Raw genomic sequence first — 56,497 nt, forward strand, 5'->3', positions numbered from 1 at the left:
CGTGTTTGGCAATATTCTGGCTGCGCTTGTCGTCGTTCCAATCGAAGTTCATTGTACCTGCCTGTATTGATAAGTGCTCTATCCTGCATGGTTCTGCCTCTGTTTGTTGTGTCCGATTAAGGTTCGTGGAAGTCTGATTTGCTTCCTTGACGTAGTATGTACCCTTTTTGTGTACACATTGCAAGAGGGGATGTGGTTCGGTTCAATTGACACGGGCAAATCCCGCGCCTTGGGGCGCGTGACCGCGTGCTAGGCTTCAGCCGGCAGACCGGCTTACGCCCCGAACCAATCCTATCCTTTCTCCCTTCGGCCCAGGTAGCGGTGAATCTGTCTCGTCCCGAACCAACTTAACCGCGGCCAAATGGTCGCCAGGACATGCTTGTTTCGGCCCATAGGGTAACGCCCGCTTTTGCAATAGGTCTGGGAAATCCGCGCGGGGCGCGCGGCTCGCATTGATTATTGGACAGGGCAGGGGATCGACGCGCTAAAGCGCGCTCACCCCGTCCCTGGCATTGTCCAATAGTGGGGCTGCTGTGACCGGCAGGCCGGTCCCATCATCCCGATCGCATTCAGTTTGATTGGATCGAATTCCGCTGCCTCTCGCCTGCGGCTCGAACGCGGAGTTCGAACATATCCATTTGGTTATTCTGAATACGCTCTAATCCGCCCGCATCCTGCGTCGGGCCGGTCAAGAGGCAAGCGCCGCGCTGTGCGCGTCGTCTCCATGTCAAAAAACCCGGTTCCTCCCACGCGCAAGCGCGCGGTTCCCTCCCATTTTTTTGCCGCTCCGACCCCATGACAGTCCCGCCCCAGGCCACAGGCTGGGCTTTGCCCACCCTGTTCTGCTAGCCGAAAGATGCGGGATCTTTCAGCTAACAGAACAGAGAGGTCGCGCCCATTAGCGGAGTTGGGAGGATCAGGAAAGGCTCCAGTGGAGCCTTTCCCCGACCAACGGGAAACACCGGCAACCGCATCGCCACGAAAGAAAGAATTGTTATGACTGAATATCGTCTTGGATCGTCCGAATTGGTACACACACCCGGCCAAGTTGCTTGGGCCATCAATGGCTATCACTTCGCAGATGATCGTCCGGTTCTGCTGAACAGCATGTGCCAGAGCTTCCTCACAATTCCTAACACCGCCATCGAACAGCTTTTGTCCAAGGCCGTGCCTTACACGGTCGAGGGCGAAACGGTCGTTTTCAGCGTGGACGAATAGTCCGGTTCTGAAACGGCCAACGCGCGACCTGCGCACGAAAGGAGGTGAACACCATGAGCATTGAAATGATCGAACAGCGTAAGCGTGAAGCCTATGCGCTGATCAAAAAGGGAGGTCTCTCCGCCAAGATCGGCCTCGCCTTTTTGAAAACTCAAGCAGCCGCCTAAGCGGCCACGCTCTACCCCGCAAGGGGTAGGGCACCAATAACAAAACCTTAGCTTTGAGACAAGGACTTGCCCTATGAGCAAACTCGAAACATTCACCGCACCGGAAACCATCGAAACCGTTGCACTGTCCAATCTGTACCTGTCTGACATCAATCCGCGTCAAGACGTAGCCGAGGAAGGTATTGCCCTGCTGGCGGACAGCCTCGCCACGTGCGGCCTGATCCAGAACCTTAGCGGTTTGCGTGATGCAGACGGGAAAGTAGCTATTGTTGCCGGTGGTCGTCGCCTGCGCGCCCTCAACATCGCTGTCACGGAACGCGCCGATCTGGCACAGGTGCCGGTCAAAATCACTGATAACCCCTTTGTGGCCGAGCAATGGGCCAATGCCGAGAACACAGCCCGCGAAGAACTGGACCCGATTGACGAGGTTCGCGCCTACGGGAAAATGGCCGCGAAATCCCTGTCTGTTGGCAAGATCAGCAACGCATTCGGCGTGACCGAGGCGCATGTGCGCCGCCGCCTCGCGCTGGCCGATCTGCCTGATCCTGTCTTGGATGCCGTGAAAGCTGGTGAAATCAGCCAAGGCATCGCCAAGGCAATGACCATCTGTGACGACGAGGCCAAAATCCTTGAAGCACTGGAAGGGGCAAAAACCGGGCGCTTGTACAATGAATACTATGTGCGCCAAGCCCTGACACCGGATTCCGTGCGCAACACAGACCGCGCAGCAAAATTTGTTGGTCAGGATGCCTTTGAAGAAGCTGGCGGAACCGTCACCAGTGATTTGTTCCAGAACGAGGTCCTGTTCAAAGACCCTGATTTGCTGGAACGCCTGTTTGCCGAGAAACTGGCCGAGGAAGCCGAAAAGCTGCGCGAGGCGGAAGGCTGGGCATGGGCCATGACAACGGACGACAGCAACCCGTATTTTTATGAGGTTCGGGACGCTCATGGATTTGCGCAGACCCCCGAAGTTGAAGGAATTTTGACCGAGGAACAGGTTGAACGCTTTGGCGAACTGGCCGAGCTTGAAGAAGGCGATGCGCTGGACGACGCCGGAAAAGCCGAACTGGATGCGATGCAAAAGGTTCTGGATGGTGAATATCAGCCCGATCAGAAGGCGTTGGGCGGGATCATGGTCTTTGTCCGTCACAATGGTGAAATCTCAGCATTGCGTGGCCTTATCAAGCCGGAGGACCAGAAAGCCGCGATTGAACAAGACCTCATTGCGGAGCCTTCGAAACCATCCAAATCAACAACATCTGATGCGGACAAGCCCGCATTCTCTCAGAAGTTCATTGACGACATGGTTGCGATCCGGCTGGGTGCCATTCAAACGGCCATGCTCGATAAACCGGAATTTGTTCTGAGCCTGTTTGCCTTCTATGCGACACCAGCATCCGGCCACTACAACAGCTTGTTCGGGTTTGGCTATGGCGGCGCAGAGCGTAATTCGCCCGAGATTGACGATCAGTACAACCTTGACCCGCGCCTTGGCGGGGAGCGGGACGAGGCAGCAGAGGAAGCCTATAACCAGTTTCAGGAAATGGCCGGTGAGGGCAGCGTTGAAGCCTTCAAAGCATTCCGTGATCTGGGCAAAAAAACCCGCAATGGTGAAATCACAGCATTTCTCGCGCGGCGTTTCTTGACCCAACGACCCGAGTTTATGGCGGAAATCATGGAAGAAATCGGCGCTGACATGCGCGCGATCTGGACACCATCAGCGACCAATTGTTTCAAGCGGTTGAAAGGCTGGCAGCTTGACGACCTCTACAAAGACCTTCTGGACCTGCACATGGACACCGACGATTACCGCGCTTTCAGCAAGTCCAAGAAGGGCGAGAAGGTTGAGGCGCTGCACAAGCTGTTCAACGATCCAGAGCATCAAAAGGCTTTGCGTATCACCGCCGAACAGAAAGCCCGCATCGATGCGTGGGTGCCCGACTGTTTCTGAATCCAACAGGGCAGGGCGCATTGCGCCCTGTTCCAGACGGTGCGAGAACCGTCAATAAGCCGGTTTACAAATCGGAACTACGAGGACTGGTAGCCATGACAAATACAACCGCCGTAACGAAGGTTGAGAACGCCGCCCGTCGCGTGTGGAAATCTGCGCAGATGTATGTCGGGTTTCACAAAGACCAGAACGGAAAACAGCGCGATCAGGCCAAGCTCTGGCCGCCCAAGAACGGCAGCGCGGGCATTCATGACGATCCCGGCACGCAGGAGGCCATCGTGGTTGTGAAAGCCGCTGATCCAAAGACCACTCAGGACGTTGAGATCAAAATGCACCCGAACCGGATTGTGGTGCGCCGCGATGCTGACATGTGGTGGCAGGGCGTGGCCATGGATGACGACACGGTCCACGTCCGAATGGCGGATGGCACGACTATTGTGATCGGTCATGATGGCTCAGTAAAACGCCGGTCTGCCGATGACGAAACCCATGTGGACGCTGATGGCAGCATTTTCAAACTCACAGCACTTGCCGAGTCCCACATGACGGGCGATGGCGTTGAAATGACCCGCCGGACCGAGGATCGCATTGCAACGATCACCGCTGACGGTGTTGTTGATCGCGCGCGCAAGCGTTAGCCTCAGACAATAATTTCTGATTTTTCTCGTGGTGAGAACAACTGGCCCGCTTCGACGGGCCATTTTTTGTGGGCTTTTGGTTCGGGCGAAGCCACCCCCTTAAAACGCCACTCACTACGCTGACTTCGCCCTCCTCGCGGTGGTCCCGAGATCGAAATCCGCGCGAGTGTAAAGATGTTAAATGTAGGTTGTTGTTTTTCTTACAAATTACGCATTGACGTAGGGTCAGATTGCTTGTTGAGACCTCTGGTGTCCCTTGCCCCTCGGGGTCTGCGTCCCCAAGAGGCTACGCGACTGACGCTTCGCTTGGACGGTCGCAAAGGTGCCCGGCACATCATCGACTTGTTGCGCCTAGCTGTACCCGCGCAGATTGTGTCCGGCTATTAACCTGGTCCGCACAAGCACGGCACAGGGCCGGACCGTCGGTCCCTTCACCTCCGCTGACACGAAAATACGGTTTGTGCCGCCAAGGTTTTCTGATCTCTGTTCTGCAGTTCATTCCACCTCAGAACGGCCACCCGCTAGCGGATCTGAACGATGAGCTTGGGTCAGATCGAAGTAATGGTGCCACACCTGTCTGAATCCCGTTGTTCAATCGACCCGCACGCATCGACCCCGGAAGGTCTTGCCGTATCGATCGGCCTGACAGCCTCAAACCCGTTACCAGTGAAGATCCTCGCCGCCCGTGTTTCTTCTCTGATGAACATAAGCGGGCAGTCGGGGAGGCCGCACAGCGCCCGTGCCGGGCACTTTGCTTCAACTGGTAATTTCCCCTGCGCCTGCAGCGCATTCCGCGCGGATCAAATTACCTGCTGACGTCCCCTTTATGACCGCTTCAGCCATGATCATCGAAACACGTCATAGCGAGGATCAAATCATGGCAACTCAAACTCTGAAACTGAATGTCAAAACCGGCGAAAAAGAAGGCAAGACCTTCTGGAACCGCTGCGGGGTCGCCTTTGTACACACCGATGAGCAAGGCAACATCACCTCGATCTCCGTCAAGCACGACATGTTCCCCGGCGTCGAAATGGTGGCCTTCCCAAAACGGAACAACGATGACGACGTCACCGAATGACACGAGGGCAGGGCGGCGCAAGCCGCCCTTTCCTGTACTCCTGCCTACTCGCCAGCGAAGTCGAGGGTTATCCAGTCTGGGCAATTTCAACCTTGGTCGAAATTGGCCGGACCGGAGCAGGCTGTAAGCAGAGACAGCAAATATCTCAGCGTCAGCCTGTGGGGAACCCTCGGCCAGTGCTGCCCCGGGCCGCCCGCGTGATAATGGGGATTTGCAGGGACAGAACAAAACAGGATCAATGTAGTGTTTGATCCTTTATCGTCGTTCGGATCATTTTGGCAATTTCTTTGTCGTTCTCCAACATCACTTGCCGGAACAACCTTCCGACGTTCACACTCGCTCGCAATGCAGGCGGAACATCTTCCAGCAGGTCCAGTATTTCCTTTTCTACCTCACCGCCTTCAAGGGCCGAAATCTGGAATCGGATCGGAGTACGCACGACGTTCCTGATTTCACCAGTGGCTTTTTTGCGCTTGCTCATTGTGCACCCCCATTCAGGCTGTTTCGGATCATAGCGGCAACTTCCGCGTCGTTGTCCTGCAGGACCTCTTTGAAAAATGCGCCAAGGTTAAAATTCTTCTGGAAGGCTGCAGGTATGTTGCTGCGGACCTCTTCCAGTGCTGCCGCTATCTCACTCCCGTCAGAAGTCGATATTTGAACCCTGATCGGCTGACCTTCGGCGCTAAGCTCACTGGAATGGGCAGGGGCCTTTTTCTGCGGTGTTGTTTCGACTGGTTTAGGATTTTTGGGTTTCTTCGCCTGCTCTTCGGCAGGTTCGGGCTTCGGTTCAGCCGCCTGTGTGGATTGTTCCCGCTTGTTCAGATCCGTCACCGTCGGCGCGATATCAGATGCGGACCCTGCAAGCAGGCTGTCTATGCTCTTAGGCCGCGACATGCTGGACCTCGCTTTCCTTGAGAGCGTTCAGCACAAAATCAGCATTGCTCAACGCCTTCCTGCAGCGTTCTGCCATACGGCGCGCATTCGACCTGGCCGTTTGCGTCTCAGCCTGTTCCTTGGCTTCTTCAGCAAAGCTCATCAACCGCCCGATCGTTGTCCCGCTCCGAAGCGCGTCATCCATGGCGGCTGTGTCGGCAATACCGCCGACACAGCGGAACCGCTTTTCCAGCGCCTGCTTGCCTTTCTGAATACCGGCTGACTGCGCGATTGATTGCCGGGTGAAGACGATCCGGAATTTGTCTTTCGCATCAGCCGTGCTGCCGATCTGCTTCAATGCAGCTTCACACGATCTGTATGTGACCGTGATTGGATTGTATTCCACCGATGAGCCATCAGACGGGCACAGCACCATGTCTGCGACAGCCATCGCCATAGCGGCGGTCATGCTGGGTTCGCCCTTGGTGTCGATCAGCAGATAGTCGAAGCCACCGGCTTTTTCCGCCTCAAGGATGTGGGCATAGGCCAGTCGGGCATTCTCGGCATCATCCTTGGAAAACTGCCCGGCCTCGATCAGAAGTTCATCGGCGGGGATCGGTTCCAGTCCGTTATTCGGATTCAACCATTCCGAGAGTGTACCTTGCGAGTCTAGGTCGAGGACACGCACCCGTTTTCCCTGATGGTGCAAGGCGGAGGCAAAGGCGACGAGCATGGAAGATTTCCCAGCCCCGCCCTTGGAGTTTACAGCGGCATAGATTTTCAATTTGGTCTCCGGGTCTGCGCCCGAAAGCCACGCCGCGCAGCGGCGTGCCACAACCGGGCTCGCGATTTCAAGTTATCACGCGATCCCGCACCCGCGCTGATCTCAACGCTATTGCTTTTCTAAGCAATCATCAAGCACCAACCACCTAGAACGCCAATTTGCTATTGTCAACAGGCATTTGCCACGTGCCCAGTGGTTTGCGATGGACTGGCAATTGCCGCTTGTATTCTGCATGGTGCCAGTTGCCGTCTGGCAATCACAACCTGCCAAAAGGCGGCAACACAAAGACTATTGCCACCGACCCGTTGCCAAGCGGAAAATGGTGAGCGGCATGGGGCAAATAGTCGAGTCTCCCGCACCAGATCGACCACACTATACGCTTACTTTGCGGGATTATGGAGAATGTAGTACCCACATTCTTCTGGACTTGCAGTCGACCACCTTTTCTACCTACACTTGAACCTACATATGCGCGGCCTGCGGGGGCCTCGCCCGATTTCTGATCGAGGAGAGCCGCCCCGATGCCGTCTGGCATTTCAAAATCCGTCGTAAAATCCATGCGCTTTGACGAGGACGAATGGGCGTTCCTTGAGCAGCGTAGGAAGGTTTTGCAGCTGCGCAGCGTTACCGGTTTGGTGCGTATGTGCCTGCGTGTGGCTTTTGGCATTCCAACGAAAGAAGAGCTCGTAGCCAAGAAGTTTAATGCGCACCTGGTGCAGCTGGTTGGTATGGCGAACAACCTCAATCAGATGACCCGTGCGGCCAATGCCGGCAAGTTTCGGCTCAACAAGCACACCGAAGATCAGCTTGAGGCGATGAAGCTGGAAGTGCGCGCCCTGCGCCAGCTGTTTGAAGACTATTCCGATGCGGCCCATGAGCGGTCTTTGACCCGTGCGCTTGAGATTGAACGGCTGGCTGAGAAACAGCGTGCGGCGCGTGTATCGCCGAAGGTGAAGGTCAAAACATGACCAGCCTGACAACGGCATATGACCCGGCTTGGGATGCGCTCTTTGGAGAGTTGCAGCTCATTCCGAACCTGAAGCCGCGGCATGGTCAGAACCCCGCGCGTTCGCGGCACCGTCCGGCACATCGACAAAGCGCATCGAGCGGGCCAGCCGGCATGATCGCCAATACGCTTCTGACCAATCAGGCTGTGGTGAAAATTGTCCGCAGTGGTGGCATCACCGCGTCCGGCCGGCTGGGAGGCCAGCTATCTTACATCACCCGCAAAGGCACAGTTGAGATGGAGCGGGGCGACACCGGCGAGCTGACGCATGGGATGGAAGCGCTGCGGGATGTGCAAAGTGAGTGGGCGAAGGATTGGGCCCGAATGGATACGCGCACAACAAACTACACCTATCACATGATCCTGTCTTACCCGAAGGATACAGACCGGGAAGCGGCCAAGCAGGCCGCGCGCAGTTTTGGGGAGCGGCTGACCAACGGTGAGTTTGGCGATCGCTACAAATACGTGATGGCCCATCATGACGATACGGGCCATCCGCATACGCATCTGATCATAAGCCGGGCAGGGGCATCGCGTAAGGCTCTGCACCTTGGTCGTTATGGCATCACGATGCAGGATCTGCGCAATCTGCAGGTCGAGACAGCGCGGGACGTTGGCATTGTCCTGACAGCGACCAGCAGGTTCAGCCGCAATCTGCGCCCCGAGCGGGACAGCAGCGCGCGCATCCATGCGCGCCGCGATGGTCGCGATCTGCGCGAGCGTCCAGCCCCAGAGCAGCGCAGCGGGTTTCCATTCTTTGGTGTCGGTCGACAACGGCCGATCACGCCGGACCAGCTACAGACGATGAAGGATCAGCGGAACGCGGAATATGCCGCCCTTGGCGAAACCCTCCAGTCGCATCAGGCCGGGATGGGTCAGGGCATTTTCACAACCCAATACCCAGGGCGAGCCGAGACCTTGGGCACTTTTTCAACGGCTGTACTCGGCGCAGCCAAAATCCTGTTGCGGGGCGGGGTTCTCAGATCAGAGGAAATCGACATGAATACGCAAGTCGCCAACCAGATGGACCCGGCACAAGCCCCGGCCATCGACAGTGAGATGAAAGCCATCGGCAGCGACATCCGCACCTTTATCCAGGGCATGACGGACAAGGCCGAAGCCATGGAGGACGAGGACAAGCGCAGCCAGACAGAGGCCGCGATTTCTCGTGTCCTGCGGGACTATGAGCCGCTTATGGATGAAGAGACCAGGACGTTCTTTGGCAAGCGCCTGGAACGCGACGATGAGGTTGAGGTGGGCCGCGATGACGTTGATCCGACACGCCAGCGTCGTGCAGCAGAACGGGACGCAGCCGATCCCACGCGCACCCAGCCTATCGGACAAGAGCGGGGAGACCCACGCGCTGATGCAAACGATCCACGCAGCGCGGCCACCAATGCGGTGCTGAAAGATGCCGACCGGCAAGTGGCCGAGCGGTTCGAAGCGATGGGCATCAATGGCGATCTGGTCTTGTCGCGCATCCGCAATGGCGCTGATGTAGACCGGCAGACGCGCGAGAACTGGTTCGAACGGGACGTGCGGACCTTGGCGAACGCGCATTCCCTCAGCGAGAACCAGGCGCGGGTCGACATGAAGACCGCGTATAAGGATGCTTCTGAGATCTACCGTGATGCCCGTGGCGAGATCCGCGACATCAACCGGGCCTTTGCCGAGGGCAGGGGAGAAGACTTCCTGCAGGAGAAGATCAAGACCGGCGTTCAGGATGAAATCCAGGCCATGAAGGGGCAGGGTTTTGATCGGGCCGCGATTGGTGGACGTTTGCTTGAGATTGAGGACCGGGTGCAGGAGCGTGTGGCAGGCCGCGCACCGGATCGTGTTGAAGGCGAAGCGCGACCGGGCCGTGAACAGCAAGGGCAGGCCCCAAATGTCAAAGCCATCAGTTCAGCCCCGCAACGTCCCGACCTGGACGCGGGCGTGCGCGGGCAGATCGTCAATGCCGGGTCTGCGCTCTACAAAGACGACGAGAAAGACAGCCTCTCGCCATATGTCGATCTGAAGGTGGATGGGCGCGACAAGCCTTTCCGCGTCTGGGGCGTCGATCTGCCCGACCTGATGCAGCGTGAAAATCTCAACATCGGTGACACGGCTACGCTTGCCCATGACGGGTACAAGAGAGTGACGGTCAGCAAGGTCGATCCAAAGACCGGCGAAGAGAAGAACATCGAGGCAAACCGTCGTGCCTGGAAAGCCACCGACATCGAGCGCGCACCGCGTGAGGCACAACGTGGGCTTGAACCACTGCAAGAGGCTGCGCGTATCAAAAGGGATGCGTCCCCTGAACGGCCCGAAGAAAAAGGCCAGCAGGACCGTACGGTCCGCCAGGAGGTCTCCGTTGAAACCGGCGTCACGGGTGTCATCGTAGATGCCAAAGAGGCTCTGGTGCGCCCCGACGATCCGAATAGCAAATCTTTCTATGTGGATATGAAGGTCGAGGGCAAAGATGAGCCGGAACGAATCTGGGGCACCGCTCTGCAAGACCAGATGACCCGCAACAACATCTCTATCGGTGACAAGGCCACGTTCGTCAAAGCGGGCAAAGAAGAAGTCACCCGGTCACGCCGGAACCCGGAGACCGATGAGCCGGAGCGCGTCAATGTCACCCGCACGGCCTGGGATGTTAGACACGTCGATCGACAGATTGACCGTGATCCGGTCGTGCAAGATCAACGGCGTCGGGAACGGGAAGAACGCGCCAAAGGTGATCGAGGTCTCAGCCGATGAGCCGTCATCTGGAAAGCACGCTCAATCGGGTGTTCGGAGGGCAATTGCTCTCCGATCCTCTCCTGTCTGAAATCGTCCTGAATCCGGATGGCAGAATCTGGATCGAGCTCAGTGGTGAGCCTGCCATGCGCCAGCTGGACCAGCCTATGGGTGAGGATGATGCAGAGGCGCTTGCACATGACCTGGCTGGCGGTAATCCCATTTCAGAAAAAACACCGCTGGCCGGGTCGCAGTTTGAAATCGACGGGTCATTGTGGCGGGCGCAGGTCGCGGTCAAACCTGCCGTTGAGGCTGGCGTAGCATTTGCCTTGCGCCGGGCCGTGGCAAAGCAACTTTCGCTCGATGATCTGATGCAGGGCTTGCCTGACCTGGACGCCAACATGGGTGATCTGAAATCCGGCGTTGATCCCGCCGATGAAGCTGTTTTCGACGCCTACGAGAACAAGGGTTTTGGTGATTTTCTGCGAATGGCCGTCAAGGCCAAATGGAACATCCTGCTATCGGGCGGGACATCCTCCGGCAAAACGACCTGGTTGCGCGCCTGTCTTGGCGAAGTCGACCATTCAGAGCGGATCATGACCATTGAAGACGTGCTGGAGATCCGACCCAGCCAGCCCAATGCGGTGTCTCTGGTGGTAAACAAGAACGCATCGAGCAGCGATCTTCTGAAAGCCTGCCTGCGGTTCCGGCCGGAACGGATCATCATGGGGGAGCTGCGCGGTGCGGAAGCCTATGATTTCCTGTCCGCCGTCAACTCGGGCCATCCGGGTGGGATCTCGACCTTGCATGCGGCCTCGCCGGAATCTGCGCTTTCTCGTTTGGCGTTGATGGTAATGCAGGCAGATACCGGGCTGACCTATTCCGAGATCCTTGAATATTGCCGCTCAATGATTGATGTGATTGTGCAGTTTCGGAAGACCGGGGACCAGAGGCGACCAGTTGCTGTCAGGGTGCTCAGGGAGAAAGCGGTACAGGTTTTTGAAAGCCCGTTGGGGAAGTGGTCGAAGTAGGTTTTCTGGTCGCGCAGATCGCTCGTATGGCCGAGCTGACGTTCAAGCAACCTGCGGAGAATGGCCGCAAGGAGCCCATTTCCCGGAATTTCTGTGTCGCAGCGAATGGCCGCTGTCGGGAAAGTGAAGTCTCTACATGCTTGGACGGTGAATGAGCTACCCCGCGCAGCAGGATAGCTTAGCGACGTCCTTCTCGAATGTCTGCGCCGCCAATTTTAGCCCCTCGACGGTCGTGAGATACGGAAAGATCATCGCGCCCAGGTCGTCGTAGGTCATACCCATTTTGAGCGCCATTGCTGCCGTCTGGATACTATCTGCGCCTTCCGGGGCTATGATGTGCGCCCCAAGGAGCTTCTTGCTTTGCTTATCCGCAATCAGCTTGATCAGACCGCGCGTATCGCGTGCAGCCAATGCGCGGGGGACATGCTCTAAACCTAAAACCGACGTGACCACCTCATGACCAGCAGACTTGGCTTGTGTCTCGGTAAGGCCAACACTGGCCACCTGTGGGTCAGAGAAGACCACGGCAGGCATGGCGCTATTGTCATAGCTCAGGGTGTTTCCGTTCATCGCGTTTTTTGCCGCGAGCTTCGCGCCATAAGCTGCCATATAGACGAACTGATCTGCCCCGGTCACATCGCCTGTGGCGTAAACTCCGTCCCGTGTGCTGCGCATCTGCGGATCGATAACAATCCCGCCCCGCGCATTCGTTTCAATGCCGACAACGTTAAGTGCTAAGGAGCCAGTGTTTGGGGTACGGCCCGTCGCCAGCAAGAGCTTTTCGGCTTCGATCCTGACCGCAACGCCGTTATGTGCGGCGTGCAGGGTGACGCCCTCGCCTGACTTTTCAAACCTGTCATATGCCAGCCCGTCCAGCACTTTAATGCCCTCATCGGCAAAGGCTTTTGTCAGGGCTTCGCTGACTTCCGGTTCGGCCTCCGGCAACAGACCACGACGCGTAACGATGGTCACTTCGACGCCAGCTCGGGCGAATATCTGAGCAATCTCGACGCCAATATATCCGCCACCCATCACCATCAGTGATTTTGGGAGTTGCGCCTGTTCAAGTGCCGAGGTGCTGTCCAGAAAATCGATGTCATCCAGTCCAGGGATATCTGGGACATGAGGCGAAGACCCCGTTGCAATGATGACTTTTGGCGCGCGGATGGTGCGGTAACCGACCTTTAAGGAGCCACCTTTGGCGAAACTCGCCTGACCTTCAATGTAAGTGACGCCCTCATAGTTGGGCAAAACATCGACGTATTTTGCCGCGCGCAGATCATCTACCAAGGCTTGCTTTTGGGCCACCATTGCCGCCCAGTCCATCACTTTTACCGTAGCTTCCACGCCATCAAACCGATCAGCCCCTTTGGCCGAGTGCAGTGTTTCCACAGCGCGGATCATCGCTTTGGAGGGGACGCAGCCGACATTGACGCAGGTGCCGCCAATGGTACCAAAGCCAATGAGGGCAACTCGCGCACCGTCTTCCGCTGCGGTGATTGCAGCGGAAAATCCAGCAGACCCAGCACCAACAACTGCGAGGTCAAATGTATCGGTATCGCCCGCGTTTGGGTTCAGTAAATCAAGCATGATGTTTGGTCTTTCAGGTTCAGGTTTTCCGAACACGGCGGATGACAGCGTAAATCGTGATCAGCACGAACACAGCGAGCGCAGGCAATAGAACGTAATCCAGATAGCCGACGACAGCCGACAGCCCCACCACGCCAAAGAGCACGACCAGAACAGGCGTGAAGCAGCACAGCGCGGCGATCACCGTGCCAACAATGCCCGTCTTAAGGAGTCTGTCGTTCACTTTGGCCGTCCCTTTCAAACTCTTGGTTGTGACCGCGCAACCGCACGAAACTACGCGCCGCTAAGATCCCGATCCCGCCAAGCGTTGCCAGGAGGGCTATGGTCAGCACATTGGCACCCGTCAGAAAACCAGCCGTTCCGAAAAGAGCGGTTCCTATCAGAGATGCCTTTCCGCCGCAGTAGATTACGACAACCGGTGCCGCGACGATGAAGGACAGCAGACCTCCTGTTGAGCTATCTTTCATATGCGGCTCAGGAATTGCCGTCGTCGGACATAAGCTCAGCTTTATAGCCCGCAGAAGTCGAGGCGAACGCGATATCTTCTGCACTGGCGATGGCGTCATCAAAGATAACCAGCGCCGTTCGGGTTTCGGCATCAGCGGTCACGGTTACAACTCCATCGACCCCGCTCATCGCCGATTCAACGATAAAGGGGCAACTTGCACAGGTCATGCCGGGAACAGAAAATGTTACTGTCTGCTCAGCCGCAAAGACAGGGGCGGCGGCCATAAAACCAATCAAGGCCAAAACGGAAGTGTGGAGTTTCATTGTATGTCCTTTCACAGACCAAGAAGAATGGGGGCAACGACCGGCGCGATCCAGTTCCAGAACAACGCGATCACGATAAGAATTGTTGATGCCCAAAGCGCGGATTTAATCAATCGGTTGGGAAGTGGCCGCGCGCAGGTTTCGCCCTCTGCGCAGACCTTGGGCTTGCGGTAAACCATCCAATAGCCATAGCCGAGAAATCCCAGCGTGATCACGATGAAGATGGGCTTGTAGGGTTCAAGCGCAATCAGATTGCCGATCCATGCACCAGACACGCCAAGACTAAACAGGATCAACGGAACAATGCAGCACGTTGAGGCGGCAAGTGCACCAAGGACACCACCCGCTGCAATCATGCGCGCCTTGCGGCTGTCAGGATCGCTCTGGTTTAGGTCAACGTCGATTGTGTCGGTCATGCAGGCACTCGCAATTCAGGTTTCTTGATGTAAGATGCGGTCTGTAGCCACTACAGAAGCAAGAGGATTTTCGATGTCCGACTTCACGAACGCGCGAGGCCATCCAATTGGCGAAATGTCCAGGCGCACCGGCGTGAATATTGAAACGATCCGCTACTACGAGCGCATCAAAATCATGCCGCAGCCGGATCGCACGGCAGGTGGCAACCGCCAGTACAATCACGACCAACTCAAACGGCTGTCTTTCATCAAGACCTCGCGTGAGCTTGGGTTCAGCATTGATGAAATCCGCGCGCTGCTGGAAATGGTGGACCGGCAAGATTTCACATGTAGCGAGGTGCATGGCTTGACCATTGGCCATTTGGCATCAGTGCGTGAAAAGATCAAAGGGCTGCGGAAGTTGGAAAAGGCGCTTGCCGGAATGGCGGCAGAGTGCAGCCAGGGTGATTTGCCAGAGTGCCCGATCCTGGAGACGCTGTTTGAGACGCGCTGAATATGGCGAACAGTAAAAAATGAGTGGAGCAGCAGACTTCCGCTTCGCGCACTTTTTGCCTGATGCTGCGCCTAGCTTGAAGGAGTGTAATCTTCGTAGCGCTGACATTCGTCTCTACTGATGGTCGAATCATCCAGAAATGAATCGGATGGATTCAGACAAATTGAAATATGCTTGCACGTTACCGTGCGTAACAGATGCTTAGACCCTGCGAGCGCATCGTGGGAAAGTCGCTGCCTCTTGATATTGGATAGAGGCGCAAGGAGCATCACCGGCGATTCTTGACCTAAAGGCAGGCGGTTTTGTTGGGGTTCACACGCTCCGCGCCTTGCCCACGCCATTCATGGCGTTCAGGATTGAGCAATACTCAAGACCGCCATCTCCAGGGCACGCAGCAATAAGATTGTCGAGATTGTCCCTCAGGCGCAGAAGACCGTCTATTCTGGTCTGAACATCCTCGCGTTTCGCACGTGCGCAAGCCTGCACAACGCGGCACTCTGGGTTGGGTGCCTGTTGCAAGTCCAGCAGCTCTGCTATCTCGGACAGCGAGAATCCAAGTTCCTTGGCCCCTGAGATAAACTTTAGCCTGCCAAGTGTTTCGCCGCCATAGTCCCGCGCGCCTTGTGCCGGACGGGGTGGCTGATCAATCAGACCTTTGCGTTCATAGAACCTGATGGTCTCGATTCCAACGCCCGCTTCCCGTGCGGCTGCGCCGATGGTCGCCGTTGCCATATCCAGTCCCCTTTTCGAAATGCACTCTTGACTCCGTACTATGATACGGAGGTTAGACAGGATCAACAGTTGCTGCGCGGGTAGAACATGGTCGGACGATTATTCAGACGCTGGCTGTTGCCGGTTCTTGGTGCGGCGCTGGCGCTCTGGCTTACATTCCTGCTCTATGGGAGCCTTGATTTCGCGCGGTTTCTTGAGGGCTTAAGCACAGCCAATCCGTTCTGGCTGGCGATCCTTGCCGCAACGATCCTGCTCGAGCAACTTTTGAGCGGCTGGAAATGGCGGCAAATCCTCTATGACGTCAAGCCGGTCGGTACGATCAGGCTGACCGGCGCATTGTTGGCCGGTTACGGTGCCAACGTGTTGGTACCGCTTGGGATCAGCCCGTTAGTGCGGGCCTGGCTGGTCGCCCGAATGGATGGGCTAAAAATGGCGACCGTGCTATCCACCACGATCATCGCGCGTTTTCTCGACGGAGTCGTATTTGCGTTGTTCGCCGGTGTCGTGGCCATGGCCGGGCGCATCCCGCAGATCGAGGGTGATCTGCGCCTTGGCCTCAGTGTCGCAGGCGGCTTGAACCTGCTCCTGTTCGGGGGCTTCCTCTGGGCGCTCTTTCGCTTCCGGGTGCTGTTTGCCCGCGAGGGGCCGCTGATTTGCCGCGCTTTCGACTGGGTAGCGGCGCGCATGGGTGCCTGCGGCGCGGGCCTTCGAGGCGCGCTGTGCGACGGCATCGTGTGGCCGCGCGACAGCATGCGCCGCGTCAAAGCCATCGTTGCGGCCATCCTGAGCAAGGTGGTAGCGGCAACGCATTTTCTCTGGGCCGGACTTGCCGTCGGGATTGTCCTGACGGCATGGGATTATTTGTTCCTGATGGTTTTTGCCGGGTTCATCATGGTGATCGGACGTTTCGTGCGCGTTCCCGGCAGCTTCGTCTTTGGGGCGGGATTTGTGCTCAAGGCGATTGGTGTGGCTGACGAAGAGGCCCTGCTAATGATCCTCTTCAACTACGTCACCACGATAATTCTTGTCGTCGGCATCGGACTTTTGGTGCTCTGGCAATCGGGCATCGATATACGGCGCGCGCGCCTTGAGGCCGGGGAAGCCAATGCCGGGGGCTGAACGCGACATGATCGTTCGCCGCCGGTTCTGGCGCATTGCCGGAGCGGGTGCCGCGTTTCAAGGTGGGTCGGCGGCGGTGGACAGTGCGACGGTGGTGGCCAGCCTCGTTCACACCCTGACCGGCAGCGCACTGGCCGTGGGCTACGCAAGTGCAGTGCTGCGACTGGGCTGGGTGCTGACGCAGCTTCCCGTTGGATACCTGGCTGATCGCGCGACCCGGCGGATGCCCTTCTATGTGGTCGGTGCCTATGGCCGGGCGCTGGCCACAGCGCTGATTGCGGGGCTGCTTTGGTGGGGTGCTGATTGGCCACAGGTCGACTGGCCACCCGTGCCGCTCATCACCGGGTTTCTCGTGTTGTGGACGGTCTATGCTTTCGTCAGCGGCGTCGTCGCCGTTCCTTACAACGATATTGTCGGTCGCGCGATCCCGTCAGGGAGACGCAGCCGGATGCTGGCCTGGCGGTTCTTCGGAGGCGGGCTCTTGGCCATTCTGGTCGCGGGCATTCTGCGGCTGGCGCTCGAGGCCCTGCCTCCACTGCGCGCCTATGCTTTGATCTTTGCCGTTGGCGCGGTGTTGATGCTGATATCGTCAACCTTGTTCGTTTCAGCCGGTGAGCCAGAGATGCCATCGCAAAAGCCACGCGCCGCAACAGGTGGCATGGGGGACTTCCTGCGCGAAGGCTTTGCAACTCTGCGCCACGACCGGAGGTTTCGTCTCTTCCTGATCTTCCAATGGCTGGGATCAGCCACGCTGATGGCGCTGCCGTTCTATGTCGTCGCGGCCAGCGGGGCCGGGCTGGGCATTGCCTCGGTCGGAACGCTTCTGGTCACACAAACCGCCGGGGCGCTCACCTCCAATCCGGCCTGGGGCCGGATCGGCGACACAATGGGCAAACCGGACCTGCTTAGAATGGTTGCAAATCTGCGGCTCCTCCCTCCAGCATTGGCACTCCTGTTGGCCGTATACGGGGGTGGCATTTTCGGCTTTTCGGTTCTGTTTTTCATAATTGGCGCGATGATGAATGGCGTAACAATCGGGTATCTCGGCTTCCTGATGGAAATCTCGCCCGGCGACCGTCGCCCAGCCTACTCCGCTTGGTTCAATGCCTTCGCTGCGCCCGCCGCACTTTCGCCCCTGTTCGGGGCGGCTCTGGTCAGCTTTGTTGCCCTCGAAGCGGTCTTTGTGGCCGCCATCTTGGCTGCACTTGCCCAAATCATGGTACTTCGTCACCTGTCAGCATTAGGACCGTGCGACGAAAGCTGAGTTCATCTTGAACAACGCTGCAGATCGCTTGAAAAGCAACGACGTATTGGCCAATGGCCGCATTCCAATAGCGAAAACGGCCGTTCCAGATGACGCAGCGGAGGTCGGTTTTGTTCGGAGGCTGTGTGAAAACTCTGACCGTCCGGCGAAACACGCCGAAAACACCCTTTATGTGCGTTCTATCACGCTACTGAGAGACCTTTCGCATGGCTGTTGAAAACGAGCGTAACGAGAGAGTTCATGAGTTGGAGTTTTCACACAGCCTCTCCGCTTCTTGCCAGTTTATGCTCCACGCAGCGAATGGCCACTGATCTTCACGTTTTCGCCGCTGAACAGCGGCATCAACCTGTAGACCAGCTCGTCAGGTGAAAGCCGATGTGCCAGGTCAGCAAGTTCGGGCTCACTGTCCGGGCTGATCGGTGCCAGGTTCAACAGGTTGCTGAGGTTGTGCGCAAAGCTGGGTGCTTTCACCGTTTCGATTGCTTGCGTTAGCTGGCGGTCCTCGGCTGTTTCTCCTTCATCGGCAGCCTCGCGCGGATCTTCGAAGTATCCGTAGCCAGCCACGCCCTGATCAAGATACCCGTCATACTCAGGAGGATCGTAAGAGCGTGGTCCAGTGACGGCCGCACGCTGTGACAAGGGCGGTTTGGCGGCAGGCACAGGCTCCGGTTCTTCGGCCTCAGCCGATTTTGAAGTGCCGGCATCCTTCAGGAACTCATCATATCGGGTCACAACGCTATCCTTGACCACAGGCACATCCGGCCAGGGCTTTCCCTTTTGACTGTCATTCAGGGCTATGAACCGATGGTCTTTAAAGTAGGACACCCGATTTGTGCGGATCGGGAACATACCCTTGCCGGTGATAATGACTTCTTCCTTGCCCAACCGACCGATTTCTTCAGGGGTGAGCAGCGCCCGGCTTTTTTCGGACCAGCTTTCCGACCGCCCGGGCTCTTTCGACCAGTTGCGCCCCGAGACGGATTTTTGCGTCACGGTCTTATTGCCAAGCGCCTTGGACAGCTTTTGCTTTGTTTCTTCGGAATTGGGCGTCAGCCAGACATGCAGATGCGAACTCTCTGTCAGGATCTCCTCACCAGCTGGCCCATAATGTTCCCGAAGGGATGCCGGCGATTGCACGATCAGGCACAAGCGGCCGCCATAGCCGGGCAGGGTGGTTACAGCATCGAGGACGCCCTGCATTTTCCCCAGCGAATGAAACTCATCGATCAGAAACAGGACGGGCAGGTAATCCTCACCCGAGGCCATGAGACGACGACGCAGCGCGTTGATCGCGCACTGGATGAACAAACGCACCAAAGGCCGCGACACCTGCTTGTGCGCCTCCGGTATCGAGATGTAGCAGGTTTGAGGGTCCCAACGCATCGATTCAAAGTCGAAATCATTGTTCTTTGTCGCGCGCACGATCGCGGGGTTGCGCCAGGCATTCAAACCCCCGCCCATCAACACCGACAGGTAGATCCCCAGCTGCTTGTTGTCCTGACCCGCCATGCGAAGCATCGCGCCCTTTGACACCGGATCTGGCGCACGTGGCGCAAGGGCGACAAACATGCCCTTGTAATCTGGTATCTCATCATCACCAGCCACTTGCGGGGTCAGCACCTGCAGCACGCGGCCAAGCGACGGTTCAGGTTCGTTGCAGACGATCGCCGCCGCGGCTTCAAAGATTTCCTGCGCATCTTCCATCAGCGACGCCTCAGCGCCGGTTGAACTTTTTGGTGCCAACAGCGCGGCACTGATTTCTGAGATCCGCACAAGCCGGTCTTCCAGGTCATCCATTGCCGCAATCTCAACCAGCGGGTTGAAGCTGTGTGACCGGCCGACAAGCGAGCCGTCGGGGTTGTTCGGAAACTGGACATCGAACGGCGACAGAACCCGCACCTTGTCGCCTTTTTCCAATCGCCGTCGCGACGTGGTTTCAAAAAGCTCACCTTTGACGTCATAGACGATGAGCGAACCGGGATAGTCGAGCAGGGTAGGGACAACGATACCGACACCTTTGCCGGATCGCGGTGGACCCGAGACAAGCACCGTGCCCTGATCATCTGTATGGGCGCGCAGATGTGGAGTTTTTTTCTCCGGTTTGCCCAGCTTGCCCAGCACCAGGCCCCAATCACTGATCAACCGTGCGGTGCGGATCTCTTTGGCTGTGGCCCATCGCGCATCCCCATGCGCATCAGTCGCCGTCACCCCAAACACCATTCCGCCGAAGAGATAGGCAAGACCGGCCCCGGTCATCAGCCCAAGCGTGATGCCACCCCACAGCACCAGGTCCCAATCCTTCTGGTGCAGAGTATTGCGCTGGCTGAGCAGGAGCCACGGCCGCCATGTTTCAATGTCTCCATTCACCTTCCAGGCAGTCAGAAGCGCGGCCCAGAGCGGGATGCTGATGACGCCAGCTGCAATCGTGTAAGGAAGGTGGGTCTTTGCCTGTATGGTGCTCATGGCATTCTCCTTCGGGACAAGAGTGTTAAGGGATGGAAAGCTCGAAAACGCTGCGGGGCACAACCGTGTTGCGCCCCGCCTGGACTGATGCTCATGGCGTCACATATAGAGGTCTCGCGATACGAACACGTTGATGTTCTCGCCCTGATTCACCCAGATCGTCGGCGGGATCGACAGGTATTCCTCAAAGGCATCCTGACCGGAATTCGCGAACCCATCGGTGCCGGTGGACAGATCGTTCTCGCTCAGAGTGCGATTGCCGAAGCTGGAAATCCCCGAGAAGATCGAGATGAAGAATGCCGCTTCAAACTTGAGGCCAAAGTGGTGCTGCACATTGCCTGTCAGACCGGCGCGGCCCAGACCATCCACACCACGCGACCCAATCATAATTGAGCGCTTATCCGTTGTGATCACCCGGTTCCAGGCCACCAGAACCCGGCGCTGACCAAGAGAGATATCCGACGAGTATTCTCCAATCAGTGTTGAGCCTTTGGGTATCAGGATCGTGGTTGCATCCGCCGACCACACATCTCGGCTTATGGTGGCTTTCAGTTCACCAGGAAGATCGGACGATATTGCTGTATCCAGAACGCCCGGAATCATGGTGCCTTGTGTGATCAGACGATGCACATCCTGCAGTTGGGTCGCCCGCGCTGTCTGGACGCTACGAGACGCAGCGGCATCGAGGAAATCGTTGCCTGTGCTGTTGTTCGCATTGCCGCCAGCACCCGCCCCAGCTGCACTGCGCCCAAGGCTATTGGTCAAAGGCTGGGTCAACCGGTCTTCTTCAGCCGTAACAGCAGCTTGCGCCGCATCGCCTTGCTGTGCCGGCTCAGACGCTTGGCCCGGTTCTGTAATCGGCCGGTTGGCCTGAATCCGCGCGAGCAGTTCCCGTTGCCGGCGTTCATCGGCCAGCCGATCCTCTTCAAGCTTCTTCAGGAACGCCTCAAGGGCCTTTTCTTGCCGTTCGGTGCGTTTTTCCAGCGCTGCGAGGGCCGCTGCTTCAAGATCCGAGGCGGGCGCTTGCGAGGAGGTCTCTTCATCGGGTACCACTGCCTGCGCAGCTGCAATCATTTCCCGCAGTTCGGCCAGCTCAGCCTCAAGGATGGCAACGCGCGGGTCTGGCTCTTGTTCGACCTGGGGCATAGGTTCCGTTGGCACCGCTCCAAAAAGGGTGCCCCCCTGATTACGCTGATCCGGCGTCTGGTTGACTTCTGGAATGATGCTGCCGCGTCGGCCGGTTTCATCCCCGCCGCTGTTGATCCAGAAGAACAGGCCAACAAAGGCTATAAATGCACCGATGCCGAGGATCATGGGCAGGTCCAGACCGCGTTTTTCCTCCTCAGAGCCTTCGATGCGGTTCTCAAGCAGTTTGTTTTTCTCAGACATCAGCGGTTCTCCCCACCTTGACCTGCATTGCGCTGTGACGAGGATGACGAAACCCTGCGGGGCTTATTCGGGTCGCGGTTTCGGTCGATTTCATAGAGAGGGATGTTGAACACGCAGACCACATATGGCCCGTCGCGCAGGACCAGGCGCGGATAAACACCCGTCACAACAATGGTGCCGTCTGCCAGATCTGTTGAGTTGACCAGACGTTCGCGCCCTTTTGCGTCCATTGCAAAAACAGCAGGCCGTACACTTTGCTGTTTCAGGCGCAGATACGTCTTGCGTCCATCATCAAAAGCCACTTCTGGCCGCAGCAGTTTGTCACCACTTGCGCTGTATTGCAGATTGGCAGGACGCCCAGTGGTATTGAATGCGGTCTGGATGTTACCGGCCTGTCGCGGTTTGAAGCCCTTTTTTTGATCCGGATAGCTGAACCGGTAGAGAAACCCGACATTATCAGGTGGACCGGCTTCACGCGCCTGAAGGAGAAACACATAGCTGCGCAGGTTGGTTTGCAAAATGAGGTTGCTCGCCTGCGAAGTGGCATGTTTGGCCTTCAGGACAAAGCCGTTACCAGCGGTGAGAGGGATAAAGTCCCAGGTCTTTGGATCGCCCCGGACCTCATCGACCATCTGTTCACCTTCCTGGAGGTGAATGCTGAGAGCATATCCCCTTGAAACATTGATCTTGTAAACCTCGTCAGGGTGATAGACGAGGGTCCGGACACGCGCGTCCGTGCCGGTTCCTCGCCCTTGTTGTTCAGCTGAGACAGAGGCCGCGCCAAGCGCCACCATCACAGCCACAGTGCAAATTAAACGCAGCATTATCGCGCCTCCTCATCCAGTCGGTAGTTGGCGACACAAAAGCCGGTTGGGTTGTTCCAACGTTCCTCAAGCGTCATGTTTCCGGTGCGGTCGAACTCGTACGCAATCGTCACCACGAAATTCCGCGTCGAGACCGGGGCGCCCTGTTGTTGGCGAGCGCTTTTCGTGATGCGCAGCGTGGCCGAGTTTCCGTTGTTCAGTGTGACAGACCGAATACGGACATCGACGCGGCCATAGTTCCCGTAGATGTTCATCGGGCTGTTGGGATTGTCCTCGTCATAAAGCGCGGCCAGATCCTCGGCGGCCTCGCCACAGGTCCGCCCATACACATCGGTCAGCCGTTCGCGCTGATCGTGCGCGTCATAGGTTTCCCGGTCGCGGGCATACTGGAACAACAGCGCCTGGGTGACATACTCATCATCGTCCAGTGTCAGATCACCAAGACGCGACTCCACGTTGACCAGGCCGGTGTGCTTATCGACAGTCATTGTGATGGGCACGACCTGTTTGAGCGGAGCCAGGCCCATGACGGCCGCAACGCCCATCACCCCGATCAGAGCGCCGACACCGGCCACGATATAGGCAATCCGCGCCCTGCGCCGCATCGAGAGATACATTTCATCTTCCCAGCGGTCGTGGCCTTCGTGCATGGTGGTTGTATCGGGCAGGGGAGAGCCCTGATATTGCCCGTCAGGATTGAGCGGATCGGGCCTCAAATCTGCTGCTGCATGTTGCATCTGGTGACTCCTCGTCTGTTGCGGGGCCGGCCCGCCAGTGTTTTCAATGAGTTTTGATCAGCTTCTGCGCCGTCGTGCGTCTTCGGCCATGCGTTCGGCCCCGCGCCTTACGGAATCCTGAATGCGCTGGTTATTGGCCTCTGTTGCAGAGGGTCGGTCAGCTTCATTAGCCGCACTCGCACGCTGATTGGCGACATCGCCGAGATTGTTGCCGCCAGAGTTTCCGCCCGTCAGCTGGCCGCCCAGAAGTTTCATACCGGCCTGACCAGCACCTTTGATCTGAGATTCACCAAGGCTCAACGCCGCGCCGCCAATTCGCTGCGCAATCATCGGACAGATAAGCAGCAATCCAGCGGTGATCCCGCTCATTCCGGCTAGCTTGAACATCTCCAACGGTATGTCTGCTCCGGAAGCAACACCCGCTGACACTGCGTCGGCTGTGCCTTCAGTTGCAGCGAGCGCGATGCCCATGACACCGAATAGCAGAATCTGGAACAGAACCAGCATCGTAATCCCACGCACCCAGCCGTTGAAAATTTCTGCGGAACTGCGGAGATAGGCCCAGACGGCCATAATCGGGAATATTGCAATCAGAATGGCCAAAAGAACTTTGGACGCCACAAGCAGCGCCAACGCGATGACAATCATGAAAAGGATCGCGACTGAGGCGATCAACGCCATCAGGACCACACCAAGAGCGTCTCCGCCCAGATAGTCCGTAACGCCGTACGATCCCAAAGCGGTTATGATGTTTCTAAATGCCGTATTGGCGAACTCAGCAAAGGCCGTTGCGATTCCCCCTGCAGTTCCGCCCCCGCCAAACTCGCTGATAATTGTGTTCCCGACATTGATAGGAAACTGTGTCAAGAATGGGTAAATGAACTGCGTCCAGAGTGCACCGCCCGAGACTGCGAGATAGAACAGTGAAAATCGAAAAACGAAGGTGATAAAGCCATCTAGAGAAAAACTTCCCCGGAACGCAGCCGTGACCGCCCAGACCGCCAGTGCAGCGCCGGCGAGCAGGGTCAGGAATTGAGCGCTGGGGGTCGCAAGCGCTTGAAACACCTGCTGCGACCCACCGTTGATAATGTTGTCAAAACTCTGATCTGTGCCAACAAGGAAGTCTCTGATGCTCATGACCCATCGTTCCTTTTTCTGAATTTGCGGATGCAGTCTTTCACAGCGCGGTCCGACTCATCGAATGCGTCAGTGGAAAACCTGTATTGCTCCGAGATTTCCTCGACGGTCATGCTTGTCAAATCATCGTCGATTTCGATTTCTTCTGTGATACGCAGATCCGGCTCTGGCATGGGTTCACCTGCAGTAAATGCAGCTTCGCATTTTTCTGCGAAGGCAAACCTGAGTTGAGCCGCCTTTCGCGCAATGGACACGTTCCATGCTTTGCTTAGCCTCGAGTTCTCCCTCTTCTCATCAGCCGTCAAAGCCAATGCAGGTTGACCCGCCGCCAGAGTGGTGGCGACTGTTGCTGCGATAAGAAGCGTGTTTGTGGGGAGGCGCATCAGTTTGATCCTTCAGGTCTGTACGCCTGGCGCGCGACGATATCCTGACCGCGCAGGCGCTGGTTTACGATTGCGGCGTCCAGCTGACCTTGTGCAGAGAGGGTCTGCAACAAAGTGGCGAGCATCATGCCATTCTCAATCGCTATGCGTGTGTTCAGATCAATGCTAGCTTTCAGATCATCGGTCGCGGAAATCTGCTCACGGTAGCCGTCATACCGCTCCATCGCTTCGCCAGCCCCGGCAAAGCCTTCTTCGGCAATCGCCAGCCCGGCCATGCTCGATCCGGAAACCAGATCATGTGACCTTGTGGCCGGATCTTCCACTGAACGTCCCAACGCCTGCAGCCCGCTCAGCGGCTGGAAATCCACCCGTAACTCTTCCATGTGATTGCTCAGGCGGCGGTTCACCGAATTGCCGGTCATGGAGAGCGTAGACAGGGACGAGGACAGTTTGCGTGGGGTAATGTCGCCGTTGAACAGGTTGGTGATCGTGTCGCGGGCGCCCGTGATGGCATTGTGCGTTGCGCGCGCCTGGCGCAATTGCTCCTGAAGCTCTTGCAACTGCAGCAGGGCATTGTCGAGGATCTCGGTGTTTAGACCTACCATTTCGCCGCTGGAATTGAGCAGCGCGATCAGTTCGGCATGTTCTGTGACGCTGTATGTCGGGACGCCCTGGGCTTGGGCTGTGTTGCCGTTCCCAACAATTCCGGCCAGTGCAAGTGCAACAACCGCGGCGGTGGTTTTAAGAATGGTCTTCATTGTCTTGTCCTTTCCGGGGGGGTCAGATTTTGCCGATGCTGAGCGGCGGGGTGGTGGCAAGGCCGGTCTGAGGGATCGGTTCAGCATCTGCGATATTGCAATTGGCCTTCAGCTCGCGGGGCGGATCGAGAGCATCACCGGTAATGGTGCAGGCTCCGAGAAGCGGCAGGCCAAGTGCGACGAAAACAATTTTGCGGATCATTGGGAGGTCTCCTCAAGGGGCATTGGGGGTCATGAAGGCGGCGAGCCAGCCATCCTCGCCATGCTCGGCGCGCAGCTGGTCCATCTCACCAACGCTGTCGCCTGTGGCGGACAACACCCGATAAAATTGCTCAGGAAGCTCAAGCCGCGTCGAGACCACGGCCGATCCGTCTCCGTCGTTGATCAGAGCAAGACGGGATTTCGGCGGCATCGTAGAGATGGCGCTGAACTCAGCCTCAGTGAGCCGAAATGCATCCACATAGGTCGCGCGGTCGGCCTTGGGATTGGCAAAGAAGATGCGGTTTTCCGTCGACTGGATCAGCGTGTCCGAGATCGAGGATTTGGCCGCATCCGACGTTTCCTGAGTCATGAACACGAGAATGCCATCCAGCTTCCGGATGGTTTTGATCCAGTCCTGGATACGGGGACCAAAGCGGGGATCGTCAAACAGTGCCCAGGCTTCATCCACCATGATGATCAGCGGTTTGCCCTGCGCCAGTTTGCGCTCGATCCGGTAGAACAGATAGTCCAGCAAGGGCAGCCGGATATCTGAGGCTTTGAGCAGCGCCGTCATGTCAAAGGCGGTCACGGACTGATCGAGGCTGAAACTGTCTTGAGGATTATCAAACAGCCAGGCGCGATTGCCGGAACCATACCATTTGCTGAGCGCATCGAGCAGCTGCACAGGCGCGTCCGCATCATCGACAGACCGCAGCGTGTCGGCAAAATCCGAGAATGTGCGCAGGGCCGCATCACCGTTGGCCAAGCGCCTGAGACCTGTTGCGATCCGCCGTTCCTGTTCCGGCGTCAGTTTGTCCGCACCCGTCAGGCGTTGAATGAAGCCCTCAAGCCATTCGATACCAACCTCATCCGTGGCAACAGCAAACGGGTTGAAGCCGAGGTTCATACCGGATTTCAGCTGAAGGTATGTGCCGCCAATGGCCCGGATGAAGGTTTCCGATCCCCGATCCTTGTCAAAGGCAATAAGGTGCGGGTGTTCGGGCAGGCGGTAGCAGCTCGACATCATGAAGTTCGCCAGCAGGGTTTTGCCCTCACCGGTCGCCCCAAAGATGGCCGTGGTTCCTGGCCCCTTGGATTTGTCAGAGCCTTCCCGGTGGAAAGAGAACCAATAGGGCGTACCGCCCAGCGTCCGGAACGCCGCCACAGGGCCGCCCCAGCGCAGTCTTTCCCGCGATCCGGTCGGCCAGGAATGCAGGTTGGCGAAATCGGCAAAGTTCTTGTCGGACACGAAGCGCTTTTTGCTGCGGGTCTGATAGGCGATGTTGCCGGGCAGCTGCGCCCACCAGGCCGCTTCCAACCCGATGTCTTCGCGCCGCGTGCGCAGATCCGCGCCAGTCAGACAGGAATTCACCCGCGTGGCCGCATCTTCCAACTCTTCGCGGGTGTTTCCCAACACAGCAACCGTGACGTGGTGCCGTCCAATGGACATGGCACGGGAGGCAACCGCGTCGCGCGCCTCATTCAGATCCTTTTGCAGCGATTCCGCTTCATCGCCCGCATCTTCCATGCCCCGCTTGGCGTCACGGATCTTTGTGCCGCCGGACACGCGGTCCATGGGCGAATAACATTGGGTGGCAATGAACTCGCAGCGCTCACCCAGCAGCTCATCGAACATGTAGTATCTCGAGCGTTCGGGATAAGCGTTGACCGCAAAGGCAGCCGCAAAACGATCCTTGTCCCCGCCCGGCGAAAGGCTGTGAACATGGTCTTTGCGGAAGGTGATACGCCCGTTTGGAACGGCGTCGGCCAGATGAGTCCAGACCGACGGAGCCTTTTGCCAAATCCCGCTTTGCAGCATCGAGAGAAATGACAGCGTGCGGCTGCGATCCGCCTCTGACCCGGTGAGCCGGCGCGCGCCAAACACCGACAGATCCCGCATGGCCTGTTCTGCAACCACATGCAGGGCTTTGCGGTTCTTTTCGCGGGTGGCGCTTGTTGCCGGATCTGTTGTTGCTGAGCGCAGAGACCGCAACCCCGCATCCAGCAGCCGCTTGCCGCTGGTGTAAGGGCGGCGCACGATCGTCACGAAGTGGCGCAGCTGATAGGTTTCGACCTGGTCCAGCTGGTCCCGATAGTGCTTGTCCAATTCTGCAGAGAAAGCGGGCTCGCTCACAGGCTCCAGCGTATCGGCCAATTGGATTTTGGTCCGGATAGTATGGCTATAGAACACTGTCCGGTTGTCTTCAAAACTGGAGGCCAGCCGAGCCAAGGTATCATTTGCGGCCTTGCTTGCCGCCCGGTCTGCGGTTTCGTGGATAAACCCCTTGAGTTCCAACACCGCCAACAGATCTCCGTTGCGGGTGGTGAATGTCCCATCTGACAGGAAGCGCACAAACGGGATATGCTTGGTGGCCGGCACCTCCCGCGCGCCGCGGCGCGCGGATGGCATGGCTTTTTGAATCTCGGGGTGCATGTTCATATCGGGTCAGTCTCCGGAGTAGGAATTGCCGCCCCAGTAGGGCTTGTTTGCGGTGAACAGTTTGCAGTCGGCCATGGTGGCGACATGATCCGGCAGATACGGATCGACGCTCACAATCCAGCGGGCGGCGGCATAAGACGGGGCGATGGCGAGCAATCCCCAGAAGCCCAAAAAGCCCTGCGTCATGATGAACGTCATCAGGGGAATGCTGATCGCCACGATGTGAAACGTCATCGGCATTCCGGCCCTCTCAGAAGGCTTGGTGATCGCCTGGAATATGCGGTTATCGTCGCTCATCAGGTTGCAAAGCCCTGAATGGCTTCGGCGATACCAAATGCACCGTAGAAGATGCCCAGCACCACGAGGATGACAAAGAAATGGCCCCATGTGACCGGCACGCGCGGGCTGGCGGCAGAAATCCCGGCCAGCGCAATGGCTGCACCACCGAGAAGAATACCATTGGCACCTGTCACAAAGGTGCGGATCTGGGTCAGGATGGACACCGGCGCATCAAACAGCGATTGCGCCATGGCCGGGCTGCTGAGTGCCACGAGGGCCAGCACTGTCAGCAATGTGACGCTTTGAGGGTTACGTTTCATTGAAAATAGTCTCCTTGGACTGGGGTGTTCAGACGTCGGGCGGTAGCCCGGCCCCTTCGAGAACGGTTGCGACGTAATGGGTGGTCTCCGAATAGGGCGGGACGCCCTCATAGCGTTCCACGGCTTTGGGCCCGGCGTTGTATGCGGCCAGCGCCAGCCGCCATGTGCCGAACTTCAGGAACATGGCTTTCAGATACCGCGCGCCGCCATCGAGGTTCTGAACCGGGTCATGCGGATCGACGCCAAGCGCGGCTGCGGTGGGCGGCATCAGCTGCGCCAGCCCCAGCGCGCCCTTGGGGCTCACCGCATTGGCGTTCCAGCGGCTTTCATGATGAACCAGCGCATGAAACAGGGGCACCGGAACACCGTGGCGTTTGGCGGCACGTTCGGCCTCTGCTGCCCATTCGCCTTTGGCGCGCGGACTTGCATTCTTTGAGACGACCTGTTCAGAATTGCCGCCATCCTCATAGTGCAAGCAAACCATTGCACCTGCCCGGAATGCGGGTTCCAGGCAGGTGCGGGTGGGGGCGGTCGCGCAGAGCAAGCGTCCTCCACTCAACAGCGGGCCATCACGGCCCGCACAAATTGCGGCCTCGTCATTCTGGGCGAATGCCGGGGCTGCTACTGTCGATAGAAAAACGAGAGATACGAATGTGGCTCTAGCCATGGCCGCTTGCTCCTTTCGGAAGAATGGGGCTATCCCACATCGTGTTGCGTTCATCGCCCGATGCGCGGCGCTCGTTTACCGGTGATGGCCTCACACTCTGACCGGTAGCGCCCCCCTCCGGTGGTCGTGAGTGATGGCTGGAGGGGGACGCGCCACGATGCGGGAACGGGCGCATTGGCCCATCATCGAACCAGCTCCAGCTCGCATACCGGCCTTCTTCAGAGGCTTTGGTGAGCAGCGTCAGCGCCCCAGCATCGTCGGGGTTGTTTGCAACAAAGACGGCAATCGGATCTTTGGAATCCAGCAGCACAGCCGATGCGATCGGTGCGTCCACAGGCAGGTTGAACCGCAATTGCTTCTGAAACGCGCGGTTCTGTTCGGTCAGCGCATTCAACACTTCCAGTTCGCGCAAGCCTTCAAACGGAATCCAGTTGTCCGTCACCAGCATCATTCCGATTTCATGGAGAACTGGATAACCCGCCTTTGCCATTGAAAAGCTGGCGATCAGGATGGCATGGCCGGACCCCATCGCTTCAAGAAGGAGCAGCTGTTCCCCGAACACTTTGTCGAACTTTTTGGACAGATCCTCATCTGCGAAGAACGCGCAATCCGGGGCATGTTTGAACATGAACCGCGCCCCGTGCGCCGAGGTTTCCTTGCCCTTGAATTCCGCGACCACCAGACCGAAAGGCGTTGCACCGCGGCCCGCTGGGCGTAGGTTTGCAAAGAGCCGGTTTCGTCTGGCGGCAATCTCACCTTTGGTCTCAGGCTTGAAGTATTCCGGCACGTAGAGAATGTCGGGCATCTCTTGCCCTTTGACGATCTTGCCAGCCGCCGCGCGGCACAGAGCATGATGGATCACGCCCCAGAACCGTTTGCCCTCCATCCTGGGATACCACTTGCCCAGATCAGCTTCATGCCAGAGGAATTGAAGCACGCTCGTGATCGTCAGCTTACGCGGGGCAACCTTGGCCTCGGGTGGTTTCGCGCTGGTATGTTCGGGGGCGGTGCGGCTCTTGCTGTTCTTGCGCAGCGCAAAGCCCAGCTTGAGCGTGGTGGTGCCATCGTCAGGATCTTCTGTGATCGCCGACGCCTGAACCTGTGCCAGCCCTGACAATTCTTCAGGCGGCAGGAAGGACGGGCAATCAATTGCATGATCGGGCCCGGTTCCGGGCATACGCTTGACGATGAATTTGCCGGCGGTCGCCGCGATGTACATTTCCGGGGCCGGAATGCGACAGCGGCATTCAATTCGGGTGCCTGCGCTGTATGCGGCGGTCAGAGCACTTTGTCCGCTTTCGCTATCCACCGAAAGGGGTTTGTTGTTCAAAAACAGTGTCATTTGGCACCTCCTTTCCGCCTGTCAGGATTAGGTCAGCAATACTTACATAATTAACATAACAGTCATTATGGGGCGTAGTTCTGGCATGCATGAGCGCGCACCTACCGGACCCCTGAAGACCGTTCAGAAGTCGCTATTGCTTCCGAAGTCAGAGGCATTGACTCCGGCGCATTTGCTGTCCTTGTTGGGAGCAGCATCGAGTGTTGCTGTATTCTTCATCGCTTACGGTTCTCTCTTGATGTTGAGGAATGCCCTGGTTCGCATTGGGGCGTTTCTGGTCCTGTCGATTGCGCCAACAACCGACAGGACCGTTCCTTGCTCGATTAGTTTCTTTCCTTTTCCTGCATTTTTACTCCAATCAGATGCACCATGACTGGCGCTTGCCGCCGTCATAGGGTCGCGCAAGACCTTCGGAAATCAGGATGACCCCGACGTCCTGCCCGGCCACACGTCCGACCGCCAGAAAACGGTCGTGCTTGTCCAGTTCTGGTTTGATGACCAACTTAATTTGACCGGCTGTGTCGATGAGGCCTGTGAGCCTGTCTTTCGCCTTCAGCCCCAAAGCCTTTTCCGCATCACATTGTGGACGGTAGGTCTCAGGCGTATCGAAGCCGACCAGGCGGTAGCGGTCATCGCCATGGTCGATGGTGTCGCCGTCAACTGCAACAACTTCCGAGGCGCGCAGGACCTTGGTCGTCTGGCCGAAGTGATGGTTGGCGATCAGCCCCCCGGCTATCACCGCGCAGGAGATAAGGAGCTTCTTCATCCGCCCTGCGCTCCTTCATGCAGAAGAATGATATGATCAGAGGCGAGTGGGCGAAGGACATCAAAAGGTTCGTCCCCTACCCCGTGCCGGGACGGGCAAGCAGTGCTTGAGCAGTTTCTAAGGTAGGAGGCCCTGTGCAGGCCTCGACTAGAGTTAGGGCTGAGTGTCCAAGGCCAGGGCTGTTTCGAGTTGTTTGGGTGAAACTGACTCGATGGAGAAATCCGGCTTAAGGCACAGGAACCGGCCATCACCAAACTCTTGGTGGTGATTGATGAGGCCGGGCCAAAGGACAAGCTCACGCGGGACAGCACCTGTCCTTGAGATCCTCGATTTACAAAGCGCACCAACGTAATCTGGTGATGTGTAAATGCAGTGGTATTTTGGCCGGTCATGGGACGCAAATCCGATGAATTCGTAGCGGCACGTAAAGGGAATTTTGTCTTCCAGAAAGCCCCGGACCATATCAATGGTTACCACGGTATACTGTCTCTTATTGTCCGCCATGGCGATCCCCCTTGGACCGCCTTCTACACCCAAAATTTGTGATGGAAAACTTATGTTGTGTCAATCTATTAAATTGAGGTGATACATTAAAATGTGAAAAAACTGGAAAAGTGTTCTGACTCTGATAGTGTGCCGCAATATATGAAAGGAGACCTTATGAGACACAAGACACCCATGATCCGAAGCTTGTTTGCGGTTGGTACGCTCGCAGTCGCAAGCGTGCCCGCCACTGAGGTCAAAGCCTATCCCATTGACTGTGCAATCTTCTTATGTCTAGCTGGTGGATGGCCGACCGATCCCGACTGCAACGCGGCAAGGGCCGAGTTCATTCGTCGCATCACGCCCATGCCGGTTGAACCACCATTGCAACTTTGGCGATGTCCGATGGGCGTGGTCTTGGGCACTTCCAATCTCACGCCGATGCAACGCCTGGAAGCAATTAGGGAGGTCAGTGCCACGCCTTTCCCTGAGCTGCCCCAAGAAGAGCAAGAACCCTCAGTAATTGTTGAAGTATCATTTGCCTTAGAGTCTTGGGCCAACCCCGGACCCGCCTCCCCTAGCCTACCCGCGCCAACACTTGCAAACGTTGATCTATCATCTGCAGATTTTGATGTTATTCGCTCGATCCGTGTTTGGGATGTCCGTCACTACAGCTACAGGATCCGTGAACGCGAGGGCCCATGCACAACCCGCTTGGATATGTCCGTCGGGACCTACGACGAAAACGCCAATTTCCACTGGTCAGATCGCGCGCCAGGCCCCCGTCCTGATTGGCTGCCCCTGAACAAGGATAGGTGCCCGACCTATTTCCGTGGCGTTGGCGTCGAGTGGTCGGACATATTTGGGAACTACGATTACGAACTGGTCCGTTATTAGGCGACACAAGCTACGGCAGGATACCGCCACACCGCCGGCCAAGATCAACCCAAGAGTTAAAGGCCAGATGAGACGGCTTGGGTTGTTAGCAACCCCAAGCCTAGAAGGGGCAGCTTGCCAACACTATTCTGCTGGCGTCGCAGAAGCACCATGTTTGGTAAAGAAACCGGCAATCTCGCTTATCACATCGCCCCCTACTTCCGAGGTTTCTGTCAGCACGTCGTGCTTGGCATTGCGGATCATCGAGAACTCACCGTTTGGCCATGCCGCCATTCGACGCTTGATCGATGAGTTGTCCACCAGCTGGTCGAGCTCGCCACAGAAGGTTATGCACGGGATGTCGGGGGAGGGCATCTTTGAAAGGCTCCGGCACTCGTATAGGGCCGAATAAAGCCATGCCATTGTTGGTCCACCTATTTGTAGCTCGGGGGCTTTTTTGGCTTGATCAACCCAATAGTCATACATGGCGCTATTGTGGGTAAGGTTGTTTTCCTCAAATGGTGTCTCCAACACGTAAATCTCACTGCTCTCACCTGGGACGTATTTTTGTCCTATCCCAAATTGCTTGAATGCCCACGAAAGGGGCCAAGCTGCGATACGCTGTGCAGCGGTCATTCGTATCCCCCACATCGGGGAGATAAATGCAGCAGACGCAACAGGCAGGCCGTTGAACATCGCCCGGAGACCGATACAGGCACCCATCGATACGCCAATCAGGAAATACGGCTTCGGTAGCTCTAAACTGTTCGCTGCCTCGATGAGAGCCTGAACGTCCTTCTGATAATCTGAGAAGCTGTTAATGTGGCCGGCCAAAGGGTCATCGGCTATGCGGTCCGAAAGCCCTTGGCTTCGCCAGTCTATGACAGCGGTTGCAAACCCATGCCTTGCGAACGCCTTTGCAACGCGCCCATATCTTTCCACGTAGCCAAACCTTCCCAGCATGAGCAAAATAGTACCTTTGCTCTCGCCTTCGCACCGATACGCGCCCACACGAACACGTACATTGTCTTCGGTCTGCATCCAGTAAGCATTGCTGGATGCTGGCCCTTCCGCCATTTGATCGTAGAATTCTGCCTCTATCATTATCCACCTAGTAGGTTCTCAGTTTCGGTCCCGATAGCACGTGTAGTGAGGCGATGGCACTGATACCAACAACAATAGAAAACCCAGTAAACCTCCCAACTAGCACCAAACTAATCGACAACAGCGCGATCACACCCAGCATCTCAAACAATGTAAGATAGTCCCGTGTCGACTGCTGAATCCGGTCGTAAACGGCCAAACGCTCAAAAGAGCTTCGGATTCTGAGAACTCCAAAAATGAAGACAGAGACCGTTACAGCCATCATCATGAAAGTTGTGAAATGGCTAATTGAGCTATTCACCAATAAGCCATTACGCAATGAGGTCGCATCAAATGCACCCATCATGTCTATACTCATCCAAGAGAGGAAATCTGAGCTATCAGAAGACAGGTAAGTAATTTGAAGCTTTACGAGCGTGGCCAACCACAAAGCAAAGACAACAACCCTGAAACCGCCCCAAACGATTTTCTGTCCTTCTTTGCGGACCTGGCGGCCCTCGATTTCGTTGTCTTCAACGTCAAGCGTCATACAGATATCTTGGAAGTCCAAGACGATTATGACAAAGAATAGGAGGCCAAACATGAAAACTGCGATGTATGACGCGGTATACAAGTAGCCCACGAACGATAGCACCATTGCTTCCTCGATAGAGATGACTTCTGGCCGAACAAGCGCAACAAGGTACCGATCGATCTGAACGCTGTTTGCATCTCCGGAAAGGTAAGCAGGCAAGTAGATCCCTGCCCACTGAAAGCCGAACACGAAGAGAAGGCAAAAAAGGGCAATTGCCCAAAACGAGAACGAGAAATTGTTCACTTTAACATACCAGGCCGCGTTGCCTGGGCCATCAATTGACGTCACGCCTTGCAAAATGCACTTCGAACGACCGACCCGCTTCCAATAGGTTGTCAATTCGCTCACGTAATAGATGAAAGCCGGGAGAGCCACCAACGGCAAGACGGTCAGGGTTGGGGCCCAGATAAACCCGACTTGCTTGTCCAGACCTTCGAACGGGCTGTATGTGACACTCAGAGTGTCAAAGACATAGTTCATCAGTCCCAGCCCGCAAAAAACCAGCCAATACACGATCAGTAGGTTCATTGACGCTGCACCACTCAAGATCTTTTCGCATCTCTCGGCAAGGGTCTTTGGATGATGCTGTAAGCCATAGATCCCGCTGGTGTCAGTCGGTACAGAAGACGGCTCGGGAAATTCTCCGACCGGAATAGCTGGGGCAGGCCATGGTTTCGCTGGGGTTGGATCTTCTACAGCCGCTTCTATGGTTTGGCGCTTCTTCTTACTTTTGATTGCCTTCCTTTTTGCCATCAGCCGCCTTTGCCCAGCGGTCAGCTCAGAGCGCCACGCTGTCGTGGCTTCAGTGTCGCCACCACCGAACACCCTGGCTAACAAATTGATGCTCGGAGCACTTATTCCTTTATCATTATTTTCGAACCAGTGCTGTACGGCACGAAGGTCAACACCGGTCTTGTTTGCCTCAATCTCAGATAGAGCAGCCGCAAGCGTTTGCGGCGTCCAGGTTCCGATCGGCAAACCATCGCCACCTATCGGCAGACCTACGCCGATATCCGTTGCGTACTTGAACAGCTCCTTAAAGTCGCTGCCATTTTTCGGCGGTAGGGCAGATTTTCTTTTCTTGTTTTTCAAGTGCTTGGCTAACTAGCTCTCATATCTTCTCGTATGATCTCGTTCCGTTTCGTGGCATTGTCAAGCAGCTGTGGCAATCAACCTTAGTGATAGCGCGGCAAATAGACTTCTCGTGTTCTCAACAACCGATAGTTGAAGACCTAAAACGCAAACAAACGCCCGAGGACAACACACATGCAACTTACAGATATTGGGCAGAGCACCCTAGATTTGCAGCAGACCGGCGAAGCCAGGTTGCAAGAAATCTGCGACAGATATGTGCTGACAAATGCGTCTTATGCACACATCGACACGTCTCTCCAAATCGTTCATGGGTGCACAACCTTCCCTACAGATTGGGTGAATTACTACACGGACAACAATCTGATATTGGCTGATCCACTCATTCGATATGGGGCGAACACTGTTGCGCCGTTGGAGTGGTCAGCATATTCCGCACAACCCGAGTATGCTCCAATGTTTGAGGCTGCAAAACGCTTCGGCGTCGGTTGCCAGGGGATATCAATTCCCACAATCGGCCCGTTCGGTAATCTTGGCCTTTTCACTGTCACCTCCAACCTACCCGCCACGCGCTGGCAATCAAAGGTTCAGAAGCTCCTCCCCGAATTGCGACACGAGGCCCAGCTTCTGCACCTCTTGGCACTGGATGTAATCGACATTACCCTCGATTTCCCCGCGGAGTCTTTGTCTGGGGATGAACGAGATGTCCTTAGAATGTTGGCGGCTGGTTTGTCTCCGCAGAGCATCGCCCGCCAAATTGGCTTTTCCTCCGGCCTGGTCAACATTCTTACGGACTCTATTATGACCAAGTTCAGGAGCAATACGATTGAGCAGGCTGTCGGACGCGCTGTGAGTGTTGGAACACTACTGTGGACCGACTTCTTCGCAAATCCGGTATTAGAAGTCGTCGATCGGGATCAACGTGTACTACTTGGCGGGATAGTGTACTGGACCCGTAATAACTATGAGATCATCTCCTTTGATCGGGGTCGACAGGTTCGGGATCTTGCGAGCTTTGTACCGGTCGAAGCGGCGAGCTTGTCAGAGCGGTTTCTTATTTCCATCGAGGCCATAGCTGGCGCATTTGGTGAAGATGCAGATCGAAAAATTTGGGTTAAGAACCTATGAGTAAGTTTAGCGGGTTTGGAACAAAGCTTCTTCGACCGCTCAAGTTCGGAAGTAAGGACCAACCACCTGCTCTTGGATGTGGCAGGTCACTAGTGATACGCGGCACCAGCTCCGGCATAGACCGGTTGGCGGCAATTGAGATGGCTGGAACTCAAGGCTTGCGAAAACAGCGAAAGAGAAGCGTGCAGCCAACCAGGGCTCCGATGTTTGAGGTCTCCACCCTGTCAGGCTGCACTCCCGTTCCGCGGCAACTGGGACATTTCTACTTTGCACAACCAGTGACATTTCTACTTGGTTGCAAATTTGCCAGTTTTCGCGAATGTATTTTGCATAGGGTTTTGCGTCAGTCATGTACACTGAAAATCAGTGGGTTGCGCGAATGAAGTTCAGTGCTGCAAAAAGGGTCCTTTTCGTCGCCCCATGATGGGACCGCGCGCAGGGGCAGGCAATGACCAGTAGAACCAACGCGATAAAGATCTAGAACCCCAGGGTGCACCAAAGGCAAACGGCGGGATAGGAGTGATGGAAGTCGGAGGGTCTAGTCCAGGGCGTGGATACTAAGCTAGCTGGTTTTCAGCGGGCTAGACGCAGGAGGTAAAAGCTACGAGAATAGACAGTGGCGGGGGTACGAGTAGAGCCCTTACGCTGACTAAGGTTGCGTCCTAGATATGAAACAGCCTGGATCAGTTCAAGGCTTGGTGAACCTCAGGTAGGCACTCCACCGAATTGCGAAAATGGCGACTCTAAAGGTTGGCGGAGATGCGAACACAATCAAATCGAAGACAGATCCTCGGCGGCCTAACTGCTCTAGGCGCAAGTGCGCTGATGCCGTCGGTAAACCAAGCGGCCGCACAAGGTGCGAGACCAGCGCTGTCGATCCCACGCCAACTGTTTGCCAATGCTGATGGGGCAATCCACTTAACCGCGCAGACAGGCTCGATGACATTTGGCGACCGACCCCATACTTCTACGTATGGGATCAATGGCAGCTTTCTTGGGCCAGCCGTACGGGTAAAGCGCGGTGATCAAGTTGTCATGCATGTAAGGAACGCCCTGCCCGAGCCCACGACCATTCATTGGCATGGCCTGATTATTCCTGGCCAGGTCGACGGTGGACCGCATCAGATAATCGCGCCTGGAGAGAGCTGGCAGGCGCCACTGTCGATTGATCAGCCCGCGGCGACGCTTTGGTTCCATCCGCATATCTATCCCGCCACTGCCGAACTGGTCATCAAGGGCTTGGCGGGATTATTGTTAGTTGACGATGATGAAAGCACTAGACTTGGATTGCCTTCCACTTGGGGCATAGATGACATTCCTCTGATATTGCAAGATCGACGGTTCAAGTCCGATGGCGATTTCTTTCACCGATTCAACCTCGCTGCGGTGACAGTAGGCTATGTCGGCGATGTCGCACTTGTTAACGGCGCAGAATACCCGATCGCAAAAACGGCTAAGGGATGGCTGCGCCTGCGTATCCTTAACGGATCCAACGCGCGCAGCTATCGGTTGGCAGCGTCCGACAATCGCGCGTTGTTTGTGATTGGATCGGATGGAGGGTTGTTGGCACAACCGGTGCAATTGACGGAACTTGTTATACATGCTGGCGAGCGATACGAGGTGATATTGGACGCGCGCAACGGTAAGGCATTCGATCTTGTGACCCTGCCAGTTGAGCAACCTATCATGCGATTGCCGCCCTTCGATTTGGCGTTGCCCATGGTCTCGATTGATCCCAGTGGACCTATAGGCAATGGTGTCCTGCCTGATACATTGGCCGCAATGCCCGCGTTGCCGTCCATACCTCCACCGACTAGTCAGACGTTGACAATGAATATGAATCTAGACCAGCAGGGAATGAAAGCTCTGATGGACGCCGGACTAATGGGCGTAACTAAGGGATCCGCAAGCAAAACCGACTTACAGAAGCTGACGGACCTAATTGAAAAAGAACCTGTGCTTTCGGAAGTTGATCAATCGACGGCGAATGGTGTCAACGGGTCTTCATTTACACTGGATGCCAAACCCTTCGAAGCCGAACAGAACACTTTGCTACGCTGGCGGATCAATGAAAACAGTGACGCAATGATGCATCCGGTTCACATCCACGGTTGCCAATTTCGTCTGTTGACCATTGATGGTACGGCTCCACCGGCTCATCTCTCGGGTTGGAAAGATACTGTTGCCATATCCGACGGAGGTTCAGCCGAAATCCTCGTACACTTCCCTCATTCAGCTGGGACGCAGACGCCATATATGGCGCATTGCCATATATTGGAGCATGAAGACTCTGGGATGATGGCTCAGTTCACTGTCGGTTAACAAACGTGTGTCGCATGTCTTTGAAAGGACTGGAACGACCACGTTTTTTTGGGCATTCTCGAAAGCTCACGATAAGATGCTAAGATGCTTAGCCGATCTGTCCGCTTGCAACCTTAGGTTACAGTTAACCTTAGGCTCCAGACTTCAGTAACGGGATCGTCCACGCCAAGGAATATAAGCAATCAATATAAGCCGCCAAAGCGGAGCTTTTGTTTGTCTCGTCCGTTCGGCTTTTTCGCATCTTAGAATGTGACGTTTTATTCAACGCTGGCAATTCGCTTGACGAGAACTGACTATGTGACAGTGGTATTACGCACGTGATGGGTGCTCATCAAGAAACTGATAGACTGCCTTGTAGCGAATTCGCGTGTCTTCAAACTGCTGATAAAACCTGAACAGCTCCTTGAGGGGTGCTGAAAAATCTTTGTAAGCTGCCAGTACGGCAATCAGGGCGCCAAGCGTGATCCTCTCCTGTATGACGAAGTATCCGCCAAGTGTATAAAACACGAATGGCGTCAAGGCTGTAAGGAAGTTATTTAGTGCCTTGGCAAGGAACTTCACTCTGTGAATACGCCACCTGATTTCTTCAAGCCGACGGAGCGAGGCAGCAGTTTGCAGGACATCGCGGGGGTGATCGTGAGCTGGATCAAACTGACGAGCCAAGCAGCGGCTGAGAATTCGCATCTCTTGAATTCGTACGTGGACAAGCCGGTTCACGATTCGTTGAATGTACGGCAGCAAAAACAGTTGTACTGGCAATACAGTTACTGCAGCGAATCCTAGGATCAGATCCTGCATGAACATGAAGGTCAGGATCGTGGCCAACGATCCGCCTTGCATTACAGGTAGAGTAATCAAATCTGCAGCCATTCCACCTATCGGCTCGATTTCCTGTCCGAGCACCTGAGGTAGTTCACTTTTTCGCGCTAGGTGTTTCTGATTTCTCCATCCGCGATAGATAAATAGTCGGAGCCTCCTAAGGCACCGTTCAGCTACACGCCCTTTCAACACGTTTAGTTTGTATTTTCCCAACCCATTCAATGTGATAGTGAGAAAATATGCAACACTTAACACAACCAGTAATTGTATCTGCGTAAGGCTGTACCCCGCAAAGATTACTATATCTTGCGAGTTATCCAGCCCATTGTTCACGATTTGCTTGGGCAACTCCAAAGACAAAAATAGCAGCGGCATTAACGAAAGGCTGAGCAAAATAAGGCAAACTTGCCTGTCGCGCGTGGTTTGAATAATTTGTGAGACCAAATTGTGGTGAAGACCTGCGGCTTCATGCAGAGGCCTCACATCTCGGTTCGGCGCTAGTGGTTTCAAACGAATATAAAGAGCGCGTAGGGCTAGAAATGTAGTCGACACTGCTAGAAATATTGGAACCAACACCAATACCAAATGTAGTGCTGGATGAAGCCAGGCAGGTGCGGCTTCGTCATAGCTGAAACTCAGCCATGCAGCGGCTTTGTGAGCAAAATTGTGATACTCGGGGAGTAATTGATCAGTCGGCATACAAAATCAGTTTTTGAGTTTGGTATGCGGCAACCATCTAGGGATTGCCGCACACATCGGCGCCGTTGCATGGGAACATTGCGGTTAACTATACCAGCAAGAGTTACTGCACTGTGATACTGCCAAACATACCAGAATCGTAATGCCCAGGGATCAAACAAGCGTACTCGAAATCACCGCTATTGGTAAAATTCCAGATAACCTCACCTTGTTCACCGGGCGATAACGTAATTGAATTTGGAGTTCTGTGAGTTTCTGTGCGGGCCGCCATAATCTCTTTGTGTATGCTGTTTAGCTCAGGCGTATCCAAGATGAATTCATGGTCAACTTCACCGTAATTCATCACCTCGAATTTGATAGTCTCACCCTTTTTTATCTCCAGTAGTGAGGGTGTGAAAATCATATCACCTTCATCTGTCTCTTTCATCGAGACTTTGACGGTTTGGTCAACATCGCGGCGGTCGCCGGGTATTCCAACTATCGTTTTTTTGCTTTCGCCGATGTTGCCGGTACCGAGGCCAAAAGGAGAGGCGACTACAGAAGTTCCGGTCAGTACAAGCAACGCCGTGGTGAAAATTAACTTTTTCATGTCTTCTCCATCAATCTGAAAAGGAAACATGTTCCTTTTCAGATTCAGTGTTAAAGAAAGCTTGGGTTTGGCAGGTTGGCCAGAACCGGCCTGAAATTCTGACGTCAGAACACGAGCCTTGCACCAGCCACGATAGCAAAGATTCCATTCTCTTCGCCATTAGCCCTGATCAGATCCGCAGTGCCGCCATAAGATTTTTCGTAGTTGACCCCGACATAAGGTGACACAGCACGATCAATGAGATCGTAGCTGAGCCGAAGACCCGCTTCGACGGTAACTCCACCTGCTCTTTGATTGTATTCAAGATCATCCTGCAGCGGGACAGTTAGCTCAAGATTAGGGATCAAATACAACCGGTTTGTCAGAGCACTTTCGTATTCGCCTTCGAAACGAAAGAACGAATTCTCCGAAAGATAGAGATCAGCATCAATTTCGAACCATTGTGGCGCCAGTCCTTTGATACCGAGAACTGCATTGTACCGCTCTGGAAGATCGCTGGGCGTATTTGCATAAACTCCCACCACAGCGTCAAAAAAACTCGAAATGGGCATCTGCAACCGTAGTTGGTTTTCAAGGGTCTCGAATTTACCTGAGCGCTCTTGAACCTCCGCTTCGCTGCGCCAGACGAACCTTGACTCATCAGTTCCAACGAAAGCGTCGAAATCCCACTGAATAGTATCCTCTCCTTTATCATTAGATCTGTACTCCAATTGCTCCGCCTGAAACCCGTAAGTATAGGTCTCTGCGCTTGTGTCAGCGGCCCAGCCAAACGAAAGCCCGGCTGCCGCAAATGTTGGGGCGATTAAGTTTTTCATGATTCTTTACTCTGTTTTTTTGCTGTCAGGAGGTCAGGCGGGGCCACCTTGAATGACTATTTTGCGGAACATGCCCGCATCGGCATGGTAGGAAAGATGACAATGGAATGCCCATTGGCCAGTTACGTCCACTTCGGTTTCGGTATAGACGGTAGTTCCCGGTGCAATATTGACAGTGTGTTTGATCGGATCGTACTCGCCCTTTCCGGCATCAAGAATTGACCACATGCCATGCAGGTGCATTGGGTGCGACATCATAGTTTCATTGACAAACTTGAACCGGACCCGCTCCCCGTACTGCAGCTTGATGGGCTCGGCCTCGGAAAGTTTCTCTCCGTTGATCGACCAGATGTATCGCTCCATGTTACCAGTCAGACGCACTTCAATTTCGCGTGTTGCCGACCGATCCCTATAACGCGGTTTGCGCGCCTGAAGGTCACCATAGCTCAGGAATTTTCCGCCGTTCGCCGCCACAGGAATCAATCCACTACCTGATGCGTAGAAGGGGTCTGCAGCTTTCGTGGTTGAAGCGAGGTTGTGGCCCATTTTGCTATGGTCCATTCCGCTCATATCCATCATCGAGGAGGTCGCGTTCTCCATGACAGGTTCTTCCACGCCCGCTCCGCTCATAACACCGCTCATATCCGCCATGGTCAGACGTGGTTTACTGCGAAGAGTTGGAACTGGCCCTGCCATTCCCTCACGCGGGCTCAAAGTGCCTCGGACCAATGCTGTCCGGCCCATAGACTCGGCCACAATGCTGTATGCGCGGTTTTCCTTGGGCTGGACGATCACATCATAGGTTTCGGCGACGGAAATGCGGAGCTCATCCACCGTGACCGGCTCTACGTCATTGCCGTCAGCCTGTATTACAGTCATTTTCAGGCCTGGAATCCGCAAGTCGAAATAGGTCATTGCAGAGGAGTTGATTAGCCGCAACCGCACCTTCTCACCAGGATTGAACAAGCCCGTCCAGTTCTGAGCAGTGCTTTCCCCATTGATTGTGGGAGTAAAACCTTGAACATCTTCGACATCCGTTGGCATCATGCGCATCCGACCCCACATCTTGCGGTCTTCCAGTGCAGCCCTCAGACCTACGTCACCCGTGTCTTTGATGAGATCCTGTGCGGTGCGTTGAGAACGATTGTAGTAGTCTGCCGACATTTTCAGGTTGCGCATGATCCGCTTACCTTGATGCGGATGGGTATCAGTCAACTGAACAACATAGTCGCGGTCAGTGCGGATACTTTCGCCTCCCTTTGGCTCAATCACGATAGCTCCATAAGCCCCGTCTGGTTCTTGAAACCCGGAATGACTATGAAACCAATAGGTTCCGGCCTGTTTGATTGGGAAATTGTATGGGAATGTTTCGCCAGGTTTGATGCCATCAAAACTGATCTTGGGGACACCATCCTGATCAAATGGAAGTATTAGCCCATGCCAATGGATCGAGGTGCTTTCCCGCAGGTTATTGGTTACATTAATAGTGACGTCCTCGCCTTCCTTGAAGCGAAGTATAGTGGGCGTCTGTGTGCTATTGTAGCCGACGCCTTTCTTTCCAAAATCTTCGGTGTCGATCCGGATTTTGTCTACAGTGATATTGTATGTGCCAGCCTGGGCTGTGGTTACAGAGCACAACGCAAGGGTCGCGCCGGTCAGAGCCGCGCGCAAGGATTTAATGGATGACATTGTCAGTCCTTGTAAAGATTATTGGTATTGACGAAATCCACTGCGAGCAGTCACTGCGCACAGAAACGTGAAGATATCAGGATCGTTCACGAAACTGCTTCGACGCATTCCCAAACTTCTCCTGCAACCCTTTCAAGGCTAAGAGAAGACAACGAAATGTCTATGAAAGATACGACTGACAAGGCAGTGGAGTCAGGAGCTTGAGTTCAAGCTTTGGGAGGCGGGACACGAGTCTCGGGACCGGCCAACCTTTTGTTAGGTTCGGTCAGAGGAACTGAAAGCTTTATCACGGTTTCAGAAATGGCACGGTCATACCAAAACTGAAAGGCAACCGAGTTCTCACAGCCTATTGCCTGGTGGCACCGAGCAGAACTGAGAGTTGCACTTAAGGCGGATGTTTCAAGCTGTTCTGCAACGAAACTGTCCGAACGGATATCAGCAGCAACCGCCATAGGGGCAAGAAACGAGGATGCAGTCAGCGCAATTGCCAACAGCATTGAAATCCACAGTTTTCCCGCCTGTTGGCGCATTATTTTATAGTTCCTTGTCCTTTTGACTACTGGTCAAGTAGCTGGGTATGATTTGCAATTCAAGAGCGGAACTCCGAAAAATTTATAATATAGATTCAACTTCTTGAGAGCCATTGGAAGAAGGCAAACCTGTTTAGTTTGAGTCGACGAACTAGACCTAGGTTCGGCAAAAAAAAGCCGAATATTTCACCATTTTGTTCTCACGATCTTGCGAAAGGAGCGACCTGACCTTCCTGCTTGGCAAGGCCGGGTGAGTTTGTGATCTAGGACTGTTGGAGCATGTCAGATAATCATCAATCAGGCCCACAGGAGGATTGCGTAAAAGGAACCGCTGGTAACGCTATAGAATTGGTGATGATGGCCTGTCGCATCATTGTGGTCTTGCAGATCGTTTTTATTTTCTGGTTGGTCGGGCCGTTGGCGGGCTCTCTAAGTCACGCAGTCTGCCCGTACCGAAGAACCCATTCGTGGCCCTCAACTTCATGCATAAGGTTATGGGAATTTCCCGTCATTCGACCACGAAAATACCCAAGCACCCGAATGCAATCGAAGCCTGGGCAAAATTGCACGCGAAAGCCGACGGCAATCTCCGACTATGGAGTATCTGCGCGCCCGGTCGGCGGCCGCAGAACCTTCGACTACGCTTGCACTGTCGGCTTGCGCGCCACGCGCAAAATTTTCCTCCTTGCAGCTACTGTCCTCCGACGATTGCTTGCTCCAGGATTGCCATGTTCAGTTGTCAGGCACAGAAGGCGATGCCAGTCTTAACTACGACAACGGTCGCGAAAGGCTTGTCAGCTGATCACACGGAATTGCTTCTTTGTACCCGAACACCATTGTTCCGCCTTGCAACGCCGAGATCACTATCTCGAGTTATTTGACACATGGAATGCCACCACTCGGGTAACTGGAATTCCAAACATCAGAATATCTTTGTTGGGCGGATTTCGATGTGACAACACTCTTATCGGACAGGCTTAGCGGTTTGACCAATGGCTTACCTCTGATTCATCGAAGAAAATAAAGCGCGCAAATGAACGAGAAACCCGGAACAAACAAAGATGCTTCTGACGAGATGACCGGGTCCTTCTACGGAAGCCATACAAACAGTATTCAGCCGATCTTGATCCGCGTATCCGAGGTAAACTCATATGGCGGTACGTCGAGGTTGCGCGGTGCTGGGCCTTTGCGAATGCGGCCCGACGTGTCGTAATGCGAGCCGTGGCAAGGGCAGAACCAACCGTCCCAGTCTCCAACAGGTTCGCTGCCGCCCTGCCCCAGCGGTATGCAGCCCAGATGGGTACAGACACCGACCACCACAAGCCATTCCGGACGTTGGACGCGGGCCGCGTCCGGTTCTGGATCAATCATCGGCACTGTATCGTCTTCCTGGGCCAATTCGATACGTTCTGTGGTCCGATGGTCAATGAAGACTGGCTTGCCCTTCCATTTCACCGTTATTCGTGTTCCCGGCCCTACCCCTTCCAGATCGACATCAACTACAGCCTGAGCTGACACATCGGCGCTTGGGTTCATGCTGTTGATCAAAGGCCAGATAGCCGCGCCAGTGGCAACGACCACTGCACTTGTTGTGGCATAATACAAAAAGTCACGCCGAGATTCGTCTCTTGGGGGTTTTCTTCTTTCTGAGATATCAGACATAACGTTCCTCCAACCTGTCCGTACCTCGCCGTCATATTGCAACGGCTTGGTCCGAGGGATTGAGCATGTTGCCCTATTTCCATCAGTTTGTGGCGATCATGGGTCCTCCATGGTTTTCCTAACGGTTCTTCTCAATCAGGCCGTTCTGATACTGCCCACGCGGCATTTGGTCCGTACAGCAGCCAGCCATAAAGGATGCCGCCAACAAACGCGGGAAAAACGCCTGAAGCAATGAAAAGGCCGGTGTTCTCTTGCCCGCCAAAATATCCAAACCGGGCGTCAATCCGGCTGCACAGAACGGCGCAATAGCTACCGACTACCGCGACGACCAGCACTGCCCGCCACAGCGCGGCGTTACCCCAGTACCGGAACTCCACCCAAACCAGCGTTGCGACGCCGATCACCGCGCCCATGGCCAGCCCGCAAGTCAAAGTCCACACGGTTTTGCCGGCAAGGCTGCCCTGTGGAAACAACATCATGCCCCAGACAACCAAATAGAACAGCTCTGCCAACGTAGTTAGCAAAATTGCTGTTCCCAACACTGCATAAAAGCGGATCGCGGGTTGTGCGGTCATCGTTCTCAGTGCTTGCCGTGGCCGCGATGCATGAAGAAGTGGATGCCCACGCAGGCCAGTAGGAACAGCAACGGGGAACTGAGCAGCGGATAGATTACATCGCGGTATTCCCAGCCCAGCACAGCGGCGCCGAAGGCTAACGCCGCGGCGACTGGAAGCCAATTACGTTTGGCGTGCCCGCTCGGTTGTGATTCTTTTTCTACCACTTCGGACGAGTGTTGCGGGGTGCTCTGTTCAACTTTGTCACGCTGGAGATGGGTTTTTTCGGCGTTTGAATGGGTCATGGCAGATTTGCCTCCTTATTGATGATCCAGTGTTTGAGAAATGTGCGCTCGTAAGCGAAGACCAGAACGATGCCAGCAACGGCATAGACCACGATCATCGGGTCCGAGCGCAGTTTGAGTGCTGTGAATGCGATCAAGACCACGGCATCCAGCGCCAGGGCGGTCAGCAAGACCCAGCCCCGAGCGCTGATCTGACCGCGCAGCCGGCGCCAAACACCCCAATGCACTGCCATGTCCATCACCAGGTAAAAGAACGCCCCCAGCGAGGCGATGCGCGACAGGTCGAACAGCACCGCCAGCAACCCGGCGATGACAACCGTGTAGATCAGCGTGTGCGACTGGATACTGCCCGTCATGCCGAAATGGCTGTGTGGGATCATCTTCATGTCGGTCAGCATTGCTAGCATCCGCGACACAGCGAACACACTGGCAATCAGCCCTGAGGCGGTGGCGACCATTGCCAACGCAACAGTCAAGTAAAACCCACCCTGCCCCAGCACCGGTCGGGCGACCTCGGCCAGGGCATAGTCCTGTGCGGCACGAATCTGGTCCGGTGGCAGGCTTGTACCCACAGCGAAGGCCACCAACAGATAGACTACTGCGCAGATCGCAATCGAAATCATGATGGTGCGCCCGACGTTGCGATGTGGATCGACGATCTCGGCGCCGCTGTTGGTGATTGTGGTGAAGCCCTTGAATGCAAGGATCGACAGGGCCACTGACGCAATGAACCCCAGCGGTCGGGTGGACGCAGAACCCTGCGCCTGCCAGTCCCCGCCCGCGGCCCACAGCGCGGCAACGCCAAAGATCGCGATCCCGCCGATCTTGAGCGCCGACATGACGATGGACCACAAACCCACCGAGCGGTTCCCGGACCGGTTGACCGCATAGGCAAAGACAATCAGCGCCACCGCGACCACAGGCACCAACGGCCCGTCCTCGATATCGAAAGGCCTGAGCGCATAGGTGGCGAAGGTGCGTGCCACGAGGCTTTCGTTGATCACCATCGACAACGCCATCATCAGCGAAGCCGCCGCCGCCACTGCTCCCGGCCCGTAGGCCTTTGTCAGGATCATCGCGATTCCGCCCGAGGACGGCCAGGCGTTGGACATGGCGATGTAGGTATAGGCGCTGAAGGCCGTCACAATCGCTCCAAATACGAAGGACAGTGGAAACCACGGCCCCGCTAACCCGGCGATCTGACCCGTCAGCGCGAAGATTCCGGCGCCGATCATCACGCCCGTGCCCATGGCCACCGCGCCTGTCAGCGAGATCGAGCCCGACTTCAGGCCGCCCCCGCCCCCGTGCGTCATATTCTGATGCGTACTCAAATCTTCGCCCCCCGCAGGCGTAGCGCATTGAGTACCACCGAGATCGACGATGCGCTCATGGCGAAAGCAGCGAACATAGGACTAATCAGGATGCCGAAGAGTGGGAACAGCAGGCCTGCCGCTACCGGAACGCCCGAGGCGTTATAGATCAGGGCAAAGAAAAGGTTCTGGCGAATATTGCGCATGGTGGCGCGCGCCAGCCTGCGGGCACGCACGATGCCATCGAGGCTGCCGTTGACCAGCGTGAAGCCTGCGCTTTCGATCGCCACGTCCGCGCCGGTACCCATAGCGATGCCTACATCGGCTTGTGCCAGCGCCGGCGCGTCGTTCACACCATCACCGGCCATGGCGACCTTACCGCCTTTCTCCTGCAACTCGCGGATGATGCGGGCCTTGTCCTCAGGCAGAACGTCGGCACGAATCTCGTCAATACCCAGTCGTTCGGCTACCGCCTTCGCTGTGCGTTCGTTGTCGCCGGTCGCCATGATGATGCGGAACCCCAGTTCGTGCAGCGCCTTCAGTGCGGCAGGTGTGGTTTCCTTGACCGGGTCGGCGACGCTGACCAGACCGGCCACCGCTCCGTCCAGCATCACGAACATCACCGTTTCACCCTGATCACGGCGCGCGTCGGCCTTGGCTATCAGATCGGCTGCCTCGAGCCCAAGATCGGTGACCAGTTTCAAGTTGCCAAGCGCGACCGGGCGACCACCCACCGTGCCTTTTACGCCCTTGCCGGTCACCGCCTCGAAATCGCTGGCGTCGGACAAGACCACGCCACGTTCCTCGGCACCGGTGACGATCGCTTCGGCCAACGGGTGCTCCGATCCCTTTTCCAGCGTAGCGGCCAGCCGCAGAACCTCTGCCTCGTCATGGCCGGGTTCGGGAAGCACGGCGACAAGGCGCGGCTTTCCCATGGTGAGGGTGCCGGTTTTGTCTACGATTAAGGTTTCGATCTTCTCGAACCTCTCCAGAGCCTCGGCATTTTTGATCAGAACGCCGGCCTGAGCCCCGCGCCCGGTAGCCGTCATGATCGACATCGGAGTGGCAAGGCCAAGTGCGCACGGGCATGCGATGATCAATACTGACACCGCTGCAATCAGAGCGTAAGACAGAGCTGGGGCTGGTCCCCAGATCGCCCACGCGATAAAAGCCAACGCAGCTATGCCGATGACCGCCGGCACGAACCAGCCCGCCACTTTGTCAGCGTATTTCTGAATCGGCGCGCGAGAGCGCTGCGCGTTGGCCACCATCTCAACGATCTGCGACAGCATCGTGTCAGCACCCACACGGGTTGCCTCGATCACAAGGCTACCGGTGCCATTGATCGTAGCCCCCGTAACCGGCTCGCCCTGTACCTTCTCGACCGGAACCGGCTCGCCAGAGATCATGCTTTCGTCAACAGATGAGCGACCTTCGAGCACAACGCCGTCTACTGGCACTTTGTCGCCGGGGCGTACCCGAAGTCGGTCGCCAACCTGAACCTCTTCAAGCGGGATTTCCTCTTCAGTTCTGTCAGGTCGGATAATTCGGGCCGTCTTTGCAGCCATATCCAGCAAAGCACGGATCGCCTTTCCGGTGCCTTCACGTGCACGCAGCTCCATCACCTGCCCGAGCAGAACAAGTGTAACGATAACTGCGGCTGCCTCGAAATAGACCCCTACATGGCCTGCTGAATCGCGAAAACCGTCTGGAAAAATTTGGGGCATCAATACGGCTACAACGCTGAACAGCCACGCTGCCGTCACCCCCATGGCAATCAACGAGAACATGTTCAGGTTCATAGTGCGGAACGAATTCCACCCCCGTTCCAGAAATGGCCAGCCGCACCACAGGACGACGGGTGTGCCAAGTACCAGTTCGATCCATAGGGTCGTGCGTTCACCAAAAATTTCTCGCACGCCTGACAGCCCCACATAGGGGCCCATCGTGAAAACCAAGAGCGGCAGCGTCAGAACCGCGCCCACCCAAAGGCGACGGGTGAAATCCACCAGTTCGGGGTTCGGCCCCTCGTCGACCATCGTCGCGCTTTCCAGCTCCAGCCCCATGCCGCAGTGTGGGCAAGACCCAGGTTTGGTTTGCCGCACCTGTGGATGCATCGGGCAGGTATAAACTGCTCCGTCATAGCCTGCGGGAACGACGTCATATTCACCGCCGTCAGTTTCGGTGAATGCGTCACTATGATGCGCATGTGTGTCGACGGCGCCCTGGGGTACAAGGTGCATTCCGCATTTGGGGCAGTCGCCCGGCTCAGATTGACGCACGTCAGGATGCATTGGGCAGACATAGGCGACCTCGGCCGCAATGTTTGCGTGGGTTCCGGTGTCGTGGACTTCTGTCATGTTCTGATCCCTGGTTTGAGCGTTGGTTGTAGAGCCGTTTGTTTTCGCAAAGGTCCGGCACAGTCCTTCAGGGTAGAACAACCATCTGGTGGCCCTCACCCAGTACCGGCACTTCTGATACAGCCGTCAAGCTAACCTGATCGACGATCCAAACCTTCGGTTCGGTCCGGCTCGATACCATCACTTTGCCCGAATTCGGTATTGTCGTCAGGTGGTAAGGTGCCGGTGACAGGTTGGTCGCGCGCTGTTTTCCCGTTGCGAGATCGATCGACAACAGCCGGTCGGTGCCCTTAGCGGCCACGAACAAAACGCCTTCCCGGTCGGACAGGCCGATCCCGTGCAGCTCGCCACCAATGTCATATATGTCGATGACGGAACCGCCGGCAAGATCCACGCGAAAAGCCTTGCCGCCATCGCTGTCGGCGACGAAGGCGGCGCTGCCGATGGCGTTCAGCACCAGATGCTCAGGGCCTTCGCCAACGCGGATGTTGCGTGCGACAAAGCCCTTGGCGACTTCTACTTCGCTGAGCGTGCCATTGCCGGTGTTGGTGACATAGACCTTGTTGCTGTCAGGCGAAAAAACCGCGTAGTTGGGCATTGGCCCGGTGGCAACGAAGCCTCGGAAACTGAGCGTTTCGAGGTCGATAATCGAAATACCGTCACCACCCGGATGAGTCCCCACCGCAAACCGCCCGTCGGGCGACACCGCGGTGTGATGCACCGCGCCTGGAACCTCGATCTGGCGGACGACCTCGCGTGTTTCTGCATCAAGGATCGTCAGCAGGCTCCGCCCCTTGTCTTTGGGCAACACGGTGACATCGCGCTTGGCGTGGTGCGCGGCGTGTTCGTCCTCGGACATACCTTCGGGTTTTGGTGGCGTTGTAGTCTCGGTTTCTGCGTAGCTGCCCGCGACCAGGTACTTAACGCCGGGCGCGCCGGCCAGCCCATGGACCGCCACGAGCCTCGGCAGCCGCTCGACGGTCTTGCCGGTTTCGGACTCGATCACCAAAACCGAGTCCGCGCTGCCTTCGGGAATGAACACGGTTGCCGCAAGCGTAAGCGAAGGCGCGGTCAAAGCTACTACGGACAGGCCTGCGGCCAGATTGAGCAGGGTCATTTAGGTTTCCTTTCGTCAACTGAAACGCGCACCATGGCGGGCACGTGCAGAAAAATCCGGTAGATGACGACCATCAGGAAGGGTGTCAAAAGCAGGGTCAGAGCGATGGCCTTCATGGCTTTGTCCTTTCAATCAGTTGAGTTTTGTGCGAGCCGCAAAGACATTGAACAGTCCGCCGAGCAGCAACGCGGCGTACCAGCCGTAGAGAAACGCCCATAACAGTCCCAACAGGAATGAGGGCAGGCTGAGCCAGGTCATTCCGGGCATCAGGCCGATCCAAGCCCGGTACATGGCAAAACTTGGAAAGATCAGGTCAAACGCCACGCACAGCAGGTAGGTTGCGGCCAGAAACAGGCTTAGCGCCCAGCCAAGGGTTATCACCGGAACACCCGGCTGATGTTCTTGTATCCCCATCACGCAGGGGCCACAGGCCAGGCGCAACAGTGCGAATAGCACCGCGCCCGTGACGAAAAAGTACAGAATGGTAAGCATGGTAAGTGTCCTGAACTGAGTTGGGCCGCAATCAACGGCTTGGGCAAGACCCCGGTGCGAATCCGGGGCCATTGCCGGTCACGTTCAGGACAGGTTTGGCGGATGTGGTAGTGGTGCGACCGGCAGGCTTGCGCGTGGTCGGAACCGTTCTGGCGCCACGGGCGTAGCAATACGCATCGAGAGCAATTCAGGTGCCGCCATAACTGCCATCGCATAGCAGCCCGGGTGCACTGAGCAGTCTAATTCTTCTGATGGATGAGACGCGGGATACCCACCGCTGTCATCGATCACAAGCTCGGCCTGGGTGGCGGCCTTCGCGATGTCATGCCCGGCATGGGACGGCACAACAGAGATCAGCATCGAAACCACCAACGCACAGATCAACAGGACCTGCAGTCGGCCCATGGCTCGGGCCGGCCGTGTCGCAGTTGATATCCATTGTGCGCGGATCACTTAGGGTTTCCTCCATTCTCCAACAGTTTAGGACCGCTTGGGCGGGTCGCATTGATCTGGCTCAAATCGTTTTCTGATAGGCCATGTGGCGTTTTACGTTTCCAAGCCAACCAGATAAGCGGCGCCCCCGTCAACAGCCCAAGCCCGATAACCGCAATGCTGGTGCCGCCTGTCGCGGTTTCGGTAATCTGGCTGCCCAGATGGGCCAGAACGAAACTGGCCGGCAGGAGTCCAGCCAAGGTGGCCAGTGCGAACCGCCAGAACTGAAGCCGGGTCAGACCGGCGGCATAGCTGACCATGTCGAAAGAAACGAAAGGCATCAGGCGGCTGGTGAACACGGTCAACATCAGGGCATTCTGCGATCCAAGCAACCCCAAGTCCAGCTTGTCGCCGAACCACCGGCGCAGCGCGTCGTGCCCCAACCAACGGGCTATCAGGAACGCCAGCAGCGCCCCCAACTCCGCCCCGATGGCAACCAATGCGGTTCCCAGCCCATGCCCATATGCCACCCCGGCAGCGACAGCGATCGGAGCGCTGGGAATTGGGCTGGCAACCACTGCGGCTGTCATGAAGCCGATGATGACAGCGGGTCCGAACGGGCCGGCCCACCCCACCCACGCAGCAATGATTTCGCGCGATAGTCCTGCATCCAACGCGCCAGACAGCCACAACCAGATGGTGGCGATCAGCAACGCGATCAAAACCGCGATGAAAACCAAACGGCTATTGCTGTGCAGGCCTTCCAGCTTTCGTTCCTCCTATGACATAGCTCGCCACCCCAATACGGGAGTGACGGATTCCGAGTTCACTTAGCGATGTATTTGACCAGCGCTACGATCGCCAAAACGATCAACACTGCAATCAGCAACATCCAAATCATGCCAAACCCCATTCCAGCGCCATAACCCATCATCGCTTTGTCCCTCAGTGGTTTGTGGCCGAGTGCGATGACCCGGCTACACGGTTGCGTTTCAGTTGTTGGTTTCAGGGGCTTTAGGCGCGGGTTTTGGGTCTTTCACGCTGTGTTTAGGCGACATTGTCTTCGCGCCTTTCTCGACTTCCCCGGCAGTCACCGCGCCATCGCCATTGGCGTCAAGATGCTGAAATCGGTCCACCATGGTTTCGCGGATCACTCCGGAATGCAGCGCCTCGAATTCGTCAATCGACAGGTTGCCATCACTATCGACGTCATGCGCCTGCATCCGGGCCTTCAAACCTTCGGCTATCTCAGCCTCGCTCACGCGACCGTCCTCGTCCATATCCAAAACCAACAGCCAGTTGCCGCGCATCATGCCCTTGCCATGCATACCACCCATCATCTGGCCATGCATCTTCATCATCTTTTGCATCATACCGGCGTGATCGCCATTCATGCCGTCGGGCGCACCCTTCATCATGCCACCCTGATGGCCCTGCATCTGCTCGCTGCTGCCATGCTGACCTGCGGCAAGTGCGGGCAGAGCCATCAAAGACCCGGCCAAGGCTACGGCGGCCAGCTTGAACGTGCGTTTCATGACTTTCACCTCTTGGTTTTTGTTTCGACACCAAGCATATGGCCCTCGACAGGCCCACCACTACCCCCCTGCCCTGTCTGGTTTGTATCGCCTTGTCGCAACCCGCCTGCCTGATACAAAGCGATACAAAAAAGCCGGGATTTGCTCAGCTCCGGGGCCTATGATCGCGCCATGACAGAAACATCGCATATCCTTGTCGTCGACGATCACCACGAGATCCGCGATGCGGTCAGCCGCTATCTTGAAAAGAACGGGCTACGGGCCAGCACTGCGCGCGACGCCTCCGAGATGGACGCGCGACTGGCAGCCGGGCGGTTCGACTTGATCGTGCTGGATATCATGATGCCGGGCGAAGACGGTCTTTCGGTTTGCCGCCGCCTATCCGCCGCCGGAGGGCCGCCAATCTTGATGCTGACAGCATTGGGTGACGACACCGACCGTATAGTAGGGTTGGAAATCGGGGCCGATGACTATCTGCCTAAGCCGTTCAACCCGCGTGAATTGCTGGCACGGATCAAAGCCATCCTGCGACGTACCGATATCGACGCGCGCCCAGTTGGAGGCCTGGCGGGCAAACAGATCGCATTCGGGGACTGGGTGTTGGACACCGACCGCCGCACCCTGACCGCGGCGGATGGAACCGAAGAAAGCCTGACAACCGCCGACTTCCGGCTGCTGGCCGAGTTTCTGCAACGGCCGCGCATGGTGATGTCACGTGACGCGCTTCTGGACTTGACCGCCGGCCGCAGCCCTCACCTGTTCGATCGTACGATCGACAACCAGGTCAGCCGCCTGCGCCGCAAGATCGAAGCTGACCCAGCGCGGCCGAAACTCATCACAACTGTAAGAGGTGGCGGTTATTGCCTGTCAACTGACGTGCGCGAGCTTTCGGAATGAAAGTCTTTGCTCAAAGCTTGCGCGGTCAGCTTATCCTTTTGATCATCGCGGCGCTGGCTGCGGCGCAACTGGTCAGCCTGTGGCTCTTTGTCGACGAACGCTCGATGGCTGTACACATGGCCCTTGGTATGGAAACGGCTGGACGCGCCGCAAACATCGCGCGACTGATCGAAGATGCTCCACCAGAGATGCACGATGCGATCCTGCGAGCGGCGAGCTCTCCGTTGGTGCGTTTCAGCCTTACAAATACGCCGGCGGTCGATCACACCGGGCATAACGCTGGTGGGACAGTCGAAAACACAATTCGCAGAATTCTGCCGGGCTATGAAAACCGCCCCATCAGGGTCGAGTTACATGAGTTCTCGCCCGATATGCTGCCGGCCGAAGGTTTTCCGTCTACGATGGCTGAAATGCACATGGCAATGATGCGTGATGACGTATCCACAGTTGAAATGCAGCTGTCGATCGCTCTGACGACCGATCAATGGCTCAACGTTGATACCCGGTTCCACAACCCACCATTGCAATGGCCTTGGCAATCCTTTGTCAGCTTCGGGTTCACTGCAACTCTGATTCTTGGTGCAGCCATTTGGTTTCTACTGACAAGGCTAACCGGCCCTTTGCGCCGCCTTTCACTCGCCGCAGACCAGTTCGGTCGCGGTGAAGACGTCCACGAGCTGACGGTTTCCGGGCCGACTGAGGTGCAAGGTTTAACACAGGCGTTCAACCGTATGCGTGACAGGCTGACCCGCTATGTTGCTGATCGGACCAGACTATTGGGAGCGCTGGGTCACGATTTGCGTTCACCACTGACAGGATTGCGAGTTCGCGCCGAACTGGTGGACGAGGACGAGACACGTGACCATTTGATCGAGACCATCGAAGAAATGCAGGAAATGGTGGACTCCACCCTGTCATTCGCCAAGGGCGTAGCCACGCGAGAACCTTCAAGTACCGTTCCAATTGGTGAGTTCGTAACCAAAGCGGCTGAGGATCTTATCCAAGCCGGTAACACTGTCGAAGTAGTGGTAGCAGACAATCCAGCTGTCACACTTCGGCCGATGCTAATGAAGCGCGCTTTGCGCAATGTAATTGAAAACGCCTGCCGGTATGGTGCCCGGGCCAACATCTTGGTCACGCAAGAGAGGAATGAGGCAAAAATATTGATTCAGGACCAAGGCCCCGGCATCCCGGAGCATATGCTTGACGCGGTATTCGACCCTTTCGTGCGGCTTGAAACATCACGCTCGCGAGAAACTGGCGGAACCGGCTTGGGGTTGTCGATCGCACGTACAATCATCCAGTCCCACGGTGGCACGATAGAATTGCTAAACGGGGAAACTGGCGGCTTGTGCGCTAAGGTGGTTCTGCCAGTTTTTGAGGGCCAAACGTAACTTGTTAACACAATCGGCACGTTCTGAAAGCTTATTGGAAGCGCACCGCTTTGGGCCAGTCTCAGGTGTGGGCTCAAACGCAGCGGCGGAGAACACTGAACTGGAAAGACTGACTTTCCCCCCAAGGGGTTTGGTGCAGGTGATGGCGATGCGCGACGAGT

56 protein-coding genes (2 of these 56 only partly in view) are annotated in these 56,497 nt (G+C 56.2%); 14 read left to right on the forward strand and 42 right to left on the reverse strand.

Annotated features, from left to right (window positions below):
• Positions 1–52 carry the 5' end (the start) of a BrnT family toxin gene (locus tag AC2FEB_RS14555; protein ID WP_496884185.1) on the reverse strand. Its footprint begins 221 nt before the window's first position, so 52 of the gene's 273 nt are visible here — the first part of the coding sequence; it begins with the start codon at positions 50–52; the stop codon falls past the left edge of the window.
• Positions 53–996: 944 nt separating this feature from the next.
• Here AC2FEB_RS14555 and AC2FEB_RS14560 point away from each other — a divergent pair.
• From AC2FEB_RS14560 to AC2FEB_RS14575, 4 genes are all read left to right on the forward strand, one after another.
• Positions 997–1,218 (forward strand): hypothetical protein, encoded by a 222-nt coding sequence (locus AC2FEB_RS14560; protein WP_496884186.1) that lies wholly within the window; start codon positions 997–999, stop codon positions 1,216–1,218.
• 240 nt (positions 1,219–1,458) lie between these two features.
• Positions 1,459–3,336: a ParB/RepB/Spo0J family partition protein gene (locus AC2FEB_RS14565; RefSeq protein WP_496884187.1), complete on the forward strand. Its 1,878-nt coding sequence runs from the start codon at positions 1,459–1,461 to the stop codon at positions 3,334–3,336.
• A gap of 95 nt (positions 3,337–3,431) precedes the next feature.
• Positions 3,432–3,974, forward strand: a complete 543-nt coding sequence (locus AC2FEB_RS14570) for a hypothetical protein (protein ID WP_496884188.1) — start codon at positions 3,432–3,434, stop codon at positions 3,972–3,974.
• Positions 3,975–4,851: 877 nt separating this feature from the next.
• A complete protein-coding gene (locus AC2FEB_RS14575) occupies positions 4,852–5,052 on the forward strand; it encodes a hypothetical protein (protein ID WP_496884189.1) in 201 nt (66 codons plus the stop codon).
• A 235-nt stretch (positions 5,053–5,287) separates the two neighbouring features.
• On the opposite strand, the gene AC2FEB_RS14580 is transcribed toward AC2FEB_RS14575, so the two are convergent.
• Genes AC2FEB_RS14580 through AC2FEB_RS14590 form a run of 3 tightly spaced genes read right to left on the reverse strand, consistent with a single transcriptional unit; the run spans position 5,288 to position 6,709 of the window.
• Positions 5,288–5,533: a hypothetical protein gene (locus AC2FEB_RS14580; RefSeq protein ID WP_372579114.1), complete on the reverse strand. Its 246-nt coding sequence runs from the start codon at positions 5,531–5,533 to the stop codon at positions 5,288–5,290.
• The gene (locus AC2FEB_RS14585; RefSeq protein WP_496884190.1) at positions 5,530–5,946 is read right to left on the reverse strand and encodes a hypothetical protein; all 417 of its coding nucleotides are present in this window, start codon (positions 5,944–5,946) and stop codon (positions 5,530–5,532) included. Before AC2FEB_RS14585 ends, AC2FEB_RS14580 begins: the two co-directional genes overlap by 4 nt.
• Entirely contained in the window at positions 5,933–6,709 is a 777-nt protein-coding gene (locus AC2FEB_RS14590; protein WP_496884191.1) for a division plane positioning ATPase MipZ, read from the reverse strand. The genes AC2FEB_RS14585 and AC2FEB_RS14590 overlap by 14 nt, the downstream gene beginning before the upstream one ends.
• A gap of 521 nt (positions 6,710–7,230) precedes the next feature.
• On the opposite strand from AC2FEB_RS14590, the gene AC2FEB_RS14595 reads away from it, so the two are divergent.
• Genes AC2FEB_RS14595 through AC2FEB_RS14605 form a run of 3 tightly spaced genes read left to right on the forward strand, consistent with a single transcriptional unit; the run spans position 7,231 to position 11,467 of the window.
• On the forward strand, positions 7,231–7,677 hold the full coding sequence (locus tag AC2FEB_RS14595) for a MobC family plasmid mobilization relaxosome protein (RefSeq protein ID WP_496852693.1): 447 nt from the start codon (positions 7,231–7,233) through the stop codon (positions 7,675–7,677).
• Positions 7,674–10,457: a relaxase/mobilization nuclease domain-containing protein gene (locus AC2FEB_RS14600; RefSeq protein ID WP_496852694.1), complete on the forward strand. Its 2,784-nt coding sequence runs from the start codon at positions 7,674–7,676 to the stop codon at positions 10,455–10,457. The genes AC2FEB_RS14595 and AC2FEB_RS14600 overlap by 4 nt, the downstream gene beginning before the upstream one ends.
• On the forward strand, positions 10,454–11,467 hold the full coding sequence (locus AC2FEB_RS14605; RefSeq protein WP_496852695.1) for an ATPase, T2SS/T4P/T4SS family: 1,014 nt from the start codon (positions 10,454–10,456) through the stop codon (positions 11,465–11,467). The genes AC2FEB_RS14600 and AC2FEB_RS14605 overlap by 4 nt, the downstream gene beginning before the upstream one ends.
• Positions 11,468–11,623: 156 nt before the next feature.
• On the opposite strand, the gene merA is transcribed toward AC2FEB_RS14605, so the two are convergent.
• Genes merA through AC2FEB_RS14630 form a run of 5 tightly spaced genes read right to left on the reverse strand, consistent with a single transcriptional unit; the run spans position 11,624 to position 14,244 of the window.
• Positions 11,624–13,057, reverse strand: a complete 1,434-nt coding sequence (merA, locus tag AC2FEB_RS14610; protein WP_496852696.1) for a mercury(II) reductase — start codon at positions 13,055–13,057, stop codon at positions 11,624–11,626.
• A 19-nt stretch (positions 13,058–13,076) separates the two neighbouring features.
• Positions 13,077–13,280 carry a mercury resistance system transport protein MerF gene (gene merF / locus AC2FEB_RS14615; protein ID WP_496852697.1) on the reverse strand — a complete coding sequence of 68 codons (204 nt, stop codon included), beginning with the start codon at positions 13,278–13,280 and terminating at the stop codon, positions 13,077–13,079.
• A complete protein-coding gene (locus tag AC2FEB_RS14620; RefSeq protein WP_496852698.1) occupies positions 13,261–13,524 on the reverse strand; it encodes a hypothetical protein in 264 nt (87 codons plus the stop codon). Before AC2FEB_RS14620 ends, merF begins: the two co-directional genes overlap by 20 nt.
• Positions 13,525–13,531: 7 nt before the next feature.
• Positions 13,532–13,828 carry a heavy-metal-associated domain-containing protein gene (locus AC2FEB_RS14625; RefSeq protein WP_496852699.1) on the reverse strand — a complete coding sequence of 99 codons (297 nt, stop codon included), beginning with the start codon at positions 13,826–13,828 and terminating at the stop codon, positions 13,532–13,534.
• 11 nt (positions 13,829–13,839) lie between these two features.
• Entirely contained in the window at positions 13,840–14,244 is a 405-nt protein-coding gene (locus AC2FEB_RS14630) for a mercuric transporter MerT family protein (RefSeq protein ID WP_496852700.1), read from the reverse strand.
• Positions 14,245–14,317: 73 nt separating this feature from the next.
• On the opposite strand from AC2FEB_RS14630, the gene AC2FEB_RS14635 reads away from it, so the two are divergent.
• Complete coding sequence (locus AC2FEB_RS14635) at positions 14,318–14,737, forward strand: MerR family transcriptional regulator (RefSeq protein WP_496852701.1); 420 nt, start codon at positions 14,318–14,320, stop codon at positions 14,735–14,737.
• Between the two features lie 312 nt (positions 14,738–15,049).
• Here AC2FEB_RS14635 and AC2FEB_RS14640 read toward each other — a convergent pair whose 3' ends face one another.
• Positions 15,050–15,469, reverse strand: coding sequence for a MerR family DNA-binding protein (locus tag AC2FEB_RS14640; protein WP_496852702.1), 420 nt, complete (start codon positions 15,467–15,469; stop codon positions 15,050–15,052).
• A gap of 87 nt (positions 15,470–15,556) precedes the next feature.
• On the opposite strand from AC2FEB_RS14640, the gene AC2FEB_RS14645 reads away from it, so the two are divergent.
• Together AC2FEB_RS14645 and AC2FEB_RS14650 are read left to right on the forward strand one after the other, a co-directional pair.
• Positions 15,557–16,588 carry a lysylphosphatidylglycerol synthase transmembrane domain-containing protein gene (locus AC2FEB_RS14645; protein ID WP_496852703.1) on the forward strand — a complete coding sequence of 344 codons (1,032 nt, stop codon included), beginning with the start codon at positions 15,557–15,559 and terminating at the stop codon, positions 16,586–16,588.
• On the forward strand, positions 16,575–17,852 hold the full coding sequence (locus AC2FEB_RS14650) for an MFS transporter (protein ID WP_496852704.1): 1,278 nt from the start codon (positions 16,575–16,577) through the stop codon (positions 17,850–17,852). Before AC2FEB_RS14645 ends, AC2FEB_RS14650 begins: the two co-directional genes overlap by 14 nt.
• Before the next feature lie 282 nt (positions 17,853–18,134).
• Here the strand turns inward: AC2FEB_RS14650 and AC2FEB_RS14655 are convergent, their stop codons facing one another.
• The 17 genes from AC2FEB_RS14655 to AC2FEB_RS14735 all read right to left on the reverse strand — a co-directional run bounded on the left by AC2FEB_RS14655 (position 18,135) and on the right by AC2FEB_RS14735 (position 35,687).
• Entirely contained in the window at positions 18,135–20,315 is a 2,181-nt protein-coding gene (locus tag AC2FEB_RS14655; RefSeq protein WP_496852705.1) for a type IV secretory system conjugative DNA transfer family protein, read from the reverse strand.
• 99 nt (positions 20,316–20,414) lie between these two features.
• A complete protein-coding gene (locus AC2FEB_RS14660) occupies positions 20,415–21,704 on the reverse strand; it encodes a TrbI/VirB10 family protein (protein WP_496852706.1) in 1,290 nt (429 codons plus the stop codon).
• The gene (locus tag AC2FEB_RS14665; RefSeq protein ID WP_496852707.1) at positions 21,704–22,528 is read right to left on the reverse strand and encodes a TrbG/VirB9 family P-type conjugative transfer protein; all 825 of its coding nucleotides are present in this window, start codon (positions 22,526–22,528) and stop codon (positions 21,704–21,706) included. The genes AC2FEB_RS14660 and AC2FEB_RS14665 overlap by 1 nt, the downstream gene beginning before the upstream one ends.
• Entirely contained in the window at positions 22,528–23,265 is a 738-nt protein-coding gene (locus AC2FEB_RS14670; protein WP_496852708.1) for a VirB8 family type IV secretion system protein, read from the reverse strand. Before AC2FEB_RS14670 ends, AC2FEB_RS14665 begins: the two co-directional genes overlap by 1 nt.
• 57 nt (positions 23,266–23,322) lie before the next feature.
• The gene (locus AC2FEB_RS14675; RefSeq protein WP_496884192.1) at positions 23,323–24,402 is read right to left on the reverse strand and encodes a type IV secretion system protein; all 1,080 of its coding nucleotides are present in this window, start codon (positions 24,400–24,402) and stop codon (positions 23,323–23,325) included.
• Entirely contained in the window at positions 24,399–24,785 is a 387-nt protein-coding gene (locus tag AC2FEB_RS14680; RefSeq protein WP_496852710.1) for a hypothetical protein, read from the reverse strand. Before AC2FEB_RS14680 ends, AC2FEB_RS14675 begins: the two co-directional genes overlap by 4 nt.
• Positions 24,785–25,543, reverse strand: a complete 759-nt coding sequence (locus AC2FEB_RS14685; protein WP_496852711.1) for a type IV secretion system protein — start codon at positions 25,541–25,543, stop codon at positions 24,785–24,787. Before AC2FEB_RS14685 ends, AC2FEB_RS14680 begins: the two co-directional genes overlap by 1 nt.
• Positions 25,544–25,565: 22 nt before the next feature.
• Positions 25,566–25,745 (reverse strand): hypothetical protein, encoded by a 180-nt coding sequence (locus AC2FEB_RS14690; protein ID WP_496852712.1) that lies wholly within the window; start codon positions 25,743–25,745, stop codon positions 25,566–25,568.
• A 12-nt stretch (positions 25,746–25,757) separates the two neighbouring features.
• Entirely contained in the window at positions 25,758–28,184 is a 2,427-nt protein-coding gene (locus AC2FEB_RS14695) for a VirB4 family type IV secretion/conjugal transfer ATPase (protein WP_496852713.1), read from the reverse strand.
• A 6-nt stretch (positions 28,185–28,190) separates the two neighbouring features.
• Positions 28,191–28,481 (reverse strand): VirB3 family type IV secretion system protein, encoded by a 291-nt coding sequence (locus tag AC2FEB_RS14700; RefSeq protein WP_496852714.1) that lies wholly within the window; start codon positions 28,479–28,481, stop codon positions 28,191–28,193.
• Positions 28,481–28,783, reverse strand: coding sequence for a TrbC/VirB2 family protein (locus AC2FEB_RS14705; RefSeq protein ID WP_159090194.1), 303 nt, complete (start codon positions 28,781–28,783; stop codon positions 28,481–28,483). Before AC2FEB_RS14705 ends, AC2FEB_RS14700 begins: the two co-directional genes overlap by 1 nt.
• Positions 28,784–28,811: 28 nt before the next feature.
• The gene (locus tag AC2FEB_RS14710) at positions 28,812–29,450 is read right to left on the reverse strand and encodes a lytic transglycosylase domain-containing protein (RefSeq protein ID WP_496852715.1); all 639 of its coding nucleotides are present in this window, start codon (positions 29,448–29,450) and stop codon (positions 28,812–28,814) included.
• Positions 29,443–30,792: a DUF1173 family protein gene (locus AC2FEB_RS14715; protein WP_496852716.1), complete on the reverse strand. Its 1,350-nt coding sequence runs from the start codon at positions 30,790–30,792 to the stop codon at positions 29,443–29,445. The genes AC2FEB_RS14710 and AC2FEB_RS14715 overlap by 8 nt, the downstream gene beginning before the upstream one ends.
• Positions 30,793–31,150: 358 nt before the next feature.
• On the reverse strand, positions 31,151–31,558 hold the full coding sequence (locus tag AC2FEB_RS14720; RefSeq protein WP_496852717.1) for a thermonuclease family protein: 408 nt from the start codon (positions 31,556–31,558) through the stop codon (positions 31,151–31,153).
• Between the two features lie 153 nt (positions 31,559–31,711).
• Positions 31,712–32,062 carry a hypothetical protein gene (locus tag AC2FEB_RS14725; protein ID WP_496884193.1) on the reverse strand — a complete coding sequence of 117 codons (351 nt, stop codon included), beginning with the start codon at positions 32,060–32,062 and terminating at the stop codon, positions 31,712–31,714.
• A gap of 999 nt (positions 32,063–33,061) precedes the next feature.
• Complete coding sequence (locus AC2FEB_RS14730; protein ID WP_496852718.1) at positions 33,062–34,021, reverse strand: alpha/beta hydrolase; 960 nt, start codon at positions 34,019–34,021, stop codon at positions 33,062–33,064.
• A 7-nt stretch (positions 34,022–34,028) separates the two neighbouring features.
• Complete coding sequence (locus AC2FEB_RS14735) at positions 34,029–35,687, reverse strand: RcgA family putative transporter (RefSeq protein WP_496852719.1); 1,659 nt, start codon at positions 35,685–35,687, stop codon at positions 34,029–34,031.
• A gap of 174 nt (positions 35,688–35,861) precedes the next feature.
• On the opposite strand from AC2FEB_RS14735, the gene AC2FEB_RS14740 reads away from it, so the two are divergent.
• Complete coding sequence (locus AC2FEB_RS14740; RefSeq protein WP_496852720.1) at positions 35,862–36,815, forward strand: helix-turn-helix transcriptional regulator; 954 nt, start codon at positions 35,862–35,864, stop codon at positions 36,813–36,815.
• 759 nt (positions 36,816–37,574) lie between these two features.
• Complete coding sequence (gene cueO, locus AC2FEB_RS14745; RefSeq protein ID WP_496852721.1) at positions 37,575–39,137, forward strand: multicopper oxidase CueO; 1,563 nt, start codon at positions 37,575–37,577, stop codon at positions 39,135–39,137.
• A gap of 309 nt (positions 39,138–39,446) precedes the next feature.
• Here cueO and AC2FEB_RS14750 read toward each other — a convergent pair whose 3' ends face one another.
• From AC2FEB_RS14750 to AC2FEB_RS14815, 14 genes are all read right to left on the reverse strand, one after another.
• The gene (locus AC2FEB_RS14750) at positions 39,447–40,655 is read right to left on the reverse strand and encodes an ABC transporter ATP-binding protein (RefSeq protein ID WP_496852722.1); all 1,209 of its coding nucleotides are present in this window, start codon (positions 40,653–40,655) and stop codon (positions 39,447–39,449) included.
• Between the two features lie 103 nt (positions 40,656–40,758).
• On the reverse strand, positions 40,759–41,244 hold the full coding sequence (locus tag AC2FEB_RS14755) for a cupredoxin domain-containing protein (protein ID WP_496852723.1): 486 nt from the start codon (positions 41,242–41,244) through the stop codon (positions 40,759–40,761).
• 104 nt (positions 41,245–41,348) lie between these two features.
• The gene (locus AC2FEB_RS14760) at positions 41,349–42,059 is read right to left on the reverse strand and encodes a copper resistance protein B (RefSeq protein WP_496852724.1); all 711 of its coding nucleotides are present in this window, start codon (positions 42,057–42,059) and stop codon (positions 41,349–41,351) included.
• A 33-nt stretch (positions 42,060–42,092) separates the two neighbouring features.
• Positions 42,093–43,754, reverse strand: coding sequence for a multicopper oxidase domain-containing protein (locus tag AC2FEB_RS14765; protein WP_496852774.1), 1,662 nt, complete (start codon positions 43,752–43,754; stop codon positions 42,093–42,095).
• Between the two features lie 1,637 nt (positions 43,755–45,391).
• Positions 45,392–45,940, reverse strand: coding sequence for a ubiquinol-cytochrome c reductase iron-sulfur subunit (gene petA / locus AC2FEB_RS14770; RefSeq protein ID WP_108862295.1), 549 nt, complete (start codon positions 45,938–45,940; stop codon positions 45,392–45,394).
• 131 nt (positions 45,941–46,071) lie between these two features.
• Positions 46,072–46,515, reverse strand: coding sequence for a hypothetical protein (locus tag AC2FEB_RS14775; protein ID WP_108862296.1), 444 nt, complete (start codon positions 46,513–46,515; stop codon positions 46,072–46,074).
• 5 nt (positions 46,516–46,520) lie between these two features.
• Positions 46,521–46,799 carry a DUF2933 domain-containing protein gene (locus AC2FEB_RS14780; RefSeq protein WP_496852725.1) on the reverse strand — a complete coding sequence of 93 codons (279 nt, stop codon included), beginning with the start codon at positions 46,797–46,799 and terminating at the stop codon, positions 46,521–46,523.
• Positions 46,796–48,112 (reverse strand): APC family permease, encoded by a 1,317-nt coding sequence (locus AC2FEB_RS14785; RefSeq protein ID WP_496852775.1) that lies wholly within the window; start codon positions 48,110–48,112, stop codon positions 46,796–46,798. Before AC2FEB_RS14785 ends, AC2FEB_RS14780 begins: the two co-directional genes overlap by 4 nt.
• A 14-nt stretch (positions 48,113–48,126) precedes the next feature.
• Positions 48,127–50,403: a copper-transporting P-type ATPase gene (locus AC2FEB_RS14790; RefSeq protein ID WP_496852777.1), complete on the reverse strand. Its 2,277-nt coding sequence runs from the start codon at positions 50,401–50,403 to the stop codon at positions 48,127–48,129.
• 133 nt (positions 50,404–50,536) lie between these two features.
• Positions 50,537–51,586 (reverse strand): YncE family protein, encoded by a 1,050-nt coding sequence (locus tag AC2FEB_RS14795; RefSeq protein WP_496852726.1) that lies wholly within the window; start codon positions 51,584–51,586, stop codon positions 50,537–50,539.
• A gap of 132 nt (positions 51,587–51,718) precedes the next feature.
• Positions 51,719–52,078, reverse strand: coding sequence for a DUF5676 family membrane protein (locus tag AC2FEB_RS14800; RefSeq protein WP_496852727.1), 360 nt, complete (start codon positions 52,076–52,078; stop codon positions 51,719–51,721).
• 84 nt (positions 52,079–52,162) lie between these two features.
• Positions 52,163–52,531 carry a hypothetical protein gene (locus AC2FEB_RS14805; RefSeq protein WP_159090200.1) on the reverse strand — a complete coding sequence of 123 codons (369 nt, stop codon included), beginning with the start codon at positions 52,529–52,531 and terminating at the stop codon, positions 52,163–52,165.
• The gene (locus AC2FEB_RS14810; protein ID WP_496852728.1) at positions 52,528–53,250 is read right to left on the reverse strand and encodes a TVP38/TMEM64 family protein; all 723 of its coding nucleotides are present in this window, start codon (positions 53,248–53,250) and stop codon (positions 52,528–52,530) included. The genes AC2FEB_RS14805 and AC2FEB_RS14810 overlap by 4 nt, the downstream gene beginning before the upstream one ends.
• Positions 53,251–53,502: 252 nt before the next feature.
• Entirely contained in the window at positions 53,503–54,045 is a 543-nt protein-coding gene (locus tag AC2FEB_RS14815; RefSeq protein ID WP_496884194.1) for an EF-hand domain-containing protein, read from the reverse strand.
• 171 nt (positions 54,046–54,216) lie between these two features.
• On the opposite strand from AC2FEB_RS14815, the gene AC2FEB_RS14820 reads away from it, so the two are divergent.
• Both AC2FEB_RS14820 and AC2FEB_RS14825 read left to right on the forward strand, forming a co-directional pair.
• Positions 54,217–54,942, forward strand: a complete 726-nt coding sequence (locus tag AC2FEB_RS14820; protein ID WP_496852730.1) for a response regulator — start codon at positions 54,217–54,219, stop codon at positions 54,940–54,942.
• Positions 54,939–56,336: an ATP-binding protein gene (locus AC2FEB_RS14825; protein WP_496852731.1), complete on the forward strand. Its 1,398-nt coding sequence runs from the start codon at positions 54,939–54,941 to the stop codon at positions 56,334–56,336. The genes AC2FEB_RS14820 and AC2FEB_RS14825 overlap by 4 nt, the downstream gene beginning before the upstream one ends.
• Positions 56,337–56,409: 73 nt before the next feature.
• Here the strand turns inward: AC2FEB_RS14825 and AC2FEB_RS14830 are convergent, their stop codons facing one another.
• On the reverse strand, positions 56,410–56,497 hold the end of the coding sequence (locus tag AC2FEB_RS14830) for a class I SAM-dependent methyltransferase (protein WP_496852732.1). 551 nt of this gene lie beyond the right edge of the window; 88 of the gene's 639 nt are visible here — the last part of the coding sequence; its start codon lies off the right edge, out of view; its stop codon occupies positions 56,410–56,412.

The organism is Ruegeria sp. YTSC106 (assembly GCF_059609765.1).

Coding starts and splice junctions, on each gene's coding strand:
- AC2FEB_RS14560 (WP_496884186.1), top strand. CDS start 997: ATGACTGAATATCGTCTTGGATCGTCCGAATTGGTACACACACCCGGC.
- AC2FEB_RS14565 (WP_496884187.1), top strand. CDS start 1,459: ATGAGCAAACTCGAAACATTCACCGCACCGGAAACCATCGAAACCGTT.
- AC2FEB_RS14570 (WP_496884188.1), top strand. CDS start 3,432: ATGACAAATACAACCGCCGTAACGAAGGTTGAGAACGCCGCCCGTCGC.
- AC2FEB_RS14575 (WP_496884189.1), top strand. CDS start 4,852: ATGGCAACTCAAACTCTGAAACTGAATGTCAAAACCGGCGAAAAAGAA.
- AC2FEB_RS14580 (WP_372579114.1), bottom strand. CDS start 5,533: ATGAGCAAGCGCAAAAAAGCCACTGGTGAAATCAGGAACGTCGTGCGT.
- AC2FEB_RS14585 (WP_496884190.1), bottom strand. CDS start 5,946: ATGTCGCGGCCTAAGAGCATAGACAGCCTGCTTGCAGGGTCCGCATCT.
- AC2FEB_RS14595 (WP_496852693.1), top strand. CDS start 7,231: ATGCCGTCTGGCATTTCAAAATCCGTCGTAAAATCCATGCGCTTTGAC.
- AC2FEB_RS14600 (WP_496852694.1), top strand. CDS start 7,674: ATGACCAGCCTGACAACGGCATATGACCCGGCTTGGGATGCGCTCTTT.
- AC2FEB_RS14605 (WP_496852695.1), top strand. CDS start 10,454: ATGAGCCGTCATCTGGAAAGCACGCTCAATCGGGTGTTCGGAGGGCAA.
- merA (WP_496852696.1), bottom strand. CDS start 13,057: ATGCTTGATTTACTGAACCCAAACGCGGGCGATACCGATACATTTGAC.
- AC2FEB_RS14620 (WP_496852698.1), bottom strand. CDS start 13,524: ATGAAAGATAGCTCAACAGGAGGTCTGCTGTCCTTCATCGTCGCGGCA.
- AC2FEB_RS14625 (WP_496852699.1), bottom strand. CDS start 13,828: ATGAAACTCCACACTTCCGTTTTGGCCTTGATTGGTTTTATGGCCGCC.
- AC2FEB_RS14630 (WP_496852700.1), bottom strand. CDS start 14,244: ATGACCGACACAATCGACGTTGACCTAAACCAGAGCGATCCTGACAGC.
- AC2FEB_RS14635 (WP_496852701.1), top strand. CDS start 14,318: ATGTCCGACTTCACGAACGCGCGAGGCCATCCAATTGGCGAAATGTCC.
- AC2FEB_RS14640 (WP_496852702.1), bottom strand. CDS start 15,469: ATGGCAACGGCGACCATCGGCGCAGCCGCACGGGAAGCGGGCGTTGGA.
- AC2FEB_RS14645 (WP_496852703.1), top strand. CDS start 15,557: ATGGTCGGACGATTATTCAGACGCTGGCTGTTGCCGGTTCTTGGTGCG.
- AC2FEB_RS14650 (WP_496852704.1), top strand. CDS start 16,575: ATGCCGGGGGCTGAACGCGACATGATCGTTCGCCGCCGGTTCTGGCGC.
- AC2FEB_RS14655 (WP_496852705.1), bottom strand. CDS start 20,315: ATGAGCACCATACAGGCAAAGACCCACCTTCCTTACACGATTGCAGCT.
- AC2FEB_RS14660 (WP_496852706.1), bottom strand. CDS start 21,704: ATGTCTGAGAAAAACAAACTGCTTGAGAACCGCATCGAAGGCTCTGAG.
- AC2FEB_RS14665 (WP_496852707.1), bottom strand. CDS start 22,528: ATGCTGCGTTTAATTTGCACTGTGGCTGTGATGGTGGCGCTTGGCGCG.
- AC2FEB_RS14670 (WP_496852708.1), bottom strand. CDS start 23,265: ATGCAACATGCAGCAGCAGATTTGAGGCCCGATCCGCTCAATCCTGAC.
- AC2FEB_RS14675 (WP_496884192.1), bottom strand. CDS start 24,402: ATGAGCATCAGAGACTTCCTTGTTGGCACAGATCAGAGTTTTGACAAC.
- AC2FEB_RS14680 (WP_496852710.1), bottom strand. CDS start 24,785: ATGCGCCTCCCCACAAACACGCTTCTTATCGCAGCAACAGTCGCCACC.
- AC2FEB_RS14685 (WP_496852711.1), bottom strand. CDS start 25,543: ATGAAGACCATTCTTAAAACCACCGCCGCGGTTGTTGCACTTGCACTG.
- AC2FEB_RS14690 (WP_496852712.1), bottom strand. CDS start 25,745: ATGATCCGCAAAATTGTTTTCGTCGCACTTGGCCTGCCGCTTCTCGGA.
- AC2FEB_RS14695 (WP_496852713.1), bottom strand. CDS start 28,184: ATGAACATGCACCCCGAGATTCAAAAAGCCATGCCATCCGCGCGCCGC.
- AC2FEB_RS14700 (WP_496852714.1), bottom strand. CDS start 28,481: ATGAGCGACGATAACCGCATATTCCAGGCGATCACCAAGCCTTCTGAG.
- AC2FEB_RS14705 (WP_159090194.1), bottom strand. CDS start 28,783: ATGAAACGTAACCCTCAAAGCGTCACATTGCTGACAGTGCTGGCCCTC.
- AC2FEB_RS14710 (WP_496852715.1), bottom strand. CDS start 29,450: ATGGCTAGAGCCACATTCGTATCTCTCGTTTTTCTATCGACAGTAGCA.
- AC2FEB_RS14715 (WP_496852716.1), bottom strand. CDS start 30,792: ATGACACTGTTTTTGAACAACAAACCCCTTTCGGTGGATAGCGAAAGC.
- AC2FEB_RS14720 (WP_496852717.1), bottom strand. CDS start 31,558: ATGAAGAAGCTCCTTATCTCCTGCGCGGTGATAGCCGGGGGGCTGATC.
- AC2FEB_RS14725 (WP_496884193.1), bottom strand. CDS start 32,062: ATGGCGGACAATAAGAGACAGTATACCGTGGTAACCATTGATATGGTC.
- AC2FEB_RS14730 (WP_496852718.1), bottom strand. CDS start 34,021: ATGATAGAGGCAGAATTCTACGATCAAATGGCGGAAGGGCCAGCATCC.
- AC2FEB_RS14740 (WP_496852720.1), top strand. CDS start 35,862: ATGCAACTTACAGATATTGGGCAGAGCACCCTAGATTTGCAGCAGACC.
- cueO (WP_496852721.1), top strand. CDS start 37,575: ATGCGAACACAATCAAATCGAAGACAGATCCTCGGCGGCCTAACTGCT.
- AC2FEB_RS14750 (WP_496852722.1), bottom strand. CDS start 40,655: ATGCCGACTGATCAATTACTCCCCGAGTATCACAATTTTGCTCACAAA.
- AC2FEB_RS14755 (WP_496852723.1), bottom strand. CDS start 41,244: ATGAAAAAGTTAATTTTCACCACGGCGTTGCTTGTACTGACCGGAACT.
- AC2FEB_RS14760 (WP_496852724.1), bottom strand. CDS start 42,059: ATGAAAAACTTAATCGCCCCAACATTTGCGGCAGCCGGGCTTTCGTTT.
- petA (WP_108862295.1), bottom strand. CDS start 45,940: ATGTCTGATATCTCAGAAAGAAGAAAACCCCCAAGAGACGAATCTCGG.
- AC2FEB_RS14775 (WP_108862296.1), bottom strand. CDS start 46,515: ATGACCGCACAACCCGCGATCCGCTTTTATGCAGTGTTGGGAACAGCA.
- AC2FEB_RS14780 (WP_496852725.1), bottom strand. CDS start 46,799: ATGACCCATTCAAACGCCGAAAAAACCCATCTCCAGCGTGACAAAGTT.
- AC2FEB_RS14785 (WP_496852775.1), bottom strand. CDS start 48,112: ATGACGCACGGGGGCGGGGGCGGCCTGAAGTCGGGCTCGATCTCGCTG.
- AC2FEB_RS14790 (WP_496852777.1), bottom strand. CDS start 50,403: ATGCATCCTGACGTGCGTCAATCTGAGCCGGGCGACTGCCCCAAATGC.
- AC2FEB_RS14795 (WP_496852726.1), bottom strand. CDS start 51,586: ATGACCCTGCTCAATCTGGCCGCAGGCCTGTCCGTAGTAGCTTTGACC.
- AC2FEB_RS14800 (WP_496852727.1), bottom strand. CDS start 52,078: ATGCTTACCATTCTGTACTTTTTCGTCACGGGCGCGGTGCTATTCGCA.
- AC2FEB_RS14815 (WP_496884194.1), bottom strand. CDS start 54,045: ATGAAACGCACGTTCAAGCTGGCCGCCGTAGCCTTGGCCGGGTCTTTG.
- AC2FEB_RS14820 (WP_496852730.1), top strand. CDS start 54,217: ATGACAGAAACATCGCATATCCTTGTCGTCGACGATCACCACGAGATC.
- AC2FEB_RS14825 (WP_496852731.1), top strand. CDS start 54,939: ATGAAAGTCTTTGCTCAAAGCTTGCGCGGTCAGCTTATCCTTTTGATC.